The sequence below is a fragment of the Neolewinella litorea genome (genome assembly GCF_004803465.1).
GTDB lineage: Bacteria > Bacteroidota > Bacteroidia > Chitinophagales > Saprospiraceae > Neolewinella > Neolewinella litorea.
This window is the reverse complement of record NZ_SRSF01000004.1, coordinates 288,358-346,028: the sequence shown is the minus strand read 5'-3', so window position 1 is coordinate 346,028 and position 57,671 is coordinate 288,358. Positions and strand designations below refer to the sequence as shown.

Sequence of the window (57,671 nt, the reverse complement as noted above, 5' to 3'; positions counted from 1 at the left end):
TCCGCTACCGGATCCGAAACTTCCGCGGCAGGATGTAGCGTACCGCCAGGGCACCGGCACCAAGGCTGAAATTGTGGAAGTCGGTAGCTCGCTGGGTGCCGAGGTAGACGGTGGGGCGCCAGTCTGCGCTCACCGAAATCGGTGTATCGGGGAATACGTACTCCAGTCCGAGGTAGCCGGACAGGCTAACGGTAGCGGATCCGCGGTCGAATTCGTCGTAGTTCCAGAGCTGCAGTCCGGCTCCGGCTCCATAGTACCACTGGAGGTCGTCGATGGTACCCAGGTCCTGATGGATCTGGTAGGCCCCGTTGATGCTAAAGGCGCGGTAGCGGCGCCAGCTCCGCCAGCCGGCGTAGACCTCCACGGCGTCGCTGGCGTTCACGAAAGCCTTGTAGCTCACCGAGAGCGGATAGCCGAAGCGGACGCCGATGGCCTCGTCGTACGCCTGGGCCGCAGCCCGGGTGCTGAAGAGGATGAAGAAAAGGGCCAGCGCCAGGCATTTGCAAACGTTCATAGTAGTCCTTCAAGGTTGAACCGCAAAGACAGCAGAATCCCCACAATTATTGCAACCAGCAGGCCAATAATTGTCGTCGCCCGCTGTAGCCGGCGGCTCTCCCTTACCTCGTTCTGGTATTTCTCCCGCAACTTCGTGTCCACCGACGAGGTAATCGGGGGCCGGCGGCGGCGAACGGCCGACCGACGGGTACGGAGCGGCGTAGCGAACCTCCGGAAGTCGGAATGGGTAGCGGGAGTGGAATTTGCGGGTAACATGACTGATAACATTTGAATATGTAAGACAATCTATTCCCCGACGGCATACCCGTCCACTCCTTACGATACAGTCAAGGCCGGAATCGACGAATGCTTGTCGGCGGCGACGACCGGGGCCGGCAGTGAACATTTTTTTCCGGCTGTCTATGTAAAAGTATGTCCGCCACCTCCGCCACCAAGATCTTACGCGAACGCATCGTCCTCATCTTTGACTTCGACGATACGCTGGGGCCGAACACCACCCGGGCCTATCTGGAGCACCTGGGGTTGTCGTTTGACGACTTCAAGTCGCGGCTGCACGAGCGGAAGAAGAGAATGTGGCAGGCCCCGCTGGCCAAGGCCGATCTGTACCGGGAGTACAGTCACCGCAAAGGCAGCAAGTTGCGTCGGGAGACCATGCAGGCCTTCGGCAAAAAATTCCCCCTCTTTGCCGGGGCGGAGAACCTGGTGGACTGCCTGCGCGATTTCGTGCGGGAACTGGATGAGGACATCGAACTGGAGTTCGTGTTACTGACGGCCGGCTTCAAGACCATTCCGGAGCATTCGGTGATCGGTCAGCAGTTCGACCGCGTGTACGGCGGTGAGCTCCACTTCGACGATGAGGGGCGGATCCTGAGCGCACGGCGGGTCATCAGCCACGTCGACAAGGTGCACTACATCAAGCAACTGGTGCAGGGCCTCGACCTGGACCGCGCCAGCGAACTGGAGAATACCTACGTAGACCACGACGCCGAGCATTATTACGTACCCATGGCCCAGGTGATCTATGTGGGAGACGGCAACAGCGACATGTCGGCCTTTCAAATCGTGGAGCAGGGCGGCGGCGTGGCCGTGGCCATCGACAAGGATGGTGACGGGGAATGGGACAACTACGACGAGATGAGCCCGGGGCGCCGCGTCCACAACATCGCCCCGGCCGACTACCGGGAAGACAGTGAATTGATGAATACCCTCCGGCTGGCCCTGCGGATGATGGTCAACCGGATCAAGTTGTTGCGGCGCGGCCGGGACGAGTAGCGTCGGTGCTTTTGTATATTCGGTCGACCAAAGATCGATCGTGGCAAAATACCTATTCCTTTCCCTGCTGGCCCTGGTGCTGGCGGGTTGTTCCTCCGCCGACGAGGGGCTCCTGAAACTGCAGCCGGAGGACCGCATCGTCCTGATTGGCAATAACCTCTGCAGCCGGATGTCGGAGTTCGGTCACTTTGAGACCAGCCTCTACCAAATTTATCCCGAGGCCCGACTGACGGTACGCAACCTCTGCGACCCCGGTAACACGGCCGGCTTCCGGCCCCACGCCAGCCGCAATTCGCCCTGGGCCTTCCCCGGTGCCGAGGCCTTTAATCCGGACGTAAGCCGCGACAGCGGCAGTGAGGGTTTCTTCCCGACCGAAGACGAGTGGCTGGATTCCCTGAACGCCGACGTGATCATCGCCTTTTTCGGACTGAACGAGAGCTACGGCGGGCCTGCGGGCCTGACCAACTTTGCTTTGGAACTGGACAGCTTCCTGCGCTATTCGGCGCAGCAACGCTACAACGGGGAAAGCGCCCCACAGCTGGTGCTGGTCTCACCCCTCGCCTATGAGAACTCCAGCGAACTCGGCCTGCCCGATGGAGTCGCGGAAAATGAAAACCTGGCCCGCTATACCCGCGCCATGGCGGACATCGCTGCCGAGAACGGGGTGCCGTTCGTGGACCTGTTCTCCGTGTCGCAGGACTGGATGCAAGAAGGAACGCGGCTGACTACCGACGGCATCTCCCTCAACGATGCCGGCTACCGGCGCCTGGCCGATCACCTGGCCGAACGCCTGTTCGGCTCCTCGCCGCCGGCCGAGGATCCCGAACTGCTGGCCCGCGTCAAGGAAAAGAATCACTTTTGGCTGCTCGATTACAAGATGCCCAACGGCGTGCACGCCTACGGGCGGCGGTACAACCCTTACGGCCCCGACAACTACCCCTACGAAAAGGAAAAGGTGAAGCAGTTGACCGCGAACCGCGACGCGGCCATCCACGCCTACCTGCGGGGGGAGGACTACGACCTGGCACGAGCCGACGCCGAGACCCGTCCGTTGCCCCCCGTACAGACCAACTACGCGGTGGAGCCCGCCGACTCGGTGGAGTACCTCTATGGCGCCGACGCCCTGGCTACATTCACTACGGCGCCGGGCTTCCAAATCGAGCTGTTCGCCTCCGAGCGGGAATTCCCCGAACTGGCCAACCCCTGCCAGATGAACTGGGACGACCGCGGACGGCTCTGGGTTAGCCTGATGCCCAGCTATCCCCACTACAAGCCGGGCGACGACCTGCCCAATGACAAACTCGTCATCCTGGAAGACACCGACGCCGACGGCCGGGCGGATGAACTCAAGGTCTGGGCCGACAGCCTGCACCTGCCCGTAGGCTTTGAATTTGCCAATGGCGGCGTGTACGTGTCGCAGGGCACGGACCTCGTCTTTTTAAAGGATACCGACGGAGACGACCGGGCCGATTACCGCGAGACTATTATGAGCGGCTTCGACGACCACGACACCCACCACAACATCAGCGCCTACGAGGCCGACCCGGGGGGCGGCATTTACATGGGCGAAGGCGTTTTCCTACACACCAACGTAGAGACCCCCTACGGTCCGGTACGCGCCACCAACGGCGGTTTCTACCGCTTCAATCCCGCGCGGCGGCACCTGGAGCGCACAGCCCAAATTTCCATCCCCAACCCCTGGGGCATCATCTTCGACGCCTGGGGGCAGCCCATCTTCGCCCACACCAGTGGTCCGCGGGTGCAGTGGATGCTGCCTTCGACCATCAAGGACCTCTACGGGGTACAGAACCCCATGGCTCCCGACCTCATCGAGCCAGAGCACCGGGTGCGGCCTACCTCCGGCCTGGAAATCATTTCCAGCCGGCACTTTCCCGAGGAGATGCAGGGCGACCTCCTGATCAACAACACGATCGGATTCCTGGGTACCAAGCAGCACCGGGTCTTCGACCAGGGCGCGGGCTTCGATACCCGCTGGCGGCAGGATTTGCTCACGAGCACCGACCCCAATTTCCGTCCGGTAGACATGGAATTCGCCCCCGACGGCAGTCTCTATCTGGTAGACTGGCACAACGTGCTCGTGGGTCACATGCAACACAACGCGCGCGACCCCCTGCGAGACCACGTCCACGGGCGCATCTACCGCATCACCTACCCCGGCCGGCCGCTGGTACCGGAACCGAAAGTGGCCGAGGCTAGCATCCCCGAGCTGCTTGACAACCTGAAGGAACCCGAGTACCGGACACGCTACCGGAGCCGCCGCGTGTTGCGCGAGCGCGATCCGGCGAAGGTGATGACGGCCGTCGGGCAGTGGGCGAAGGCCCTGGACCGGCAGGACGAAAAGTACCCCGACTTCCTGCGCGAAGCCCTGTTCGTGACCTGGGGGGCGAACGCCATTGACCGGGAGATCTTGGACGCGGCCAGCCGGTCGGACGACTTCCGACTGCGGGCCGCCGCAGCCCGGGTGGTCCGCTACATGGGCCACCAACTGGAGGACGAGACCCGGCGCCTCGCCGCCTTTGCCGCCGACCCCCACCCCCGCGTGCGGATGGAGGCCATGACCGCCGCCAGCTGGCTGCCCAGGGAAGAAGGTGAAACGATCCTTGCCGAAGCCGAGCGGCAGGAACTGGACGAACTCGGTCGGGAGGTGCTACTCAATGCGCGCGCCCACCTGGCCAACAAGGCGTACATCGCCCCCGCCGCCAATATTGCCGAAGCGCCGGATAGTCCGATCGGGCGAGCCTATGCCCTCGGTGCCGAACTATTCGAGCAGGAGGGCTACTGCGGTACCTGTCACCAGCAAGACGGGCGGGGGCTGGCCGCGACGGGCTACCCGCCCCTGGCGGGATCCCCCTGGGTGACCGGCTCAAAGGAACGGCTGATCAAACTGGTCATGCACGGCCTCTACGGTCCCATGGAAGTGAACGGCAAGATGTACAACGGCCAGGTGCCCATGACCGCCTACGGCGGACTGATGAACGACGAGGAGATGGCAGCCGTGCTGACGTACGTACGCAACGCCTTCGGCAACGAGGCACCCATGATCAAGGCGGAAGACATCGCCGCCGTGCGCACCGCCACTGCGGGGCGTAAGGGCATGTACCGCGCCGCGGAACTGCTGGAGGAGCACCCCTTCCCCGAAGAAGTAAAGAAATAACGTGGAAATACCGATGATAAGAAACCTGCTGGCCCTGCTCCTGGCCACTTTCCTTTGCACCTGCGGACCCGCCCCCCAGGAAAACGGGACACCGGCCGCCGCCGCGGACACCGCCCCCCCGAAGATCGTCTTCCTCACCGGCGACGAAGAGTACCGCTCGGAGGAATCCATGCCCATGCTCGCCGACATCCTCGAGCGTGAGCTGGGGGCCGAAACGGTGGTGGGGTACTCCCTGGACAGCAACGGCGTGATCGACCCCAACAACCTCTACCACGTCAGCGCGCTCGACGAACTGGAGGACGCCGACCTCATGGTGGTTTTCCTGCGGTTCCGGCAGCTGCCCGCCGACATGGCCCGCAAGATCACCGACTACGCCGAAAGCGGCCGGCCCATCGTGGGATTCCGTACGGCCACCCACTCCTTCCGCTACACCGAGCCCCGCGACAGTGCCCTCATGGTGCTGAACGACGAGTGGCCCGCGCGGGTATTCGGCCAGCAGTGGATCACCCACCATGGCCACTTTGCCGACGGGCACGGGCGGCTCACCGAGGTGAGCCTGGTCGACGAACGCCGCGACAGCCCTATCCTGAACGGCGTGCAACCCTTCCAGGCCTATTCCTGGCTGTACCACGTCGACGGCGGCGAATGGAAACTGAGCGGAGACAGTGCGCCCCTGCTGATGGGCCATAGCCTGCGGTCGCAACACGAGGCGGACGGTAAACTGGACCAGTTCCCGCTGGACAATCCGGTAGCCTGGACAAAAACCTACACCGGCGAGAGTGGGAAGCCCGCCCGGGTCTTCTTCACTACCCTGGGTCACCCGTATGATTTCCGGGAGGAGTCGATGCGCAAGCTCGCGCTAAACGGCATCTATTGGGCGCTCGGGCGTGAGGCGGACATTCCGGCCGGTGGCGTGAACGCGGACTTCGCCGGGCCGTACGAGCCCAATAACTCCGGCTTTGGCAGCGAGTACAAGCCGGGCATGCGGCCGCGGACGCGGTGAGTTGGTCCGCAAACTTTTCCTGCATCCGCTTGCAAGGTTTCCAAGCTTATAATTACCTTTGCGACCGCCTTACCCGGGAACGCCCGGATTTACGGCAAATCGGTGCGGTAGCTCAGTTGGTAGAGCAATGGACTGAAAATCCATGTGTCGGCGGTTCGATTCCGCCCCACACCACATGATCCTTGGAGTTCACCATCATCATCTTTGTCTTCCTTGCCCGTCGGCGAGCGACCAGGTGGTGCGGTAAACTTTATACTCCCCAAACCTATTGCTCAGAGGTCCGCCGGAAAGTCCGGTGGGCCTCTTTGTATTTTACCCCGAATCGAAATGTCTACTCCCCCCCTCAGAATTGCCGTACAGAAATCCGGCCGCCTCCTTGATGAGTCCATCCAGCTCCTGAAGGAATGCGGCATCAAGATCGACAACGGCCGCGACCAGCTCAAGGCACCCGCCCGCAACTTCAACGCCGAGATCCTTTACCTACGCAACAGCGATATCCCGCAGTACATCCAGGACGGCGTAGCCGACATCGGCATCATCGGCGAGAATACCCTGATCGAAAAGCAGAAGGACGCCGAAGTGGTACAGAAACTGGGCTTCTCGAAGTGCCGACTCAGCCTGGCCACCCCCCGCGGCAGCCGCTACACCGGCCCCGAGAGCCTCAACGGCCGCCGCATCGCCACCAGCTACCCAAACAGCCTGCGGGCGTTTCTGAAAGACAAGGGGATCGAGGCCGAGATTCACGAGATCAGCGGCTCGGTGGAAATTGCGCCGAACATCGGACTGGCCGACGCCATCTGCGACCTCGTTTCGACGGGCAGTACCCTCTTCAAGAATGGCCTGGAGGAGCAGGACATCATCCTTCAATCCGAGGCCGTCATCGCGGCCAGTCCGCGCATCGACGCCGACCGTCGCGCCATTCTGGAGAAACTCGTCTTCCGCATCAAATCGGTACTCGCCGCACGCAACCAGAAGTACCTCCTCATGAACGTGCCCAACCGCAGCATCAAGGAAGTGATCAAGATGCTGCCCGGTATGCGCTCACCTACCGTCCTGCCCCTGGCCGAGGAAGGCTGGTCGAGCGTGCATACGGTGATCAGCGAAGACCGTTTCTGGGACATCATCGACCGCCTCCGCGACGCCGGGGCCGAGGGTATCCTGATCGTGCCCATCGCCAAAATGATCGTCTGATGAAGATCTACGAAGTGCCCAACCGCGGCGAGTGGGCCGCCCTCGTACAACGCCCCGCCAGCGACCTGGGCAAGCTTGAGGCTTCGGTCCGGGAGGTGATGGACCGGGTCAGGCGGGAAGGCGACGCCGCCCTGCGGGAATACACGGCGCGATTCGACGGCGTGGAGCTGGAGGATTTTGCCGTTTCCGCCGACACGGTGGCCGCCGCCGAAGCGGCCGTACCCCAAGACCTGAAGCGGGCCATCGGGGTGGCCTACCGCAACATTGAAAAATTCCACCGCAGCCAGCAAGCGGTGGTGGAGGAAGTCGAAACCATGCCGGGCGTGCGTTGCTGGCGGGAGAGCCGCGGCATCGACTCCGTGGGCCTGTACATTCCCGGCGGCACCGCCCCCTTGTTCAGTACGGTGCTCATGCTGGCCGTCCCGGCGCAACTGGCGGGTTGCCGCGAGATCGTGCTGTGCTCGCCCCCCGACCGGGAGGGCAACATACACCCCGCCATTCTTTACGCTGCCCGGTTGTGCGGGGTCACGAAGATCTTCCGCCTCGGAGGTTCCCAGGCCATCGCGGCCATGACGTACGGTACCGAGTCGGTGCCCCAGGTCTACAAACTTTTCGGTCCGGGCAACGCCTACGTCACCGTCGCCAAGCAATTGGCGCAGCTGCAGGGCCTGGCCATCGATATGCCGGCGGGGCCGAGTGAAGTTCTTGTTTGCGCGGACGCGGGTGCAAAGGATGCGCACGTAGCGGCCGACCTGCTCAGCCAGGCGGAGCACGGCCACGACAGCCAGGTCGTGCTCGTCACCGACAGCCGGGAAAAAGCCGGGCTGGTTTGGCAGGAAGTCGAGCGACAACTCGCCGAGCTGCCCCGACGCGCGCTGGCCGAGCAGAGCATCGCCAATAGTCTGGCGGTGGTTTTCCCCGATTGGTCGGACGCCGCGGAATACGTCAACCTCTACGCCCCCGAGCACCTGATCCTGAGTATGGCCGACGCCCGGGCATTCGCGGTCAAGATCCGCAACGCCGGTTCCATCTTCCTCGGGTACCACACCCCGGAGAGCGTCGGCGACTACGCCAGTGGCACCAACCACACCCTGCCCACTTACGGCTACGCGCGGCAATACAGCGGCGTGAGCCTCGACAGCTTCGTCAAAAAAATCACCTTTCAGGAGCTCACGGCCGACGGTCTGCGCAATATTGGCCCCGCCGTAGAGACCATGGCCGAGGCCGAACAGCTGCGGGCCCACCGAAATGCGGTAAGTTTGCGTCTGCGCGATCTCCCATCCGAATAGCCCCGCGCGTACCATGACGGAAGTTACCCTGCAAGACCTCGCTCCCATTCACCTGGTCGGCCTGTCCCAGCTCACCACCCTGGCCGCGCTGGATACCCCTACCCTGTGGCGGGCCTTCGCGCCGCGTATCGGGGAAGTGAATGCCCGGGCGGACGCCTACCGCTACGCGGTTCGGGAGTACCCCACCGCGGGTCAGCCGCTGCGCCTCGAGCCCGATACAGAGTACCGGGAATGGGCCGCCGTGGCCCTGACCAATGCCGACGACAGTTTGCCCGAGGGCCTGCAATTGCTCAAGATCCCCGGAGGGATCTACGCCCACTGTATTCACCGCGGGCTGGCGAGCGAGTTTGGCCGGACGCTGGACTACCTTTTCCGGACCTGGCTTCCCGCTTCGGGCTACTCCGTTGACAATAGCCGTCCGCACTTCGAGCGGATGGGCCCCAACTACCGGCTGGACGATCCGGAAGCCACCGAGGAAGTGTTTGTACCCGTGGTGCCGGCCGACTCACCCCTGCATACTGAAATTACCGTACCGCCCCAACCCTAACCTAACCGCCGTCGGGCGACCGCGTCCGGCCCTATACCAAGATCATGACCACCACCGAAAACGTTACCTGGACCGAAGCCAAGATCAAAGGGCTAGTACGCCCCAATATCCTAAATCTCACGCCCTACTCCAGCGCCCGCTCGGAGTTCAAGGGGCGCGCCGACGTTCTGCTGGACGCCAACGAGAGCCCCTTCGACACCGGAGTGAACCGCTACCCGGAGCCGCTGTCGACCGACATTCGCGAGGCCCTGGCCGGGATCAAAAACGTCCATCCGGACCGCATTTTCCTCGGCAACGGATCGGATGAGATTGTAGATCAGGTAACGCGGGTGTTCTGTATTCCCGGACGGGACGCGGTGGTGGCGCTGCCCCCGACCTTCGGCATGTACAAGGTGGCCGCCGGCATCAACGACGTGGAATTCCGGGCGGTGACCCTCAAGCCCGACTTCACCATTCCGGTCGACGAACTCAAGGCCAGCTGGGACGCCGCGGCCAAAATTCTCTGGCTTTGCAGTCCCAACAACCCCAGCGGCAACCTGATGGAAGCCGCCGTAGTGGAGGACCTGATTCGCAGTTTCCCCGGCATTGTGGTGCTGGATGAGGCGTACATCGACTTCATTCCGGAGGAAAGCTTCCTGCCGCGGTTGGACGAGTTCCCCAACCTGATAATCACCCAGACGCTATCCAAGGGCTGGGGCATGGCCGGGGTGCGGCTCGGAGCGGCCTACGCCAGCGAGTTCATCATCACGATGCTGCGCGCCATCAAGATGCCCTACAATATCAATGTCCTTACCAAGAATGCCGCCCTGGAGGCCCTGGCCCAACCCGAAGTGATGGAGGCGCGGGTCGACTTACTCAAGCGCGAGCGGCGGCGGCTGGAGCGGGAGCTCGGTCAGCTGTCCACGGTCGACTACATCTTTCCGTCGGTGACCAACTTCTTGCTGGTGCGCTTCACGGACTCCGATAAGGTTTACAACCACCTGCTTTCGGAGGGTATCGTGGTCCGCAACCAGAGCTACCAGCCGAACGCCAGCAACTGCCTGCGCATCACGGCCGGCACCCCTGAGGAGAACGACCAGCTTATCGCGGCGCTTCGCACCCTCGGTTAACCCTAATTTCCAAGAATCATCCTCCAGCGGCAACGCTTATGCCCCAGAAACTCCTCTTCCTTGACCGCGACGGCACCCTGATCCTCGAGCCCGACGACTACCAGGTCGACAGCGTGGACAAGGTCAACTTTTATCCCGGCATCTTCCGGTGGCTGGGCCGCATCGTGCGGGAACTGGACTACCGCCTCGTGATGATCACCAACCAGGACGGCCTCGGCACGGAGGCCTATCCCGAAACCACTTTCTGGCCCGCTCACAAACTTATGCGCCGGGCGTTGGCGGCCGAGGGCATTGAATTTATCGAGGAGCTGATCGACCGCACCTACGCCAGGGACAATGCTCCGACGCGCAAGCCGAATACCGGCCTGGTGGATAAGTACCTGCAGGACGACCGCTACGATATTGCCAACAGCTACGTCGTCGGGGACCGCCTCACCGACATGCAACTCGCCAAAAATATGGGGGCGCGCGGCTTCTGGCTGGCCAACGATCCGGAGCTCGGCAACGAAGAACTGAGCGACGATCCGCTGGCGGGCTTGCACGAAACCATCGCCCTGCGCACCACCGACTGGGAAGACATCTACCGCCACCTGCGACTGGAAAACCGTACGGCTTCCGTGCGTCGGACCACCAAGGAAACCGACATTCACATCACCCTCGACCTGGATGGCACCGGCAAGACGGAGATCGATACCGGACTCGGCTTTTTCGACCATATGCTCGACCAACTGGGCCGGCATTCCGGTTGCGACCTGACGATTCGCGTGAAGGGCGACCTCGACATCGACGAGCACCACACGATCGAGGATACCGCCATTGCGCTGGGGGAAGTGTTCGGCAAGGCCCTCGGCGATAAGCTCGGTATCGAACGCTACGGCTTCTACCTTCCGATGGACGACGCGCTGGCGCAGGTCGGGATCGATTTCGGAGGCCGGCCCTGGCTGGTCTGGGACTGCGAATACCGCCGCGAAAAGATCGGGGACATGCCTACTGAGATGTTTTTTCACTTCTTCAAATCCTTCACCGACGGTGCGCGCTGCAACCTCAACATCAAGGTGGAAGGGGACAACGAGCACCACAAGATCGAAGCCACCTTCAAAGCCTTCGCCAAAAGCATCAAGATGGCCAAGCGGCGGGACGTGGACAATATGCGGCTGCCGAGTACCAAGGGGGTGCTTTGAGTTCTAGTACGATAGTCGTACAGACCGGTAGTTCAATGGGCGGACTTTTGTTGAGGTGTCTAGCCCTGACACGTCCGACGTACTTTGGGTAGGTTGTAGGTGCACGTCCGACGTTTTTGTGGCGCTACACTCTTGAAACACCCCGTCATTCCCTTGTAAACCTTGCGTTTCGGCACCTAATACGTCCGACGTCCTTTGGCTGGGTTGCTAGTGGACGTCGGACGTCTTGCTGCACTGTTGAGAGGCCACGTCCGACGTCTTATAAGCAGGGCAGGCGACTAACTGGTGATTAACGCTACTTTCCGGACGGTAAAAGGGGCGAAATGCTATATCTATCTACGGTTTCAGCGCTGAGCACGTCCGACGTGTCAGAGTCTGGCGAGCCGGGCACGTCCGACGTCTGGGCCGGGGTAAGACTACAGGCCCGCGCCCCTGCGTTACCCACGAGTGATCCCAAAAGCATTGTGGCTGGTCCTCTGTTTACTGGGCGCCGGCGTGCTTGCGGCGCAGGAGGAGGGGTCGCTGTCCAACCTGCGGGAGAAAACGATCGCGGTCAATCCCGCCGGACAACTCGTGGATACCCTGACCATCGCGCCCGGGAGCCTGCAGGTCTTTGCCTTGGATGGGCGACGGATCTCCGAAGATCAATATATCCTCAGCGGACGATTCCTGCGCTGGACCAGCCTTACGCTTCCCGATTCCTTGCACCTGCGCTACCGCGCCCTACCCTTTGCGCTGGATGAGCGGGTAAGCCTGCTGGACTCGACACGGCTGCGGCAGGAGGAAGCCGGACTGGTGATCGGTGCCTACGACCCTTACGTGCGCGCCGGACTGCTCGACAACGACACCAAAGTGCAGACGCGGGGCAGCTTCAGTCGGGCCATCAGCTTCGGCAACCGGCAGGACCTGGTCCTGAACTCGGCCTTCAACCTGCAACTCAACGGCGAACTGGGCAACGGCATCGAGGTGGCCGCCGCCATCACCGACGAGAACCTGCCGGTGCAGCCGGAGGGGACCACCCAGCAACTGCGGGAATTCGACCGCATCTTCATCCAGTTGCGCAAGGACCGCAGCCAACTGACCGCCGGTGATTACGAACTGCGCAACCCGGACGGCTACTTCATGCGCTACTACAAGAAACTGGAAGGCGCCACTTTCACCACCGTGGCCGGCGACGGAGAGGAAGGAAGCGGGAGCTGGGAAAACAGCGCCAGCATCGCCGTGGCGCGCGGACAATTCATCCGCCAAAACATCACCCCCGGCGAGGGCAACCAGGGCCCCTACAAACTGACCGGAGACGGCGAGCAGCGATTCCTGATCGTGCTGGCGGGCACGGAACGGGTATACCTGGACGGCGAGTTGCTGGTCCGGGGGCTGGACGCCGACTACGTGATCGACTATAACCTGGCGGAACTGACCTTCACCACGCGGCGGCTCATTACCCGCGACGCCCGCATCACCGTCGAATACGAATACGCCGACCAGCGCTACCTGCGCACCCTGACGGCGGGGAGCAGTCATTACACCCGGGGGCGGATCTCGGGTTATGTAAACCTCTACTCCCAGCAGGACAGCAAAAATGCCACGGGCGACCTGCGGCTCACCGCCGCCCAGCGCGAAGCCCTCAGCCTGGCCGGGGACAATCCGAACGGCGTGGTAGTGCCCAGCATCGATACCCTGAGCGGGCGGGAAGAACTGCGCGCGACCTACGAACTGCTCGACACGGTCATCGACTGCGCCGTGACCCAGGCCTACCTCGTCAACAGCAATGATCCGGTGCGCGGACGCTACGTGGCCACTTTCACGGATCGCGGCCGCGGCGGCGGACCGTACAATCTCGACCCCGACCGGCCGGCCAACGAGCGGGTGTACGTATTCGTGGGGTACGACGAGGAGTGCCGGCCCCTGGGTCGTTTTGCCCCGGAGATTGACCTGGTAGCGCCGCGGCAGCAACAGCTTTTCAGTGCCGGGGGGGAATACCGCTTTGCGGGCGAAGGGTCCGTGCGTATGGAGGGCAGCCGGAGCAAATCCGACCTGAACCGGTTCAGCGACATCGACGACGGAGACGACGCCGGGCACGCCCTGCGGGTGGATGTGGACCGTACCCTCGCCCTGACCAGCGACAGCAGCGGGTGGGCCGTGGCCGGCCGCGGGCGCTACGAATGGGTGGAGGAGACCTTCACCTTCATCAATCCGTACCGCTCCCCGGAATTTTACCGCAACTGGAACCTGAGCAACCGCCTGAGTACCACCAGGCCGGAAGCGGCCACGGAGCAACTTGTCGGGGGTGGCGTAGGATTGTTGCGGGAGGGGGTGGGTCGACTCGACTACGATTTCGAGCAGTTCACCCGGGGGGAAGATTACCAGGGGCGGCGCCACGAGGGTCTGGTCCAGCTGCGCACGGCGGGTTGGGAGGCGGTCGGCAGCTACAGTCTGCTCAACAGCGAAGACCGGGAAAGCACCGGCACCTTCCGGCGTCCAAGCCTGCGCCTAAGCAAAAAATTCGCAAGCCTGGACGGCTGGGAACTGGCGGCGGCCTACGCCGGGGAAAAAAGCGTGCGCCGGCCGGGGGGCGGGGATACCCTTTCCGCGCTGTCGTTCCAGTACGACCGCTACACCCTTGGGCTGACCGCCCCGGCGAACGACCGCTACGGCTTCGCCCTGAGTGCCAGCCGGCGCGACGATCGCCTGCCCGACCTGACCGAACTGCGCGCGAGCACTTCGGCGCGGGAAGTAAGCGCGGAGGGCAAATACCAGGCCGCCCGCAACCTGCAGCTGGGGGGAAATTTCACCTACCGCGAACTGGATGTGCCCGGCCAGGACCTGGTGGAAGACAAACCCAGCAGCACCTTTTTGGGACGCCTTGATCTGCGGGCCGATGCGCTGAAACGGGCCTTTACCAGTCAGACCACCTACCAGGTAGGAAGCGGACAGGAGCCACGGGTGGACTTCCAGTACCTGTACGTTGGGCCCGGTTTGGGACAGTATATCTGGCAAGACAGTCTGTATAATAACGACGGCCGCATCCAGCCCAACGAGATTGAGTTGGCCCCCTTTGCCGATATCGCCGACTACATCCGGGTGAGCGTGTTCAACAACAACTTCATCCGCACCGACAACGTAAGCATCAACCAGCGCTTCAACTGGGATCCGGACCGTATCTGGCGCGGCGCGGACGGCATCCGGGATTTCCTTAGGCGCTTCGCCCTGAATACGGCCATCAATATCGACCGCAAAACCCAGGAGGCGGAGGACATCATGCCCTGGAATCCCTTCCAACTCGCCGTAGCCGACAGCAACCTCGTAGCCCTGAACGTGCGGCGGCGGCACGGAATCTTCTTCAACCGGGCCAGTCCGCGCTACGACATCCAGTTGTCCAACGACGAGCAGCGCAACCGAAGGGTGCTCACCACCGGCTACGAAAGCAGTCGGCGCGAAGACTGGGAACTGCGCTTCCGTTTTCGGCCGAACGACCAGCTTAGTCTGGAAGCTGCCGGCATCACCGGACGAAGGGAATCGGACTCCGAGCGGTTCAACGAGAAGGACTACAAGATTGTCTTCAACCGCCTGGAGCCGGGGATCAACTGGCAGCCGGGAGAATTCAGTTTCAATACCACGGTGGTAGCCGGGCGGGAGGAAAAAGTACTCCCGGCGGGCGACGGAGAATACACCCTGCGGCGGGAAGCCAAATTTGCCGGCAACTACCGCAACTGGATCAATGCCAGTTTCCAGTGGATACAGATCGAATTCGCGAACGGCCGTTCGGGCAGCCCCGTCGGTTTTGCTCTCCTGCAAGGCCTACAGCCCGGGCGCAACCTCCTGTGGAACCTGAGTCTCACCCAAAACCTCGGCGAATACCTCCAGCTCAACCTGCTGTATGATGGTCGGCAGACGGGAGAAGCGGCAGTGGTGCACGTGGGACGGGCGCAGGTTACTGCTCAGTTTTAGATGGCAAGGGGTGAAGGGGGTCAAAGGGTGAAGGTCTGAAGGGGTGAAGGACTGAAGGGGGTGTTGCACTCTTCCCTCACTGCGTTCGGGTAAGCGAGTCACTGAGCAAACGTTTTCAAGGCAGGCAGGGAGCGCGAAGGTAAGCGACACGGAGACGCCCCCGCCCGAGCCAGGTTACTGCTCAGTTTAGGGGGCAAGGGGTGAAGGACTGAAGGGGTGAAGGACTGAAGGGGGTGTTGCACTCTTCCCTCACTGCGTTCGGGTAGGTGAGTCACTGAGCAAACGTTTTCAAGGCAGGCAGGAAGCGCGCAGATAAGCGACACGGAGACGCCCCAGCCCGAGCCAGGTTACTGCTCAGTTTAGGGGGCAAGGGGTGAAGGACTGAAGGGGTGAAGGACTGAAGGGGGTGTTGCACTCTTCCCTCACTGCGTTCGGGTAAGCGAGTCACTGAGCAAACGTTTTCAAGGCAGGCAGGAAGCGCGCAGATAAGCGACACGGAGACGCCCCAGCCCGAGCGGAGCAAGGGACAATTGCCCGCCACCAATTCACTAATTCTGTAATTCACCAACTCATCACCCCACCGGCTTCATCCGCGTAAACGCGTCACTGAGCGAATGCTTTCAGGGCACGTAGCTAACGCACAGATATGCGACACGGAGACGCCCCGGCCCGAGCGGAGCGAGGGACAAATGGTCGCCACCAATTCACTAATTCTATAATTCACCACCTCACCACCTCACAGGCTTAATCCGCGTAAACGCCTCACTGAGCGAATGCTTTCAGGGCACGTAGCTAACGCACAGATATGCGACACGGAGACGCCCCGGCCCGAGCGGAGCGAGGGACGAATGCCCGCCACCAATTCACTAATTCACTGATTCACCAATTCATTCCCCAACAGGCATCCCCTTGCCGCCGATGATATTGCCTTCTCCGAAGCGGAAGCGGAGGTAGGTAATCGTCTTCCCGAGGTCCTTATGCATGCGCTCGTAGTAGGTTTCCGTGGCGAGCTCCGGAAGGGGGAGGGGTTTGCTGTAGATGTCGTGGTCGTGGTATTCTACCTGTACGGCGGGTTGTTGGGCGAGGGTTTCCAGGGACCAGTCGTAGAGTTCGCGGCTGTCGGTCTTCAGGTGGACCACGCCGTCGGGGCGGAGGATGCGGCGGTACTGCTTGAGGAACTGAGCGGCGGTGAGACGGCGGTTTTCCTTGCCTTTTTTGAGGAAGGGGTCGGGAAAGGTGATCCAGATCTCCTCCACTTCGTGCGGCGCGAAGAAGTGGCTGATCACCTCGATGCGGGTGCGCAGGAAGGCGGCATTATCGAGGTTTTCGGCGAGGGCGGTCTTGGCCCCTCTCCAGATGCGGGCTCCCTTGATGTCCACGCCAATGAAGTTGCGGTCGGGGTACTGCCGGGCCAGATCCAGGGTGTATTCGCCCCGGCCGCAGGCCAGTTCCAGGGTGATCGGGTTGTCGTTGCCGAAGTGCTGTGCCGCCCACTGGCCCCGCAGGTCGGTGATCGCACCGTTCTCCCCCGTCAGTACGGGTTTCGTGGGTTCGAAACTCTCGTAAACGTTGGGCATTTTGAGAACTTCGGCGAACTTTTGCAGCTTGTTGCGGCCGGGCATGCAAGGGAAAAATTGGTGGGCCGCGAAGATAAGCCCGTCCAACGGCTTACCCGCCGCATCCGGCTTATCCCTCCAGCTCCAATGAACAGCGCCCCCTGAACCTACCTTACTGTTCTGGATATTGTAACTTTTGACATTTTAAGTGAGTGGCTGGCCGGAACCAAAATATATTTGGCTTGACAATCCCAAATAAATACCTGAAATTTGTTATACTAGGTTTAACCGACATTTTTACACGCTTTCAGACTTTCACGCTTTGGACCCAGAAACAAACCTCCAGGACTTCCGTAAACGATTCATGCAGGAACACCACGCCTCTCGTGAGAATACCATGCTCTCCCCAGAATACCGGCGTAAGAAGTACGCGCTTTTCCTCCTACGCACTTTCTGTCTTGCCGCTCTCTACATCTTACTGTGGGACATCACCTGGGTGCGCTGGACCCTCCTGCTTACCCTTCCCGTTACCGGCCTATACTTCTTTTCCCTGGTCGGGTGGCGGTATTTCCTCGAACGCAAGATGCAGCGGTTGAAGGAGCAAAACTGATTTTCTCGCCCCGCCCGTCCGCCCGCACATGCTACAACTCCGGTTGTGGACACACTTGGGCGACTACTGACAATGACTGCCTAGTCATCAGCTAGCCCCTTGCCGTTTCCTGCGATTGCTACCTGACCTCCGGCCAGATCGAGGCCAGGGTATATCCCTGGCTATCGAGCAGCCGCACACCCTCCCCTTCGGCAAAAAGGCGCATGCGGTTAAAATCCGTGGATGGGAAGAAGATCTCGGTGACCACGGTAGCTCCCCCGTCGGCGAAAAGCTCTACGCTGGCCCGGTCAATCAACAAGTGCATGCTCAGTTCCCCACTATCGCTGATCCGGGGTGCCTGCTCGAAGGTGCCGGTAAAGGCATCGGAGAAGGAGTGGTCACCCGCCGCGCGGCGGTCGCTGAAGTAGTGGCCTTTGGCGGCATCGTACCCGATCCGGTACACCTCCCCATCCTCATTCAGGAGCTCCAGGCCGAAGCGCGCCTGGCTGCCGGGCTCAATTGAGTAGCGCAATTTCACTTCTGCGGAGGCCGGGGCGGGGAACGCGAGTGCCGCGGATTCATCGGTGGCAGGCTGGGCGGGTTGGTTCCCTTCCATTTCCGCTACGGCAAACTCCGACCCCCGTAAGGTCTCCAGTTCCGCAACGGGTTGGGAGAAAACGCGGTATCCGGCCGGCGTTTGGTGCAGGGTCAATACGCGGGGTACGGTCATGGCGCTTCGCCAGGTTTCGGTGGGGACTACATTCGCGTAATTCCAGTTGCTCATCCAGCCCAGGAACAGTCGCCGTCCATCCGATTCAGGAACGTCCGACCAGGTGACCCCGGCGTAGTTGTCGCGGCCGTAGTCAAGCCACACCCCCCGTTCATTCGTCACGTCGGAGGCGAAAGCGGGGTCCAGGGTAAAGGTGGTGCCGTCAAAATTGCCGACGAAGTACTGGGTGCCCGATCCACCATTGGGTGCGCCGGGATTGATGCTTACCAGCAGGACGTGCTTACTGTCGTCGCCATCCTTCACCGGCAGGCGGAACAGGTCGGGGCATTCCCATACGCCGCCGTGGCTGCCCAGGTCGCTTCCGAAATCGCTCAGGTGCTCCCAGTCGATGAGGTTGTCCGAACCGTAGAAGGAGATGTGGTCCTGCGCCGCGAGGGTCATTACCCACTGGTTGGCGGCTTCGCTCCAACTGACTTTGGGATCGCGGAAGTCGCGCAGACCCGTATTATTCGGCAGGACGGGGTTGCCGGCGTACTTCGTCCAGCTGCGGCCACGATCGTGGCTGTAGGCGATCGCCTGATATTGGTAATCGTCATGCCCCGCCCGCTCGCGTTCCGCGTTGTGGTAGGTGTAGATGGCCACCAGCGGGGCTTCGCCTTCCTTGCCGAGCCCGCTGGTGTTGCGGTGGTCCACTACGGCGCTGCCCGAGAAGATGTAGCCCAGGGAGTCGGGATAGAGGGCCACCGAAAGGTGTTCCCAATGCACGAGGTCGGTGCTTACGGCGTGGCCCCAGTGCATGGGTCCCCACACAGTGCTGTCTGGATAATACTGGTAAAACAGGTGGTACTCCCCCTCGTGATACACCATACCGTTGGGGTCGTTCATCCAATTGGCCGGCGGAGAAAAATGGAAGCGGGGGCGGTGGGGTTCACCGTAGTCGGTCTCGACGCTCGCGACGCCGGCAACCGCTTCGGGGGGCGTGGATCGTCCGCAGGCGAAGGTGCCAAGGAGGGCCAGCGTGAGGCAAAGCGGCAGGAGAAATTTGTCCATGAATGGGGGATCGTTTGATGATCGGCCTTTAAAATTTCAGCCGTCGCGCGAGGCACCCGGTGGGGCCCCAGGGCCTAACCATGGCCTTTCGATGCGCGGGCGGCTGGCCCCCAAAGTACGAAACCGGATCAGGTCCCCAATGGGCTAACGGCAATTGGGTAACGGTCACAGGATGCGTGAAGCCGTCAGCGCGATATCCGCCGTTGCCCAGGCTTTTTCCAACTGGTCTGCCGCGGCCCTGGCCTTACCGGCCTCGCCCATGCGCTCGTAGGCAGTCTGCAGGCCACGGAGCGCCCAGCCATTCCTGGGAAAGGTGAGGAGGTCCTCCTCGTACACCCGTGCCGCTTCGGCAAATTGACCGGCTTCCAGCAGCACCGCGCCAAGGTGGTGGCGGACCGAAAAGAACCAGTCGGGGGGTTCCATGTAGTGCAGCGCGTCTTCGACGGCGACGGCCTTCTCCAGCCATTCGATGCTGCTGTCGTAGTCCCCATCGCCGGCGGCCAGTTCTCCGGCCAGCACTCCTTCGGCAATGGAAGCTACCGCACGGGCCGTATTGACCCCGATGACCAAGGAATCAAGCGACGCATCGGCGGCCAGCCTGCGCAGGGCGGCCAGTTCCTCGCGGGCCGCGGCCGGGTCATCCTTGCCCAGGTAAGCCATACCGCGGGCGTAGTGGCGGATGATCTTGGGGTAGGTCAGATTGCGGCGTACGTCAATCGAGTTGAGGATCTCGTCCCAGAGGCCGAACTTGACCCGCACGTAATCCGGGATGGTGTAGTAGTGCTGGAGCATCCCCAGTTCCGGCACCGTCATCAGGTCGTTGTCGGCGTGGCGGGCGGTACGGAGCGCCGCGTCCATGGCCCAGTCGGGCTTGCCCTCCAGGGTGGCGGTAGCGGCCAGGAAGTGGTAGTTGTGGGGGTGATAGATGAGCGGATAGGCTCCCTGGGCCCGGCAGGCGGTGATGTAGCTGCTGTCGACCCGCACGGCCTCACGGTTGGCCACCGACCCGGCGTGGTAATCGCCCGTCCGGATATAAATGTGGGAGGGCATGTGCACCAGGTGCCCGGCCCCCGGCACCAGACCGGCGTCCAGGGCGCGGGCACTCGCCAGGCCCTTCTCTGGCGTCCGACTGGCCTCAATTGCGTGGATGTAAAAGTGATTGGCCCCGGGGTGGTCGGGGGCGATGGCCAGTACCTTGTCGAGGGTCTCAAGGATTTCCGGGGTCCAGGAATGGGGTTCGCCCTTCTTGTCCCAGAGGTCCCAGGGGTGCAGGTCCATGAGCGACTCCGCGAAGAGGACAAGGATATCGGCATCTTCCGGAAAGCGGGCGGCCACCTTGCGCATGGCCTCTGCGTAGGCCTGATCAAGTGCACTGCGGTCTTCGGGCGCGTCCCGGTGGTAGCGGGTGGCCAGGGCATCGATGAGGGCTTTCTCTTTTTCGGTGCCGCGCAGGCGGGCCAGGGCTTTGGCCCGTTGGACGGCCTCATAGGCGCGCGGGTAGTTGTCCGTTTCCATGCCGGCGTTGTAATTCGGCCCCAGCACGTAGGCGTAGCCCCAGTACGGCATCGGGCTATCGGGGTCCAGTCGGGTAGCGTGGTAGAAAGATCGGGCGGCTTCGGCGTGGTTGAAGCCGTAGGCCAGTACGAGGCCCTGGTCGAAGTAGCGCTGGACCAGCGTCCGCCGGGTCGTGATGGGAAAGTGATGCTCCCCCATACTGTCGAAGAGGGGTGCTTTCTGTTTGGTCTCGTACCAGGCGCGGTCGTTGGTGGCCGGCAGGCACGCGGCGGTTGCCGCTTGCGCCTCGGTATAGGCGGGAGGACTTTGCCGGCGGTCGCCGCAGGTGCAAAGACAGACCAACAGCAGGGCCAGGCAGGTGGGACGCAGGATGTGGGTAGCCATGACGAACGGATTGAAGGTGAAGGAGGGGAATGGGCACCGGGGCATGGGGGGGCGGGCTGAACCCGAGAGGCCGGTTCTTATCGGAAGCGTACGGCACCCGCGCGCCGCCGCCAGCTTACCGCCGACTGTGAGGGGAGGGCGGCGGGATTCGTACTAAATATTACGCCTTTCCGGCCACATTTTCAAGGGTTGCCCCGGAAGAAGTAACTGCTCGGCAGCCATTATCTTACGCTAGCTGAGGCGGAATGCCTTTTTTCCTAAACCCACTCAACTATGTCCACCCACGCCTACAAACAATACGTTTTTGACATCCTGGAAGACCTGCAGGGCTACCGACAACAGCAGGGCGACCGGTTCCGATATTCCGACATTTTCGACGGCGACGGGCACCAGTACGTCAACCTGGTGCAGGAGGGCGGGGGCGTGCTCGGTATTGCCCTGGTGGGCTTCACCTACGTGCTGGAGGAAATGGGGATACGCTTTCTGAGTCTTGGCGGCACCAGCGCCGGATCGATCAACACCCTGCTGATGGCCGACGCCGGCACGCCCGAGGAGAAAAAGAGCGTCAAGATCCTGGAGCGGATCGCGAGCAAGCGCTTTACCGACTTCGTGGACGGGGGCCAGGACGCCAAAAAGCTTACGCAGCTCATTCAGTCGGGGGTAAAGTTCAGCGAGGCCTTTAACGTCGTTCCTAAGCTGCCCGCCCTCCTGCAGGCGGCCGATAACCTTCCGGAGCTGTTCAGCGAATTTGGTATCAACCCGGGCGATCACTTTGAGGAATGGCTCTCCAAGCAACTTACCCACCAAAGCTGGCAGGAGCTGAACGAGAACCTGTGCAAATTGCCCGACAGCCTGGAACACGTGTCCGACTACGGCAACCGCCGCCGGCCCGTCGATGCCGAGGAACTGCAGCCCAAGATCGCCATCGTGGCCGCCGACATCACCACCCAGACCAAGGTGGAATTTCCACGTATGGCCGAACTCTACTACAAGCACCCCGAAGCCCAGAATCCGGCTTCCTTCGTGCGGGCCTCGATGGCCATCCCTTTCTTTTTTACCCCGAAGCGTGTTTCACTTGCCTGGACGCAGGGAAAGGAAGAGGAGGTGCGCCGCAATTGGCGCCGCCTGGCCGGCTATCCCGGAGAATTGCCCGGCGAGATCCTGTTTGTCGACGGCGGCGTGATGTCCAATTTCCCCATTGACCTCTTCCACAAGAGCGACCACATTCCCCAGCGCCCCACCATCGGCGTGAAACTGGGCGTCGACCGCCGCCACGCCACCGACATCAAGAATCTCGGCGGCTACCTGGGCAACATGCAGGAGGGCGTACGAAACCTGCGCGACCTGGAATTCATCCGCAACAACCCCGAATACAAGGCCCTGGTAGAATACATCGACGTGGAGGGCTTCAACTGGATCAATTTCAATATTTCCGAGGCGGACAAGCTGCGCCTGTTCCGCCGCGGGGCGGAGGCCGCCGGTCGCTTCCTGCGCCGCTTCAACTGGCCGGAGTACAAGTCGGACATCAAGACCAACCTGCTTCAGCGCATCAAGCCCGTCCTGTGGGAGCTCAGCAACGTGCGCGACCTCGACCGCACGCTGGAGGCCTTCGGCATCCGCGACAATCCGGAGATCAAGGAAAAGATTTCCTACCTGGCCCAGCGGGAGGAGAAGTACAAGATCCTGTGGGTCGACGACAGCCTCACCTATCCCCTGCCGATGGCCATTCTGGATCGCCTGCACACGTATTGCTACACGATGCGGACCAGCGACGAGGCTTACCAGCTGCTCGTGAACCGCAACAAGCAGGGTGACTACCCCGAGAACCGGATCGACCTCATCATCAGCGACGTGACGCGGGACGAAACCGGGGGCAACGAGAAAACGCGCGGCATCGACTTTGCGGCCATGCTCGCCTGCGATCCCGTCATCCGGCACGTGCCGGTGCTGTTCTACGCCCACCGCCGCGAGGAACTGGAAGAACGGTACGGCCGGGACCTTCCACCCAACGTAATCAATACGAAGGACCGCTACACCATCATGCACGGCGACTTCATCGCGGAGGTTGTCGACGCCCTTTACGCCCGGGCCAAATCCTTTGCCGAATAGTTACTGACGCATGATTCGCCGGTACACGGTGCCGTCGACCACCAGCAGGTACACGCCCGGGAGCAGGTCGTCGGTATCCAGGGTAGCCGCGCCCGTTGCCAGCGGCACCCACCGCCGAAGCAGACGGCGCCCGCTCAGATCGTAGAGGTCGAGGCTCATATCGCGGTTTCCGGGGGCGGACCAGCGCAGGTGCAGGGCACCCCGGGTCGGATTGGGGTATACAGCCAGGGATGCGTCCAGGGGCGCCGTTTCCCGGGTGGGGTTTACGGCGTCCTCGGTAAGCAGCAGGTCGTGGTAGGTGACCGGCAGGTAGCCGCCGCTCTCGGTGGTCACCACGAAGCCGAATTGGTCGGTGGCGAGGGAGCTGTCGCGATTTTCGTACACCAGCCGGCCGTCATTGATGTCGGCCTGGGTGAAGGTATCGCCCAGCCGGAGGACGGTGCCGCCGATTTCCAGATGTCCGCGCGCGGGCAGTCGGGTCAGCTGGTAAAGGGTGGCGGCGGGTGCGTCGGCGTCGGTGACGATTTCCAGTTCGGCGCGCAGGACGGCGTTGCGGCCCAGGGGCTGCACTTCGGTGGGGGTGTTGACGAGGGTTTCCGGCGTGGGGGCACTTACGTCCGCACAGAATTCTACGGACCAGGCGACGATCTGGCCGGCCGCGCCGTTGGTTTCGCTGACGGCCACGGAGAGCACCCAATCACCGAAGGTATCCTCCCCGGCGAAGGCGGCCAGGGCGTCCAGGGGCTGGAACACCCGCTTATCGTCGGGGGGGCAGGCCACGGCTTCCGGCGCGTCGTCGTCAAATCCCAGGTTGATGGAATTGGTACTGAAGCATTTCTCGGCGTAAAGCGTAACCGTGGTGCCGGCGGGGCTCGTCAGGCTCACGGTTACTTTGGAGGCGAACTGGTAATTGATGTGGACGTTGGGCAGGTTCAGGTCGTTGATGGTGCCGCGCCGGTCGACGAAGAGCTTTGACTCCCGGGTGAATGCCCCACCGGAACCGGGCAACGCCACGGGTGTATCGGTACCGGTGTAGGTATCGCACTGGCTGCTTACCGTGTGGAAGGAGGCCGTCTCCGTCCAGGGACCCGCACCGCAGCTATTCACGGGCCGCACGCGCCAAAAGTAAACCTGGTTGGGGGAGAAAAATTCTTCCGGGGTGAAGGTGGTGCGGGTAAGGTCTTGGGCCGAAGCAAAGAGGGTGCCCGCAGCGAAGGCCGGGGTAGGCGCGATTTGGATCTCGTAGGTTTCGGCGTTGGCCGCGGCGGTCCACTTGAAATCCGCCGTCAGCCCAATGCCCTCCGTACCCTCGGCGGGTTGGCCCAGCTGGAGGTCGCTGAAATCGTTGGCGACCACGTCGAGCACGATCTCGCGGCGACTGCTTTCGCGGCCGGGCGAGGTGACCGACACGGGTATCGTCAGCCGCCCGGTGGAGTTGAAGCCGGAAAGGTCGATGGTCAGCGTGGTAGACTGGCCGGGAATCAGTTGGGTTTCCGCGAAAGTGGCCACTACGCCTTCCGGCAGCGAGCCATCCGCCACTTCCAACAGCACGGGGCCGGTGAAGTCAAGCACACTGCCTACCGTGAAGGTGGAGGTGACCGTCTCGGGCAGACATACGTTGGCGTAGTGCAGGCTGTAGTCCAGGATATAGGTAGCCTCCTCGGCGGGGGCTATGCTGAAATCCTGGGCATTCATATTATAGAACACGTTGTCGGCCGCCGCCACGATCACCCGCATGGCCGTACCCAGGGTATCCGGAACGGTCACGAAGGCGCTGCCGGTATTGGCCACGTTGGCCACAAGTACCTGATCGAAGGTGAGTCCGCCGTCGCCGCTGAGCAGGATGTCGACGCTGCTGGCCTTGACGGGCGCGGCGTCGGTGCCCGCAACATTCCAGGTCACTTCCCGGTATTCACCAACCCGCCAAGCGCCATCGTCGGCCAGGTCGGGCTCGTTGACCGTGAAGGCCCCTACGTCGGCTACCTGAAAGCGGACCGTGGCCCAGTCGACGCCCCCGACGACGGGGTTGTTGTCGCGGGCGGTCAGGCGGAAGGTGAGCGGCCGTGCGTAATCGGGCAGTACCTCATCGCTGGCGCTGATCCCGTTGGCCACGCGGTCAACGCGGGGAAAGTAGCGGGTGAAGCCGTCGGCCGCGGGGGCCACGGAGCGGAACAGCGGGGCAGAGCCTTTGGGGTCGGTGATGTCGACCGCCGGACCCAGGTCGTACTCCTCCCAGTTGTAGGTGAGCTGTTCCTGGGGGTCGTTGGCATCGGTGGCCGTACCCGTGAGGCGGAAGGGCGTCCCCTTGGGAATGTAGAAGCCGTCCTCGTAGTCGAGGATCACTTCCGGGCTCACGTTGTCGGTCTCAATGACGGTGGCGCAGCCGGCGGCCCCGCCTTCACGGGTGTAGGTGATGAACTGTTCCAGGCTGGCCACGTGGTAGTAGGGATCGGGGGAACCGACGTTCTGGTCGCCGCAGGCGCCGGCGTACGACATAATCGTGGTACCCGAACCGGGCTCGAAGGCGGTGTTGCCCGCTCGCTGTGCCTGACTGGAGGGGCAGTTGTTCCAGCTGTGGCTAACGGTGAACTGGTGGGCGATCTCGTGGGCCATCACCCGTTCGGCGGTGCGGGCGATGTTCTTGCCCTGCAGACAGGTAACGCCGCGGGTCTTGCTGCCGCTGCAGGCGAGTCCGCTCACCACGCCGCCGACGTCCACGCAGCTGGAGGTAAAGATGTGGCCGAGGTCGTAGGCGGTAGCCGGGATGTTGTTGTCCTGAAAGGCATTGATCACCTGGTCGAGCAGTCCGGTGCCTTCGTCGGTATCGACGAAGGGGTCGGTGTCGGGGTTGAGGTAGATGAGTTGCTCCGACAGGGGCAGCAAATTCATGCGGACGCCCACCTCGCGTTCGAAGATGGCGTTGATCGTACTCACCGCGGTATTGAAGGCGGCCAGTACGTCTTCCTTCGTGCCGCCTACCTGCTGGGCGAATTCGCCGGTATTGGTGAGGGCCAGGTCGTACTGTCGGAGTTCCCGCGGCGCTCCGGCGCGTTTGCCGGAAAGTTTGGCGGAGGACCGTCCGGTCCCCGGTGCCGACAGGGGGTCGGCGGGGTCGTAGCCGCAGTTAAGGGGCAGGTTGAATTCCTCGCCGGCGTATTCCCGCGTGTAGAAGACCAGGTGCTTGTCGGCCGTTTCGCCGGGCTGGATGGCGTAGGTACCTTCCGGTCCGCGCAGCAGGGCGTCCACGCCCTTGTGGGAGATGGCGATCCGCCCCGCCCCCCACGGTCCATCTACCCGGTAGCTGCCGATCCGGGGGTAGCGGGCGGCCAGTTCGGGGGCGAAGACTGGGCTGTTCTCCACGGTGAACGTGCCAAAGGTGCCGTCCGGAAGCGGCAGCTCCAGCGTCTGCCGCTTGGCGGCTAGTTGCGTGCGGAACAGGGGCTGATCGAGGGAGAGCGCGGCGTAGGTGCCGACCACCTCGGTTGCGGCCTTGGGGTTGGCGGTGAAACGGAAGGCGGACTGGGCGGAGAGGCTCCCCACGAGGAGCGTAAAGAACAGAAGTAGACCTCGGGGCATGGCGGGGGTTTAGGCCGCTAAGATAACCCGGGGCGCGGGCGCTTATTGTCGCCTGGCTAATACCGGGCCGGTTTTTCGCCGGGCAGCGCGGCGCGGATGAAGGTGCGCAGGTCTTCGTTGGCGGCTTCCAGGTCGGGTCGGCGCAGGTACATCATGTGGCCGCTTTCGTAGCCTTTGAAGCTGAGCCGGTCGCGCATCCGCCCGCTGGGGTCGAGGTGCCACAGGGTGTATTTGGCGTCGTAGTAGTTGGTGGCGCCGTCGAAGTAGCCCGACTGGATCATGACGTTCAGGTAGGGGTTCATGGCCATGGCCTGCTGCAGGTTGTAGCCCGTGCGGTCGCCGGACCGGTCCCAGGGGTGTACGGGCCCAAACATGTTGTACTGCAGGTCGGTACGGAAGTTCAGTTCCTCGCGCAGGTAGTAGTTGATGGCGGGGGTGAAGGAGTGCAGCCAGCTGGTGATTTCGCTGTTGTAGTCCGGGCGCTCACCGGCGGCCATGGCGTCGATTCCGCGGTAGCGGCTGTCCAGGCGTCCTACGGTATAGTTGCCGGCCTCCTCGCCGCGCAGCAGGTTCTTCCAGAAGTAGGCGGCGGAGGGCATGAGGTTGTTGTCGAGCCATTCCTGGGCTTCCAGTCCGGAATAGCGGGCGGCGGTTTCCGCTACCTGTCGGCGGCGCTCGTCGCTCAGGTCCATGCCGCTGGCCAGGGCGGGCAGCAGTTCGTTGCGGGTGTAGGCCTCCACTTCGGCCAGCAGGGGCTCCAGCTCCATCGACTGCAGCTCGGCGGGCAGTTGCTGGTGGTACCAGGCGGCGGCGGCAAAGTAGGGCAGCTGGTTGGCGGCCTCGACGATGCCCGCCCGCTCGATGCCGATCTCGGTGGGCGATACCAGAATGACGCCGTTGAGGTACATCCAGCGGTTATCCTGCAGTTCGAGGGCCAGGCCCGATACCCGGGTGGTCCCGTAGCTTTCGCCGATGAGGAACTTGGGCGAGCGCCAGCGGTCGTGGCGACTCACCCAGTTGCTGAGCCAGTCGGCCAGGTATTCGATGTCCTGGTTCACGCCGAAGAATTGCTCGCGGTCGGCCCCCTCCACCATGCGGCTGAAGCCGGTATTGACGGGGTTCACGTACACAATGTCCGTCAGGTCGAGCACCGAGTAGGGGTTGTCGCTGATGCCGTAGGGCTGCACGGGGTAGCCTTCCTCGTCGATGTTAAGCACCTTGGGGCCGGTGTAGGCCAGGTGCATCCATACCGAAGCGGAGCCGGGGCCGCCGTTGAAACTGATGAGCAGGGGCCGGTTGGGGTCGTTCTGGTCCGTGCGGCGGTAATAAGTGTAGTGCAATCCGGCCGTAACCTTGCCGCTGTCGTTATAGACAGGCTGCACGCCGATCTCCACGCGGTAGGGAACGGCCTGACCCTTGATGCGGACGGTGTTTTCCGTCACGATTGCCGTGTCGAGGGGGAGGCGCCGTTTGTGTTCCTGCGAAAGCAGGGAAAGGGCGAGGAAAATATTGAACAAAAGCAATAGGGAACGTAACATATAGTAGTGGTTATAGCCGGGCGGCGTCGTATCGCCTAAAAGTATCAAAATTTGAAAGGGACCATCCGACAGTGGCGGGAATTCTTCTCCACCAACCCCTACGAGCAGCTGCTGCGCACCTCCTGGGCCTACGCCCGGGGCCTGCGGGGGCGCTACCTGCTCATCTATGTCATGTTCACCTTCGTGAACCTGCTCGCCTCGCTGCAGCCCATCATCTTCGGTTACTTCATCAACTACCTGCAGGAAGAGCGCGGCGACCTCATCACGGCGGCATGGATTTACGGGGGCGCTTACATGGCCCTCATCCTAGGCGGCTGGGCGTTTCAGTGGCCGGCCCGTTTAATGGAGCGGCGCATGGCTTACGAGATTAGCCGGCGCCTGCTTATGGAGACCTACGACCGGGTGGTGCGGCTGCCCCTCGACTGGCACCGGCGCCATCACAGCGGCGATACCATCAACCGTACGCGCAAGGCCTACGAGGCGCTCAAGAATTTTTTCGACAACGGCTTCGTCTACTTCCAGACGCTGGTGCGCATGCTCTTTTCGATCGTCGCCATCATCTGGTTCAGTGCCCTTTTTGGCGGGGTCGCGGGTGCCGTGGGCATACTGATCGTGCTGACCGTGCTGGCATTCGACCGCCCCATCATCGCCGTGACCCAGGAAACCAACGAACGGGAGAATGACCTGCTGGCTGGCCTCACCGACAACCTCGGCAACATCATCACCGTCACCACCCTGCGACTTGGCCGGCAGACTTCGAAGCAGATCGACCGCCGCATCAAGGCCGTCTGGCCCCCCTTCCTCCGCAACACCCAGCTCAACGAGCAGAAGTGGTTCGCCACCGGCGTCCTCATCGGACTGATGTACGTGATCATCGTGATCGGCTACGTGTACCAGAACTACGTGCCCGGAGAGGTCTTCCTGGTGGGTGGCCTGGTTACCCTCATCGGCTACGTCAATCAGTTCGCCAACATGTTCAACGCCCTTACCGGTCAGTACAACACCGTTATCCGGCTGCGGGCCGACCTGGCCGCGATCGACCCTATCACCTCCGCCTACGAACGGCGCGCGCGGCCGGCCCTGCGGCCCGGTACCCCCGTAAACCGCGACTGGCGGGAAATCCAGATCGACCACCTCAATTTTACCTACGCTACCGACACCGAGGAGGCCCGCGGCCTCAGCGACGTCAGCCTTCGCCTGGGCCGCGGTCAGCGCATCGCATTCATCGGGCCCAGCGGCAGCGGCAAGACCACCCTGCTCTACAACCTGCGCGGACTTTATCCGCCCGACTCCCTGCAAGTGACCTTCGACGGACACCCCGCCGGCTCACCCGCCCAGCTATATGAGCAGACTACCCTGATCCCCCAGAGCCCGGAAATTTTCGAGGAAACGATCCTGCAGAACCTCACCATGGGCATCCAGCGCAAGCCCGCCACCCTGGAGCAGGCCATTCATCTGGCCGCCCTGGAGGACGTGATCGCCACTGCCGACAACGGGCTCGACACCTGGCTATCGGAGGGCGGCACCAATTTAAGTGGCGGCCAGCGGCAGCGGCTGAGCATCGCCCGGGGTCTGCTGGCCGCCGAGAGCTCTACCCTGCTCCTGCTCGACGAGCCCACCAGCAGCCTGGATCCCGAGTCGGAAGTGCTCGTCTATCAGCGCATCTTCGCCGCTTATCCGGACCGAACCATCGTCTCCACGCTCCACCGCCTGCACCTGCTGCGGGAATTCGATTACATCTACTACCTCGAGGAGGGCCGCATCGTGAGTGAGGGCAGGCTCAACACCCTCCTGCGCGACAGTGAGGCCTTCAGGCGGCTTTGGCAGAATCAGGTACAGGTTTGATTTTGCGGCCATCCTGGCAGACGTCGGACGTGTGACAGAATGTCACACGTCCGACGTCTGCCACGGTGCTTTTCTGTGCCCCCTACACTATCTCGGCTAAGACGAAAATGTGGTCATGCCTGAGTTTGCTAGGTTTTTTACGACTGCCTTTTTGTCAGACGTCGGATGTCTAAGACATCCGACGTCTGACAAGGGACAATGCGTACATTGGGCCCAATGCGCCGCTGGTACTCGAACATCCCCCCACCCCTCATCATGTTGTTTGCCATCATCGTTGTCGTGACGGTGCTGACGTACGTGCTGCCAGCCGGCCTGTACGCCCGCACGGAGATCAACGGCAGTCTGCGGGTGGTGCCGGACAGCTACGCCGAGGTGCCCTCCACGCCGGTCGGCCCGTTTGCCATGTTCCGTGCCTTCCCAGAGGGCTACCGGCTGGCCACGCCCGTCATATTCATCTGCCTGGCCAGTGCCCTGATGTTCTCCGTACTGGAGCGCTCGCGTACCATCGAGAATGCCGTGGGCCGCCTGGTGTACCGCATGGGTCGGCAGCGCTCGGAACTCCTGCTGGTGCTGCTCACCTTCGTATACGGAATGCTCGGCGTGCTGGTCGGATACGAGAACAACATCGCAACCGTACCCATTGCCGTGGTGGTGGTGCTGGCCCTTGGCGGCGACCTTATCCTGGCGGCGGGCGTGAGCCTGGGAGGAATGACGGTAGCCTTCGGGCTCTCCCCCATCAACCCCTACACCGTGGGTATCGGCCACGAGATCGCCGGCCTGCCACTCTTCAGCGGTTGGTGGTTGCGCTCGATCCTGTGCTTTGGCGCCCTCGCCCTGACGGCCTTTTATAACGTACGCTATTACCGTCGCCTGCAGGCCAATCCGGAAAGCGGCATCGGCCGGGGCCTCGACACCACGGGGTTGGCACTTTCCCAGCCACTGGCTGATTACCGCATCAGCGGTCGCAACTGGTGGTTGTTGTCGGTCTTCCTGGCCGGACTGGGCGTCGTGCTTTTCGGGGTCTTTCAGTGGGGGTTCGGGATTAATGAGATCTCCGCCGTCTTCCTGATCGTCATGGTAGTGTGTGCCCTGACCAGCGGCCTGAGTGCCAAGGAACTGACCGATGCGGCCATGCGTGCCGTCGCGGAAATGGCACCCGCCACCTTCATCATAGGAATGGCGGCCACGGTCAAGGTGATCCTTGAACAGGGTCAGATCCAGGACACCATGAGTTACGGTCTGGCGCAGGCACTAGATGGACTGCCCACCTACGCCTCCGCCGTCGGGATGTCGATCGGCCAGAGTGGCATCAACCTGCTCATTCCCAGCGGTAGCGGGCAGGCCCTGGCCACCTTGCCGGTAATGATTCCGCTCGGGCGGGCGCTGGATCTGAGTCCGCAGATTTCCATCCTGGCTTTCCAGATTGGCGACGGGGTGACCAACCTGTTCAATCCCTCACTCGGCGGTCTGGTGGCCATGCTCGGCGTTTGTCGGGTGCCGTTCGACCGTTGGCTACGCTTTATCCTCCCACTCACGGGACTCATCCTGATTTGGGCGTGGGCCGGACTTTTGCTGGCCGTAGCGGTAGGTTACCAGTAGTTGGTACACGCTGACTGGCCCGTGTAACGGCAATGGCACAGTTTCGTCCATTAATCCACGTAAAAACCCTACTGGTCACCTGAGTAAACCGGTAGGTACTTTCCCACCCTTCGTCGCGGTGCCGTCACGCCACCTTTTCCGATTAAAACATCTATGGATTAATATTATATATTGAGGCACTTCCTGGCTACCTCAGTTTGCGTGGCTAGCCTGCCGGAGCATCTCGCGTATGCGAGATTACTGTTAATCCCAACAACTACCCCTTATGCGCTTTTCGTTTTTACCAGCCGCAGCCCTGCTGTCTGCTACCTTCTTTATGGTTTCCTGTGAGCAGGAACCAATAGTTGAGCAGGTTTAACTAACCACCCCCGCCCCCCTCTTCCTTGACTTACCCACGGGCAAAAGTGGTGCCGCCAACCTCGGCAAAAGTGCCGACGGCCATACCTACGCCGTAGCCATGGCCGAGTACATTACTTCCGGCGATTCCGACGAGATGGGGAATGTGATCTTCTTCAACAACCGCGGCAACAAACAACTGTCGTTCGACTTCGTACCCGGCTCCCTCCAACTGGATGGAACCGATGCCGTGACTTACTACGTTGACGAAACCCGCCCCTCCGGTAATGTCTCCGTGGAGGAGAGCACCAGCGCCATCGTAGCTTCAATGGACACCTGGGAAGCCGCGTCCTGCTCCGAACTGGGCATAACCCGCATCCCTTCGGACGGTCGCCCGACCGGATTCTACTCCGCGCTTCTCGGCTTTGGAGGCAGCTTCTCCTACGTGGCCGACGTCGTACACGGCGGCTGGTTACCAGGTATCTTTTTCGATCGTCTGCGGCCCAACGGAAGCCGGTCCATACTCGGCGTGACCTTCACCATCATTTACGTAGACGGAAATGGCAACCCCGTCGATACCAACAACGACAACAAGGGTGACGTCGCGTGGCGGGAAATCTACTACAACGACAACTTCACCTGGAGCGCCGGGGCCAGCCCCGGCTTTGACATCGAGACGGTCAGTCTGCACGAAGTAGGTCACGGCCTGAGCCAGGCCCATTTCGGCAAGGCTTTCCGCACCACGAGTAACGGCAAGCTTCACTTCTCCCCCCGGGCTGTCATGAACGCCACCTACTCGGGCGTCCAGACCACCGTGGACGGGACCGACAATGCCGGCCACTGCAGCATCTGGGGCAACTGGCCCAAAAACTAAAGCGTAGTAAAGGCTACCTGAGCGAAAGGCCTCATCCCTCCGGGGGTGAGGCCTTTCCTTGTCTTAGTTGTCCCGCTTGCCGGCATTAGGTGTGAGAGAGCCGAGGCGACCAGCCACCCCGCCACTGATTTAAAAATTTATCATCCTTCAAATAATCACTACCGGGAACCGTTTCCATCTGACAGCCCATTTGTTGCTCTTGCAATCAATGGACCTTTTCCGCCCCCGGTCATTGCCGGGCAGGGAAAATTCGCTGTCATTTTGCATTAACCCTTTTCCTACCGGTCGACTTATTGGGTGCTTGTGCGCCCGATAGAACAGGCCGCTCTCTAATCTCTCTTCATTTATTCACCTAACTCATGACTAATTTTTTCATCCGTACCGGAAGCCTGCTATCGCTGGCTTTCCTTACCCTAGCCTGTGAGCAGGAGCCCATCGTGGATACCATCGCAATGGCCACCCCCGAGGCGATTTATGCCGACCTCCCTACCCCCGGAGGCAAACTGGGCAAAAGCGCAGATGGCATCCGCTACGAAGTGGTTAAGGCAGAGTACATCACGGCGGGCGATTCCGACGAGATGGGCAACACCGTTTTCTTCAACAACCGCGGCAACAAGCAACTGGATTACGACTTCGCTCCCGGACTTTCGGGCGACGGCACCGATGCCATTTCCTACTACATCGACGAAGCCCGTCCGAGCCAGGACGTTCCCTCCGAACTGAGCAGCGCCGCCATCGGTCGTGCCATGGATACCTGGGACGAAGCTACCTGCAGCGACCTGGGCATGTTCCGGATCGCATCCGACGGGCGCCCCACCGGGTTCGTATCCAACCTGCTGGGCTACGGCGGAAGCTACGAATACGTAGCTGACGTAGTACACAACGGCTGGATGCCCGCTTCCTTCTTCCAGCAGCTGTTCGGCAATTCCGGCCGCTCGGTACTGGGTGTGACTTTCACCCTCGTGGCGGTGGATGCCCAGGGCGACCTCGTCGACATCAATAACGACCGGAAGCCCGACGTAGCCTGGCGCGAGATCTACTACAACGACCGCTTCAACTGGGCCACCAGCATCGACATCGAAACCGTTGCCCTGCACGAGGCGGGTCACGGACTCAGCCAGGGGCACTTCGGCAAGGCCTTCCGCAAGGAAAGCACCGGCAAGGTGCAGTTCAGCCCCCGGGCGATAATGAACGCTGCGTACTCCGGTCTGCAAACCGAAGTAGACGGCACCGACAACGCCGGCCACTGCAGCATCTGGGGCAACTGGCCCAACAAATAGTCTACACATTCACTCATTAGGTAGTAAAGCCCTGGCCGTATCCGCGGCCGGGGCTTTCTGCTTGGAGGCCAGCACCCCCTCGCTAACCGCCGTTGCCTACCGACCATTCTCCCTCTGATGGACGCCGGTGGGGAGGATCGTCGTGTGAATAAAGCGTTCTTTCCACAACTTCCCCTGCACTGACCGGTTGCCCCTACTGGGACACGACCAAACGCTCCCGCTACCCACGAATTAGCAGCGGAGTGATTTTGGCGTATCCTGACTGGACTAGTGATACGCGCATCCATTGTTATTCCTTTTAGTACCCCGGCGTTGCGTTTCCCCCCCTAAAGAAGTCTATGGCAGATACTTTCAACAAAAAACAGCGAGAGAAAAAGAAACAGAAAAAGAAGCGTGAGAAAAGTGAAAAGCGGGAGCAAAAGAAACTGAGCGCACGCAAGCCACCCGAATTCATGTACGTTGGCGTGGATGGCAACCTGACCCCACACGCTCCCGATCCGAGCCTGCGCAAACAGGTGAGCCTTGAAGAAATAGAAGTCAGCGTCCCCCCGTCCGAAAAATCAGCTGAATCCAGTTTTGAAAAGGCTGGATTCGTTAAATTCCTGAATCACGAAAAGGGGTACGGCTTCATCATCGGCGACGAGGGCGACGAGAGCTATTTCGTGCACGTGGATAATCTCCAGGGCCCGATCCGCGACGGCGACCAAGTCGTTTTTGAAGCCGGCCGCGGCCCCAAAGGCCCCGTTGCCGAGAAGGTAAAATTGCGGGCCTAGTGGGCTGGTGACCAAGGGCTTAGTAACCAACATCGTCTTGGCTACTCAAACAATAAGCCCCCGGCCCCCCCTTAGACATAAAAAGGCCCTTCATCACTTTGGTGAAGGGCCTTTTCCATGGGGGGGGTACTGCTAAGCACAAACATAACCGAAGCAAGCGGCCCGGGCACCGCGGTGACGTTCTGGTATACACTCCGTTCACACTCAATTGTGGGCGTTAAGAAATTGCTAGATCATGGGCAGTGCCACCTCCGGACGCTCCCCGCTGGTGCTGTGCCCGGTATCCGGGATAGTGCGCTGGCACATGATGTCTCCGTGCCGCTTGCCCCGGTTATCGTAGATCACTGCAGAATAAGCAGGACGGGATGCAGGCGGCTTACCGGCGATCCAGGATATTCAAATTGTTGTAGGCGGGATGGCTACGGCAAGCCTCGTGGACGGTTCCCGCCTTTCCGGACTTTTCCCAGGTTTCCGCCACCCTCGCTGGAGGAAATCAGCTGGTTTACCGGGCAGGCGTCCACCGCAAGACTTCCTTACCTTCGCCCCATGCCCAATCCCGACACCGACAAGCGCCTCTTTTTGCTCGACGGACACGCCCTCGTATACCGCGCGCATTTCGCCTTCATCAACCGCCCGCTCATCAACTCCAAGGGGGTAAACACCTCGGCCATGCACGGCTTTACGCGGACGCTGTGGGATCTGATGAAGAACCAGCAGCCCACTCACCTGGCCGTCGTATTCGACCCCGAGGGCCCGACCTTCCGCAATGAACTGGCGGCCGACTATAAGGCCAACCGCGAGGAGCAACCCGAGGACATCGGAATCGCCTTCCCCTATATCCATCAGATCCTGCAGGCCTTCAAGATCCCGATCATCATCGTGCCGAATTATGAGGCCGACGACGTCATCGGCACCCTGTCCAAGCAGGCCGCCCGCGCGGGCTACACGGTGTACATGGTTACCCCCGACAAGGACTACGGCCAGCTCGTGGAGGAGAAGATCCTGATGTACAAACCCAGCCGTATGGGCAACGGCGTCGAAATCCTGGGCGTCGACGAGATCAAGGAAAAGTGGGATATCGACAATCCCGATCAGGTGATCGATATGCTGGGATTGATGGGCGACTCGGTGGACAACATCCCCGGCGTGCCCGGCATCGGCCCGAAGACGGCAGCGAAATTCATCAAGCAGTTCGGCACCATGGAAGCCCTGCTGGATCAAACCGACAAGGTGCGCGGCAAGAACCAGGAACGCCTGCGCGAATACCGTGACCAGGCACTGCTGAGCAAGAAACTGGCGACGATCATCCAGGACGTCCCCATCACCTTCGACCCGGAAGCCTACCTCATTGAACCCTTCGACCGCGACTACCTCACCGACGTGTTCCGGGAACTGGAATTCCGCTCGATCGCCAACGAGATCCTGGGCGAAGAGGAAGCACCCAAACCGGCCTCCGCCCAGGGTGACCTGTTCGCTCCCGCTTCCACGGATACGGCACCCGCGTCCGCGCCCACCAATGGAAGCTCGCGCTTCCGGCAACCCCCGGCCCACGCCGTGGCCGACGAGCACCTGGGCAACACCGAGCAGGCCTACCACAAGGCGGAAACGCCCGAGGAACGCGCCGCTCTGATTGACCAGCTGAGCCAGCAGAAACTGTTCTCCTTCGATACGGAAACGACGAGTATCGACCCCACGACCGCCGAGCTGGTGGGACTGTCCTTCGCCTGGCAGAGCGGAGAAGCCTACTACGTGCCCGTACCCGCCGACCGCGCAGCAGCGGAAGCTATCGCAGCCGAATTCGCCCCGCTGCTGGCCGACGCCACCATCGACAAGGTGGGCCAGAACCTGAAGTACGACATGATCGTGCTCGAACGCTACGGGGCCCCGGTCAAGGGCAAGCTGCTCGATACCATGGTGATCCACTACCTGCTGCACCCCGACAAGCGGCACAAAATGGACATCCTGAGTGAGGAATACCTCAATTATAAGCCCGTGCCCATCGAGGCCCTCATCGGCAAGGGTAAGAAGCAGCTGACCATGCGCGACGTACCCGTGGAAAAGGTCGTGGAATACGCCTGCGAGGACGCCGACATCACCCTGCGGCTCTACCACGCCCTGTGGCCTGAACTTGAGGAGGAAGGGCTGATGGAACTTTACGAAACCGTGGAAGCGCCGCTGATCCCCGTGCTGCGCGACATTGAACTCGAAGGCATCAACGTCGACGGAGAATTCCTGCGCAACTACAGCAAGGTGCTCACCGAGGAACTGCAGTCGATCGAGCGGGAGGTGTACCAGATGGCCGGCTCGGAGTTCAATATCGGTTCGCCTAAGCAGATCGGCGAGATCCTCTTCGGCCGCATGGGCGTCCCCTACAAGGGCAGCAAGACCAAAACCGGGCAGTACAAAACGGACGAAGCCACCCTGGCGGAAGTGAGTGCCGACTTCCCCATCGTCAAGCAGATCCTGCGCCACCGCAGCCTGAGCAAACTGCTGGGCACCTACGTGGATGCCCTGCCCCTGCTGATGAATGAGGACGGGCGGATCCACTCCAGCTTCAACCAGACCATCGCCGCCACGGGACGCCTGAGCAGTAACAACCCGAACCTGCAGAACATCCCGGTGCGTACGCCGGAGGGAGCCGAGATACGCAAGGCCTTCATCCCGCGTGACAAGGACCACATCCTGCTGGCCTCCGATTACTCCCAGATCGAACTGCGACTGGTGGCCGCGCTGAGCCAGGACGAGGGGATGCTCGATGCCTTCCGCACCGGGAAGGACATCCATACGGCTACTGCCGCACTGATCTTCGACGTACCCTACGAGGAGGTGAGCCGCGTGCAGCGATACCAGGCCAAGACGATCAACTTCGCCATCCTCTACGGGGCGGGTGCCCAGCGCCTTACGCAGGAACTGGAGATCAGCCGGGCCGAAGCCAGTCAGCTCATTGCCAACTACTACGAGCGGTTCACCGGTTTGAAAAAATTCATGAGCGGCACCGTGGAGCAGGCCCGCGAGGAGGGTTACGTCACCACCCTGCTGGGCCGCAAGCGGAGCCTGCGCGATATTAACAGCCGCAGCGGCGTGGCGCGGTCGCTGGCCGAGCGCATGGCCATGAATACCCCGATCCAGGGTACGGCTGCCGACATGATCAAGCTGGCCATGATCCGCATCCATAAGATGCTGCGTGAAAAGGGCTTCCGCACCCGCATGGTGCTGCAGGTACACGACGAACTAGTGTTCGACGCGCCCCGGGATGAGGTGGAGAAGGTGACGCCGCTGATCGAGGAACTGATGCGCGAGGCCATTCCCCACTTGGACGTACCCATCGTGGTGGAAACCGGAATGGGGGAAAACTGGTTAGAAGCGCATTAAGCAGCGGGGCAGCCGCCCCACCGGCCAGTGCCAAGAAAAGGAAAGAACTATACCGACCGGTTACGGGGCCCCGTCGGGGAGTGCGAACTCTGCGCGCGGGTACAGCCCCTAACGGAACACCACCTCATCCCGCGTGCGGTGCATCGGAAGAGCTATTTCCAGAAGCGCTTCAGCAAGGAGGAAATGACCCTGAACCGCATCCTGATCTGCCGCGCATGCCACAAGGGCATTCACCGCCTGATCCCCGACGAAAAGGAGCTGGCGCGCGACTTCCACACCAAGGAACTGCTGCTGGCCGACGAGCGCATCCGGCGGCACGTGGAATGGGTGGCGAAGCAGCGGTAGGCTAAGTTGTCAGCGGGGGGTTAAGCACAAAAAAGGCAAGTCGGAGGATCCGACTTGCCCGAACATTAACCAAAAACCCAGCAAAAGACATGACCTTAGAAGTTGCGATTGACTCCACAACGCGTTGTGAGCTTCGCGATAATATTGGTCAGCCTGCACGGGAAATCGTGGCGTTGCTGAACACGACCCGTGGCGGGATGGCACGTTCAGCGGCGCCGGTAAAATCAGTCCCGGCCGGGGTGCATTTTGGTCAACGGTACACATGTGTACTGTCTGTTACATAATCTGAGCAACCACGGAGATGTTCACCCCCCACCCCAATTTCAGCCAAACATGCCAGGGCCTTAGCCGTTGCAGTAGCCAAATCATCAACCATGCAACTTACCAAAGAGCAGGCCGCCGAGAAGCAGGCCGTAGCCGCCCAACTGCTGACCATCAAGGAAAATTCCTACCAGAATATGCTGGCCATGCAGAACGCCGACCTGGCCGAGGCGGAAGAAACGAACGAGGAAACCGAGAACCTCTTTGAGGACGGCAAGGTCGACCAGTCGATCAACCGCGTGGAAGCACGCTCCTCCGTCGTGGAAGCCCTGCAACACGAGATCCGGATGCTGGCCAACATCGACAGTATCGAACCGACCGAGGAAATCCAGTTGGGCGATATCGTCGAGACCGACCGGGGGCTCTTCTTCGTCGGCGCCGCCAGCGACGAGTTTGAGGTCAACGGCAAAAAGTACCGCGGCATCTCCACCGAAAGCCCCCTCTACAAGGCCATGCGCGGCAAGCACAACGGCGACACCGTAGAAGTGAACGGCACGAAGTTCCGCATCATCAACTCTTACTGATCCGCCCGGCGGATACCGCTTAACCCAGGCACCGGAAACCAATTTCGGTGCCTTTTTTCCGCGCTGCCATGACCCTAAAGGAGGCCCAGAACGTTGTTGACCAATGGATCACCACGGTAGGCGTGCGCTACTACGGTGAGCTTACCAACACCGCTATCCTCATGGAGGAGACCGGGGAGGTGGCCCGCCTGATGGCCCGCCTCTACGGGGAGCAGTCGTTCAAGAACCCGCAGGACGCCGCCGAAGCTCCTGCGCAGCTGGCCGATGAACTTGCCGACGTGTTGTTCGTCCTGATCTGCCTGGCCAACCAGACCGGCACCGACCTTACGGAGGCCCTCGAGCGCAACCTGGCCAAGAAGACGCGGCGCGACGGCGACCGTCACCGCGACAATCCGAAGCTACATTAGGGCGCGGCCGCAGGTGCCATATTTTCAAACAATTTCTGTACGCAAAGTAGTTACAAAAATCAATTTATCGCTAAAAAGCGAATTATTATTCGACAAATATTGCTGATTTCCTTGCGGGCCGCCCACAGTATGTTTATATTTGTAGCGTCGCAAAACAAAAGCAGTTTCAAACAAACAGGATAATGGCAGATAACAACAAAGACACCGCCGCCAAGCTGAAGGCGCTCCAGATGACGATCGACCGCCTGGACAAGGCCTACGGCAAGGGCACCATCATGCGCCTCGGCGAGAGTCAGGCCGCCAACGTGGAGGCCATCCCGACGGGATCCCTGGGCCTTGACGTCGCCCTCGGCATCGGTGGGCTTCCCAAGGGCCGCATCATCGAGATCTACGGTCCCGAATCCTCGGGTAAGACGACCCTGGCCATCCACGCCATCGCCGAATGCCAGAAGCGCGGCGGTATTGCCGCCATCGTGGACGCCGAGCACGCTTTCGATCGCTTCTACGCCCAGAGCCTGGGGGTAGACACCGACAACCTGCTGATCTCCCAGCCCGACAACGGCGAACAGGCCCTGGAGATCGCCGAAAACCTCATTCGCTCCGGAGCCGTCGACATCCTCGTGGTCGACTCCGTGGCCGCCCTTGTCCCCCGCGCGGAGATCGAAGGAGAAATGGGCGACAGCAAGATGGGCCTGCAGGCCCGCCTGATGTCGCAGGCCATGCGGAAGCTTACTGGCACGATCGGCAAGACCGGCTGCTGCTGCATCTTCATCAACCAGCTGCGCGAAAAGATCGGCGTGATGTTCGGCAACCCCGAAACCACCACCGGCGGTAACGCCCTGAAGTTCTATGCCTCCATGCGCCTCGATATCCGCCGCACCGGTGCCGCTATCAAGGACAAGGAAGGTAACGTAGTCGGCAACCACGTCAAGGTGAAGGTGGCCAAGAACAAACTGGCCCCGCCCTTCCGGGTAGCGGAGTTCGACATTATGTACGGCGAGGGCATCTCCAAGTCGGGTGAAATCGTCGACCTCGGTGTCGATCAGGACATCATCCAGAAGTCCGGCGCCTGGTACGCCTACGACGACGCCAAGATTGCCCAGGGCCGGGAAGCCGCCAAGCAGTTCATGCTCGACAACCCCGAAGTGGCCGACGAGATCGAAATCAAGATCAAGACCAAACTCATGGGCCTGGAAGAGGAAGCCCGCGCCAACCGCAACGGCCGCGGCAAGACCGCCGACGCCACCGCGGCGGAGGCTTAACTCTCCCTCCCTAACTAGGTAACAGGCGCCCGCCTCCGACAATGTCGGGGCGGGCGTTTGTCTTTTCATTTCCAAGCAATTAACCCCGCCGCCCGACCGGGAAATACCGCGACTTGCGGTAACTTTGCCCCTTCAATTCCTCCCCCATGAACCGCGACACCGCCGTATTCGACCTTATCGACCAGGAACTCGAACGCCAGCGCCACGGCATTGAGCTCATCGCTTCCGAAAATTTCACCAGCGCCGCCGTGATGGAGGCCATGGGCAGTTGCCTGACGAACAAGTACGCCGAAGGTTACCCCGGCAAGCGGTACTACGGCGGCTGCGAGATCGTGGATCAGGTGGAGCAGCTGGCCATCGACCGGCTCTGCGAACTCTTCGGGGCCGAGTACGCCAACGTACAGCCCCACTCCGGGGCCCAAGCCAACGCGGCCGTGTTTCTGGCGTGCCTGAAGCCGGGTGACAAGACGTTGGGCTTCAGCCTGGCCCACGGCGGTCACCTCAGCCACGGCCACCCGGCCAACTTCAGCGGCAAGAACTACCAGGCCAACTTCTACGGCGTGGAGGAGGAGACCGGCCGCATCGATATGGACAAGGTGGCGGAAAAGGCCCGGGAGGTACAACCCAAACTGATCATCTGCGGTGCTTCCGCCTATAGCCGCGACTGGGATTACGCCCGCTTCCGCGCCATTGCCGACGAGGTAGGCGCGCTGTTGCTGGCCGACATTGCCCACCCCGCCGGACTCATCGCCGCCGGCCTGCTCAACGATCCGATGCCGCATTGCCACATCGTCACCAGCACCACCCACAAGACGCTGCGCGGACCCCGTGGCGGCATCATCATGATGGGCAAGGACTTCGACAACCCCTGGGGTCGCAAGACCAAGAAGGGTAACGCCATCAAAATGAGCAGCATCCTGAACAGCGCCGTATTCCCCGGCATGCAGGGTGGCCCCCTGGAGCACGTCATCGCCGGCAAGGCCGTGGCCTTCGGCGAATGCCTCTCGGAAGGCTGGAAGGCTTATGGTAAACAGGTGATCGCCAACGCCCGCGCAATGGCCGACGCCCTGATCGAACGCGGCTACCACATCATCAGCGGCGGTACCGACAATCACAGCATGCTGATCGACCTGAGCAACAAGGACATCACCGGCCGCGACGCCGAGGTAGCCCTCGGCAAGGCCGACATCACCCTCAACAAGAATATGGTGCCCTTCGACAAGAAGTCGGCCGTGGTCACCAGCGGCATCCGCATCGGCACGGCGGCCATCACCACCCGGGGCTTCAACGAGGACGATTGCCGGCAGACCGTAGCCTGGATCGATGAAGTGATTCGCCACTCCAACGACGAGGCGGTGCTGGCCAGAATCCGCGGCGAGGTACACGAATTCATGGAGCGGTTCCCCCTTTACTCCAATGAGTTGGTGGGTCGCTAACCCGGGAAACCGCCTGCGGGAAGAACAGATTTACGTTATTTTAAGAATTACGGAATATTTAAGCGCCGGACCGCACCTCAAGCGTATATTAATGGCGTTAGTACCTTACGGGCTTTGCCCGACGTTTTCAGCGCTATTTATCCCAGCTTACTATTCCCCGGTCCATGAAGCTTACGTTCCCTCTTATTGTTTTTCTTCTCCTGACGCTTTCTTTTCCACTCATCGGTCAACAGGTTTACCGGCCAGACCTCTCCCAACTTACCGCCCCGGAAAAACGGTGGGTTGATTCGGTTTACCAATCGATGTCGGAAGACCAGCGGTTGGGTCAGCTATTTATGATCCGTGCCCACAGCGACCTCGGCCCCGACCACGTGGCCAGCGTGGAACGGCAGATCCGCGACTACCACGTTGGCGGATTGTGCTTCTTCCAGGGTACCCCCGAAAAGCAACTCGAACTCACCAACCGCTACCAGGCCCTCAGCGGCCTGCCCCTGATGGTGAGCATGGACGCGGAGTGGGGACTGGGCATGCGCCTGCCCGACCACACCATCTCCTACCCCAAGCAGCTGGCCCTCGGTGCCATCCGCAACAACCAGCTCATCTACGATATGGGGGCCGAGATCGCCCGGCAGATGCACCGCATCGGGGTGAACGTGGCCTTCAGTCCGGTACTCGACGTCAACAACAATCCGGATAACCCCGTCATTGCCACCCGCTCCTTCGGCGAAGACCGCTACAATGTGACCGCCAAGGGGTATATGTACATGAAGGGCCTGCAGGACAACGGCATCCTGGCCAGCGCCAAGCACTTTCCGGGCCACGGCGATACCGACGTCGACAGCCACCTCGACCTGCCGGTTATTAACCACAGCCGGGCCCGTCTCGACTCCATCGAGCTATATCCCTTCCGCGCCCTGATCCGCTACGGCATCGGCAGTATGATGGCGGCCCACCTGCAGATTCCGGCCCTCGACCCTCGCCCCAACCGCCCCTCCTCGCTGAGTAAGCCGATCGTGACCGACCTGCTGCGCAATGAACTGGGCTTTACCGGACTGATTTTCACGGACGGTCTGGAAATGAAGGGCGTCACCAAGCACTACGGCGATGGAGAAGTGGAAGCCGAAGCCATTGCTGCCGGCTCCGACGTGCTCCTGCTCCCCGAAGACATCGGCGCGTCCTTCTCCGCCATCAAACGCTACCTCGCCGAGGGCAAGATCAAACCCGTCGACATCGAAACCAAGGTGCGCCGCGTGCTGCTTTCGAAGTACCGCCTCGGGCTGACCCGCCCCACCTTCCCCGCAGCCGCTAACCTGCGCGCCGACCTGAACTCACCCGCCGCCAAGGCCCTGAAGCAGGAATTGTACGAAGCCTCCATGACGCTGGTCCGCGATGCGGAAAACCTCGTGCCGATCGAGACGCCGGTTACCGGAAAGATCGTCTCGTTGCGCATCGGGGCTTCCCAGCCCACCACCTTCACCAACCGGCTCGACGACTACGGTCAGATCACGCACCTCACCACGGCCGCGAGTCCGACCGACACGGAAAAGAAACAAATCCTCAACCGCGTCGGCGCCGGAGACGTGGTCGTAACCAGCCTCTACAGCGATGGCAGCCGCTTTATCGAGAAAGTGACCATCACGCCGCAGCTGCTGAGTCTGCTGCGGGCCATTGACGAGCGCGCCAAACTGGTGGTGACCGTCTTCGGCAACCCCTACAGCCTGAAGGCCCTGGACGGCTTCGGCACCCTGCTGGAGGCCTATACCCGCGATGAAGTAGCTCAGGATGCGGCGGCCCAGGCCCTTTTCGGCGCCAATCGCCTCACCGGTCGCCTGCCCATCACCGCCAGCCCCAACGCCCCCTACAATGCCGGCCTGGAAACGACCGCCAATTTCCGGATGGGCTACGCTCCTCCGGAAAGCGTCGGCATTGACGGAGAACGCCTCGCCAGTCGGGTCGACCGCCTGGCGAAGGAAGCCATCAATAGTCGTGCCGCCCCGGGCATGGTGGTGCTCGTGGCCCGGCACGGAAAGGTAGTCTTTGAGAAGGCCTACGGACATCACACCTACGCCAACGACCAGCCGGTAACCACCAACACGGTATATGACCTGGCCTCCATCACGAAGGTTGCCGCGACTACCCTCAGCGTCATGAAGCTGGTCGACGAAGGCAAGATTGACCTCGACAAGTCGCTCGGATACTACCTCCCCGAACTAAAAGGCACCAACAAGGCCCCCTTGAAGATACGCGCCGTGTTGGCGCACCGGGCCGGCCTGCACAGCTGGATCCCTTTTTATCGCTACACGCTTACTCCGGGCCGCCACCCCAAACCGAGTTCACAGTATTACCGAACTACCCAGACCGGCGACTTCGTAGTGCCGGTGACGGACAAGCTTTACATGAGCAAGGTGGGGATCGACAGCGTATGGCAACGCATTTACGACAGCCCCTTGCCGAACGTCGGACGTTACCGGTACAGCGATCTCGGTTTCTACCTTATGGCCAAGCTGGTCGATCGGGTTAGCGGACTGACGGTCGCGGAATACGCCGCCCGGCACTTTTACCGCCCCATGGGTCTGGAATCACTCACGTTTAACCCCCTGCGGTCCATTTCCCGCGACCGCATTCCGCCCACCGAGAACGACAACTACTTCCGCATGTGTACCGTGCAGGGCTTCGTCCACGACATGGGGGCCGGCATGATGGGTGGTGTAAGCGGACACGCCGGGCTCTTCGGCTCCGCGCACGACCTGGCCGCACTCTTTCAGATGCTGCTGCAGGAAGGTTCCTACGGCGGGCGCCGGTACCTGAGCGAAGAGGTCATCCAGGAGTTTACCTCCCGCTATCCCGGCGAAACGCGGCGTGGCCTAGGTTTCGACATGAAGCAGCTCAATGAGAACCGCCACCTCAATATGTCAGATGAGGCTTCCTCCCGGGCCTTTGGGCACCTGGGCTTTACCGGCACGGCCGTATGGGCCGATCCCAAAGAGGACCTGGTGTATGTGTTCCTCTCCAACCGGACCTTTCCGAATGCGGAGAACAACAAATTGCTGAAACTGAATACCCGTACCAAGGTACAGGATGCGGCCTACGAATCGATGGAGCCCCTCTCGGTATTCAACCGCCGCAACGATGCGACCACGGCTGCCCGGCTGGGTCAGCGCCCCTAACGGGTGCCCCCGCTCATGGCCTTGTAAAGGTAACCGGCCGGCAACTGGTCGTTCAACTCCATACCGTTCAGGACGGCAAATTCTTCGAGCCGGTCTTGCGGGATGCCCGCATCCAAAAGGGCCTGCTGCAGGGTCTTGGCGCGATTCGTGGTCATGATCTTGATCCGCTCGGGTTTCCGGTTCAACTTGCTCTGGTCGCGCAGCTCCGCGAAGCTCCGGATGCTCGACTCCATTTCGCCGGCGTATCGGCGGAAGTCGGAAGCCATCGAAAGGCCCGCCAACATGTAGATATTACCGCCGTAGCTGATGAAGCTGGCGATGGTTCCAAGCGAAGAGCGCTGCCCCTGCTGGTTTTGCTGGTTGATTTGTCCTACTATGGTGGTGGCCGGCAGTCCGTTGATCGACTGGTCGCTGGTCTGGCTGACCTGCACCTTGTTCTGCTGGATGAATTCCTGGGCCGCGGCGCGGAGATCGCTGCCGGGGGCGAGGCGCATCTGCATGATGGCTTTCTCATCGGGAGCGACCATCTGCACCATGGTCGGGGAGTTGATCAGTTTCCAGTTCCGCGGGATGGTAAAGTAGAAGCGGAGGTCGGGGTGGTAGAAGCCCCCCTTTTCGACGTAGCCGTTCTTGGGATCTTCTCCGTACAGGATGCCGTCGATGCGGCGGAGGTAGCCTTCGCGGTCCACCTCATAGCTGCCTCGGTTGTCGGCGGCCTGGAATTGCTGGGCGAGTTCCGCTACCCGCACCTCCCGGTTCAGGGGGTCGGGGTGGGTGCTCAGGAAGGTAGGCGCACGGTTCTCTGAGCCGCCGCTCAGGCGGTCGAGGGTACTGAAGAAGCCGGCCATTTCCTGGGCGTCGTAGCCGATGGCGGTAGAATACTTGACGCCGAGTTCGTCCGATTGGCTTTCCGCGTCGCGTCCGAATTTCAAAAAGAGGAGTTGCATCCCCTGCATGAGGGATTGTCCCTGACTGGCCAGCTCAGGAGAGAGGATCATTCCGCCGATCAAGCCGATCTGGGCAAGCTGCTGCTTGCTCTGTTGGGCCACGGTATGGCGTGCGGTCACGTGCCCGATCTCGTGGCCGAGGACGCCCGCGAATTGGGCTTCATTGTTGAAGTGGGCCATAATGCCCCGGGTGAAGTAAACGAAGCCCCCAGGTACGGCGAAGGCGTTGACTACTTCGGAATCCACCAGCCGGAAGGTCCAGGGAAGGTTGGGCCGTTCGGAAATGGCGGCCATGGCGTTGCCTTTCTCGGTGAGGAAGCTCTGGAGCTGTGGGTCTTCGTAGATTCCGAACTCGGCCACGACCTGCGGGTCGTACTCCTGTCCCATCTGAATCTCGCTTTCCTCCGATATGAAGGCGATCTGTTTCTTGCCGGTGACCGGGTTGGTGGCGCAGCCCGGGAGGAGGATGGAAAGGTTGAGTAGAAGTAAGGCGGCGCACAAGCGCGAGAAGGTGACGTACATGTCTTGTTGGCTGATGGTTTACCCTGCTAGAAGTCCGACCAAGCGGTATAAGTTTGGTGCAAAAAGTTAAGCGTTGATGCTTCGCTTCAGTAGTGCCCCGGTGCCGGGCCGGTCGGGGTAGATCGCCAACCCCGTCCGCGGATCAAACTTCACCCCGGAGGCGGGGTCGTCGGCGAGCAGCATGGCGCCGTCCAGGTCCGCATAATCCAGTTCCGGCAACAACTGGGCGATGCCGCTGATGCCTACACTGCTCTCCGTCATGCAGCCGGCCATTACTCTCAGTCCCAGCTGGCGGGCGCGAGCGATCATACGGCGCGCGGGCAGAAGACCGCCGCACTTGACCACCTTGATGTTGATGCCGGAGAACAGTTTGGCGCAGCGGTCCACGTCGTCCTCCGTCTGGCAACTCTCGTCGGCCAGTACGGGCAGGGCACTGTGACGGTGCACTTCCGCCTGTCCCGCGGTGTCTTCGGGCTTGAGCGGCTGCTCGATAAATTTCACGCCGAGTTCCTTGAGCGGGCCGGAGTAATCAATGGCCTGCCGGGCCGTCCACCCGGTATTCGCATCAACGTAGAAGGGGGCCGCGGTGTGTTCCCGCAGGGCGCGAATGATGGCCACGTCGTCGTCGCCGCCACCCAGTTTGATCTTGTAGACCGGCCAGGGGAAAGTCCGAAGCTTGCGCACCATCTCCTCCACGGGAGCCAGTCCGATGGTATAGCAGGTGGGGATCTGCCGGGTGCGGTCCTGCTTCCACAGCCGCCCCACGCGTTGCCCCTTCACCTTGCCCCACAGGTCATGCAGGGCCACGTCGAGGGCGCAGCGCAGGAAGGGATTGAAATTCTGGGGAACGGTCAGGTCGAGCACCGCGGCTACGCCAACTTCGTCCAGCTCCCGGGCGGTCCAGGGCGCGAACGCGGGTGCCAGGGTCTTCAGTTCCGCCGCGCAACGCTGGCTATCGAGTCCGTAATAGCGGGTCATCGCCGTCTCCCCCAGGCCGCGGTATTCCCCGGCAATCAGCTCCACGATTAGGGTCGGCTGCTCGGTACGGCTCTCGTGCGCGATGCGGAAGGGGTCGCGTAGGGGTAGGGAGAGTTGGTGGACTTTTAGCTTCAAGGGGTGAAGGAGTGAGTTAGTGAATTGGTGAATTAGGATGCATTTGTCCCTCGCTTCGCTCGGGCCGGGGCGTTGTCAGGGTACGGGAGTAATAGACTGAAGAACCAACAGCCTAAAGAACTAGCACCCAGGAGATCAAGAATTACGCCAGCGCTCTCTTCGCTTATGCCAGGGCAATATCAGGGCACGAAACTAAATGCCTAAAGAACTAAGAGCCTAAAGAACTAGGACCCAGGAGATCAAGAATTGCGCTAGCGTTCTCTCCGCTTATGACGGGGCAATATCAGGGCACGAGACTAAACGCCTAAAGAACTAGCACCCGGGAGATCAAGAATTACGCCAGCGCTCTCTCCGCTTATGCCGGGGCAATATCAGGGCACGAAACTAAACGCCTAAAGAACTAACAGCCTAAAGAACTAGCACTCAGGAGATCAAGAATTACGCCAGCGCTCTCTTGGCTTATGCCGGGGCAATATCAGGGCACGAAACTAAAAGCCTAAAGAACTAACAACCTAAAGAACTAGGACCCAGGAAATCAAGGATTTCACCATCGCTCCCTACTTCTGCCGGAAGAAGATGGTGATGGGTACGCCGGTGAAGTCGAAATTTTCCCGGAGCTGATTTTCCAGGTAGTTTTTGTAGCTCTCTTTTACGTGCTGGGGGTGGTTGCAGAAGAAGGCGAAGGCCGGGTAGGCCAGGGGCAGCTGGGAAACGAACTTGATGGAGATGACGCGCCCGCGGGAGGCCGGGGGGCCGTAGCGCTCGATGGCGGGGAGCATGACGTCGTTGAGCTTGGAGGTGGGGATGCGGCGGGTGCGGTTGGCGTATACCTGTTCGGCGGCCTCGATGGTCTTCATGATGCGCTGCTTCTCGGTGACGCTCATGAAAATGACGGGGACGTCGCTGAAGGGGGCGAAGCGGCGGCGCACCTCGGCCTCGTAGTCGCGGGCGGTGTTGGTTTCCTTGTCCTTGACGAGGTCCCACTTGTTGATGGCGATGACGATGCCCTTGTTGTTGCGTTGGGCGAGTCGGAAGATGGCCAGGTCCTGGCTCTCCACGTGGTCGGTGGCGTCGATCATGAGCACGCATACGTCGGCCTTCTCGATGGCGCGGATGGCGCGCATGACGGAGTAGTACTCGAGGTTCTCGTGCACCTTGGCCTTCTTGCGGATGCCGGCCGTGTCGATGAGGATGAACTCCTTGCCAAACTTGTTGTAGTGGCTGTTTATCGAGTCGCGGGTGGTGCCGGCGATGTCGGTGACGATGTTGCGCTCCTCGCCGAGCAGGGAGTTGATAAAGCTGGACTTGCCGGCGTTGGGCTGCCCCACGATGGCGAGTTGCATCAGCTCATTGGGCTCTTCCTCGTGATTGGTGATGTACTCTACGGCCGCGTCGAGCAGGTCGCCCGTACCGCTGCCGGTAACGGAGGAGAGAAAGAAGGTCTGCTCGAAGCCCAGCGACCAGAATTCGTTGGCCTCCAGTTGCCGCTGGTTGTTGTCGACCTTGTTGACGGCCAGCAGGACGGGCTTGTCGGCGCGCCGCAGCATCTGGGCCACCTCCTCGTCGAGGTCGGTAATGCCCGTGGTGACGTCGACCATGAACAGGATGACGGTAGCCTCCTCGATGGCGATCTCCACCTGGTCGCGGATGGCGGCTTCGAAAACATCGTCGCTGTTGCGCACGAATCCCCCGGTGTCGACCACCGCGAATTCCTTGCCGTTCCAGTGGCTCCGGCCGTACTGCCGGTCGCGGGTCACGCCGCTCTGGTTGTCGACGATGCTCTGCCGTTCCCCGATGAGGCGGTTGAAGAGGGTGGATTTCCCGACGTTCGGGCGTCCTACGATGGCAACGATATCCATAAATTGGGGGGTCTGATTCGGTAGTCTTACTGTTACCGTAGTACAATAGTACCGCCTTTTCGTTCGCCGCCCGCGGGCTGCGGTGCGGCTTACTGGAAGAGTCGGTATTGCTTCCCCCCCGGCAGGAGGGTAAAGCTACGGCGGTGATGTACGGTCGCCCCGTGTTGCTCGATGGCGGCACGGTGGGCTTTCGTGGGGTACCCCCGGTTGGTATTCCAGCCGAACTGGGGGTATTTTTGGTGGAGGTCCAGCAGGTAGGCGTCGCGGTGTGTCTTGGCCAGGATACCGGCCGCGGCGATGCTTTGATACTTGCCGTCCCCCTTGATCACGCAAAGGTGGTCAATTCCGGCGTAGGGAACGAAGAACTTGCCGTCGATGAGGAGGAAATCGGGGCGCACGGCCAGGGCATCGATCGCGCGGTGCATCGCGCGGTAGCTCGACTGGAAGATGTTGTAGCGGTCGATCTCCTCCACGCTGCAGCGGGCCACGCGCCAGGCCAGGGCGTCGGCCTCGATCTCCCGGCGCAGGGCATCGCGGGCGGATTCGTCAAGCTTCTTGCTGTCGTTCAGCCGGGGGTTGTCGTAGTCCGGGGGCAGGATCACCGCGGCGGCGAAGACGGGTCCGGCCAGGCAGCCGCGGCCGGCCTCGTCGCAGCCGGCCTCCAGGCGGCCCTTGGTGTGGTAGGGTTGTAACACGGGGGGAAATTACAATATCCGCCCCACCCTGCATCATACGACCGGGCTTGCTACATTCGGGAATGCTTCCTCTACTTTTGCGCACTACCCTCGCTTTGCTCGTATTGTCCACCGGCGCGCTTTCCGCGCAGGCCACCATCTGGCAGCTCGGCGAACCCGACGGCAGCGCGGGGGAGTTTGCCCTGGCCCCGGCCGGCTACGAAAGCTTCCTGGCCAACGACTTCGGCTGGGAAGACCGTTACTTCGCCCTCGGGCAAGACACCCTGGAACGGGGTTTCCCCTACGTGCTGCCCGGCACCGTCGACTACTGGGGCGGCACCTCACGGCTCTCAGGCATCCGCCCCCACGAACTGAACCTGTTGTTCAATCTGGCGGGGACGCGGGATGCCGTGCCGTACCAACTCGTAGTGGGCGTACTGGATTGCAGTCCGGATGACCCACCCCTGGTGCGCGTCACCGTCAATGGAAAGGTGCAAAAATTCCAGCTCGACCCCGGAGAAAGCGAGGACGCCCTGACCGGTGCCGGCAACCGCTCCCGCCCGCAGAAGCTGGTGATGACCCTCGACGCGGCGGACCTGCGGGAAGGCGGCAACGTCGTCGAAATTACCAGCCTGACCGGCAGCTGGTTGGTGTTTGATTACCTGAGCTTGCAGGGACCGGGGCAGACCAGGCTCATACCTCCCGGCGGACTGTTCCTGCACGGTGTAGCGGCCGCCGACTATGAGATCGAGGCCGGGGACGGGCGCGTGCAGCCCTTGCTCGTCGACGTGCAGCACCTGGAGGGGGCACCGGTCCTTTCCGTACTGCTGGACGGGCGGGAGGTTTTTCAGGAGCGGGTGGTCCACGGGCGACACGCCTTCGAGGTTCCCCTCCCGGCGGTGGACGCCCCCCGTGAGGGCACATACGAAGTCAGGGCGGATGGGGAATTACTGTCCTCCGGGCAAATCGAACGGGCACCCCAAAGGGTCAACCGCCCCGCGGATTACGTGGACACGCGGATCGGTACCGGCCATTCCCGCTGGATGATTGCCCCCGGCCCCTGGATGCCCTTCGGAATGGTGAAGATCAGTCCGGACAACCAGAACGCCGGCTGGCAGGCCGGCTACCAGCCTACCTTCGAGAACGTCGGCACCTTCAGCCACGTCCACGAGTGGACTATGGCCGGACTCGGGACTTTCCCCACCAACGGCCCCTTGCAGACCACGATGGGCGACCCGACGGACCCCGACAGCGGCTACCGGTCGCGCATCGACAAGGCCACCGAGGAGGCCCCGCTGGGCTACTACTCCGTCCAGCTTACCGACTACGACATCCGCGCCGAACTTACGGCTACGACCCGCGCCAGCTTTCAGCGCTACACCTATCCGGCGGGGGATGCCCGGTCGCGCATCCTGGTCGACCTGAAGATTCCCGCGGAATACGACTACCGAATCGAGGAAGCCTTCCTGGCACAGGACGGCCCTAACCGGATCGTGGGTTACAGCCGGCAGGTGACGCCCGGCGTGTGGGGCGAGCGGTATTACCGCAAGCAGATGATCGAAAACGGCGACGCGGAGCGGGCCTGGGACGACATTGAGCAGGAATACATCCTCCACTTCGTCCTCGAGTTCGACCAACCGATCAAGCGGTTCCGGGTATGGTACGACGGCCCTGAGCCGGGGGCCGGGGATACCCTGCTGGTGGACGACCGGGATTCGCTGGTCCTGGAACGGCCCGAAGACGTGGTGGCGATCCTGGAGTTCAACACCGGCGAAGAGCCGATGGTGCAGACGCGCACCGGCCTTTCCTACGTAAGTATCGAAAACGCGCAAGAGAACCTGGCGGCGGAGATCAGTGAACCCTACGGCTGGGACTTCGACGCGGTCCGCGAGCAGCAGGTAACCGCCTGGAATGACCTGTTGGGGCGGGTCGCCATCTCCACCCCCGACCGCCAGGAGAAGGTGCGTTTCTACTCCAACATGTACCGCGCCATCGTGAGCCGGAACATCTTCAGCGATGTCGACGGGAGCTGGGTGGACGCGACGGAGACCGTCCGCAAGCTGCATGATCCGGGCGCTGTCGCCCTGGGCTGCGATGCCTTCTGGAATACCTTCTGGAACCTGAACCAGTTCTGGAACCTTGTCGTCCCCGAGTGGTCCTCCAAATGGGTCAATTCCCAGCTCGCCATGTACGACGCCAACGGTTGGCTGGCCAAGGGGCCGGCCGGCATGGAGTACATCCCGGTAATGGTCGCCGAGCACGAAATCCCGCTGATCGTGGGGGCCTACCAAATGGGCATCCGCGACTTCGACGCCGAAAAAGCCTTCACTGCCGTGCACAAGATGCAGACTACCCCGGGTGATACCGTGGGACACGGTTTCGCCGGCAACCGCGATCTGGAGACTTACCTAGAGCACCACTACGTGCCCTATAACCGGGGGCGCTTCTCCAATTCCCTGGAATACGCCTTCGACGACTATGCTGTGGCCCAGTTTGCCGGTGCGCTCGGGAAGGACAACCTGTACCGGGAATTCATGGACCGCGCCTACTGGTGGGAGAACGCCATCGATACGACGGTGGGCTTTGCCCGGCTCCGTCATTCCAGCGGCGAGTGGTACGCCGACTTTGACCCCCTGAAGACCGGCGGGAACCACCAGTACGTGGAAGGCAACGCCTGGCAACTTACCTTCTTCGTTCCCCAGGACGTACCCGCCCTGATCGACAAGATCGGCGTCGACCGCTTCGTCCGGCGCCTCGACGACGGGTTCCGGGTGAGCAGCCCCTGGCGCTACAACGCCCCGAATGAGTTGTACTGGGACTTTCCCGTCATCCAGGGTAACCAGCAGTCCATGCACTTCAGCTTCCTGTTCAACTGGGCCGGCCGGCCCTGGCTCACCCAAAAGTGGAACCGCGATATCCTGGACCGCTACTACGGCTCCGGCGTCTCCAATGCTTACCTCGGCGACGAAGACCAGGGACAGATGAGCGCCTGGTTCGTGATGTCGGCCCTGGGCCTCTTCCAGACCGACGGCGGCACGGCCATGGAACCCATTTACGAGATCGGCAGTCCGCTCTATGAACGGGTAGAGATTAACCTGGGCGAGCGGTACGGCCGGGGCAAGACCTTCACGATCGTGGCGGAGAACGCTTCGTTCGAGAATAAGTACGTGCAGTCGGCCACCTTGAACGGGAAGCCGCTTGCTACCTTTTGGTTCCCGGCGCGGGAATTACTGGGTGGGGGAGAGCTGCGGCTGGTGATGGGGGCTGAGGCTAATCCCCGGTGGGGAGTGGGTGGATTGCCGGTTAAGGTTGGACGGTAGACGTTCTGGGTTGGAATTCAGGCTCGGCTGGGCAGCGTATTCTGCCCGGTTGGACACCGTGTTGTTTGGCGCTGCCTGAGGCCGCTTTGTACTGCCGCGGCTTGAGGCCGCATCGTACTAGCGGGTGCGGAGCCTTACTACCGGGCAGACGATCTCCTCCAGGCTGATGCCGCCGTGCTGGAAGGTGTCGCGGTAGTAGTTGTTGTAGTAGTTGTAGTTGTTGGGGTAGAGGAAAAACTTGTCTTCCTTGGCGAAAATGTAGCTGCTGCTCAGGTTGGGGCGGGGCAGCTTGGCCTCCTTGGGTTCGCGGACTTCCAGTACGTCCTTTTCCTCGTACTGGAGGTTGCGGCCGAGCTTGTAGCGCAGGTTGGTGCTGGTGTCGCGGTCGCCGACAACCCGGCTGGGGGTGTTCACGCGGATGGTACCGTGGTCGGTGGTGATGATCAGGTTGATGTCGCGCTCGGCCAGGCGGCGCAGTGTGGCCCAGAGGGGGCTGTTCTCGAACCAGCTGCGGGTGAGGCTGCGGTATGCCTTTTCGTCGCCGGCCAGTTCCTTGAGGACTTCCATCTCCGTGCGGGCGTGGCTGAGCATGTCGATGAAGTTGTAGACGATGACGGTCAGGTCGTTGTTCAGAAAGTCCAGGGCGCGGTCCTGCATCTGCCGGGCGAAGTTGGTGCGGGTCACCTTGGTGTAGTCCCACTTGAAATCGTTGCGGCGGATGAGGCGCTCGAACTGTTTTCCGAGCAGGTCGGCCTCGTGGTTGTTCTTGCCGCCCTCCTCGCTGTCGTTGAACCACCACTGCTTGTAGTGCTTCTCGATCTCGGCGGGCCACATGCCGGCAAAGATCGCGTTGCGGCTGTACTGGGTGGCGGTGGGCAGGATGCTGTAGAAGTAGTCCTCCTCCTCGATGCGGTACAGCTCGGTGATGTAGGGCTCGATGACCTTCCACTGGTCGTAGCGCATATTGTCGAGCAGCACCATGACCGTGGGACGATCCTTGGAAAGGTGCGGGAATACCTTTTCGCGCATCAGGTTGTGCGACATGATGGGCGCGTCCTTTTCCTGCACCCAGTCCATATAGTTGCGCTCCACGAATTTGGAGAACTCGGCGTTGGCCTCCCGTTTCTGCACGGCGAGGATCTCGCCCATCTGGTCGCTGTTGCTGTCGTCGAGTTTGAGCTCCCAGTTGATGATCTTTTTGTACATGTCCACCCATTCCGCCTTGTCCAGGCCGGAGTTGATCTGCATAAGCAGTTGCCGGAAGTCCTGCTGGTAGTCGCTGGTTGTCTTTTCGCGCACCAGGCGCTTCTCGTCCACGATCTTCTTGAGGGTGAGGAGGATCTGGGAGGGGTTGACGGGCTTGATCAGGTAGTCGGCGATCTGGCTGCCGATGGCCTGCTCCATCACGTCTTCCGCTTCGTTCTTGGTGATCATGACCACGGGGATCGAGGGCTGCATATCCTTGATGCGCGCCAGGGTATCCAGGCCGGTAAGTCCCGGCATGCTCTCGTCCAGAAAGATAATGTCGATGGTCTTGTCGTTCTCCACCTCCTCCAGTGCATCGTGCCCGTTGGTGACGGTGACCACTTCATAGCCTTTTTTGCGCAGAAACAGCATTTGCGGCTTGAACAGGTCGATTTCGTCGTCGGCCCAAAGGATCTTGATGCTGTCCATATAGAAGAGATTTTACGGTAAGTAAAGCACTGAGGTAACTGTACGCTTAACGGTCCACGGGGGTTTATAGTGCGGCTGCCCATCCCCGCAAGGAGCGGCATCCCGGCAATCGGGTTGGTCACGGCTTGTCGACGGTCACCTATCAATGTACCAACAATAGACTATTTTTGCGGCCCCAACCCCAGTGAATCATGAAAAACCTCGACCTTCTCAAACGAATCTGTGAAACCCCGGGCGTCTCCGGCTTCGAGCGCCGGATCAGAAACCTGATTCTGCAGGAGGTACGCGGACTGGCCGATTCGGTCAGCGTCGACAACATGGGTAACGTCATCGCCGTCCGCAAGGGGCGCGAGCCCAAGCGCGTGATGGTCGCGGCCCACATGGACGAAATTGGCTTCATCGTCAACCACGTGGACGAGAACGGCTTCATCCGCTTCCTCCCCCTGGGCGGTTTCGACCCCAAGACCCTGACGGCCCAGCGGGTGGTCGTCCACGGCCGCCGCGACGTCGTCGGCGTCATGGGCAGCAAGCCGATCCACATCATGAAGACGGAAGAGCGCAACAAGGTGGTGCCCGTCAACGACTACTTCATCGACCTGGGCCTGCCCAAGGAGGAGATAGACCAACTGGTCGGCATCGGCGACCCCATCACGCGCGAGCGCGACCTGATCGAAATGGGCGACTGCGTGACGGGCAAGTCGCTCGATAACCGCGTGTCGGTGTTCATCCTCCTCGAAACCCTGCGCCGCCTGCAGGGCCAGGAGCTGCCCTACGACCTCTACGCCACCTTCACCGTCCAGGAAGAGGTAGGCCTGCGCGGCGCCATGGGCAGCGTGGGGCACATCGACCCCGACTTCGGCTTCGGGCTCGACGTTACAATCGCCTACGACGTACCCGGCAGCTCCAGCCGCGAGAACGTCACCTGCCTCGGTAAGGGAGCAGCCATCAAGATCCTCGACGGGTCGGTGATCTCGGACTTCCGCATGGTCAACTACCTCAAGGAGGTGGCCCAGCGCCGGGAAATCCCCACCCAGCTCGAACTGCTGCCCGCCGGCGGCACGGACACCGCCGCCCTGCAACGCTACGGCACCAAGGGTTGCATCGCCGGTGCCATCTCCATCCCCCTGCGCAATATGCACCAGGTGATCGAGATGGCCAGCCGCCAAGACATCGAGCACTGCACCGCCCTGCTCACGGCCAGTCTGCTGGAGCTGGACACCTACGACTGGGACTTCACCGCCGCCCACGGCGACGGCGAGCACCCCGACCGCGATCGCCGCGGCGACTTCGACTGGCTGTAGGCTACCCCGCCCCAGGTCGGTCGAGCGACGGGCCCTTACTGCGCCTTAATAATTCTTAGCTTTGCGGCGTTTCGACTTTCCAAGCTTTGCGTTATGGGTAAACTTCACCGCCTCCACCAGCTGACCGGCTGGATCGTTTTCATCATTACGGCGACCGTCCTGCTGCTCAGCGTAGAGCGTACGGGCAGTCTTTGGGACGTGGGGGAGTTCATTCTTGGTGCCTACAAGCTGGAGGTGGTCCACCCCCCCGGAGCGCCCCTCTTTCTGCTCATCGGCCGCCTGTTCGCCAGCCTGGGCAGCATCCTTTCCGACGATCCCTCCCTCATCGCCGCCTTCGTGAACGGCATGTCGGCCATCTGTACGGCCTTCGGGGCAACCTTCGTAGCCTGGTCGACGATGCGCCTGAGCCTGTTGTCGCTCACCGGTCGCGACGAACGCGCGG

37 protein-coding genes and 1 tRNA gene (1 of these 38 running past the window's edge) are annotated in these 57,671 nt (G+C 61.5%); 27 read left to right on the top strand and 11 right to left on the bottom strand.

Features of this window, described 5'->3' with window-relative positions:
• Window positions 1-4: 4 nt before the first annotated feature.
• Complete coding sequence (locus tag E4021_RS12075; protein WP_136459613.1) at window positions 5-514, bottom strand: hypothetical protein; 510 nt, start codon at window positions 512-514, stop codon at window positions 5-7.
• 413 nt (window positions 515-927) lie between these two features.
• On the opposite strand from E4021_RS12075, the gene E4021_RS12070 reads away from it, so the two are divergent.
• The 10 genes from E4021_RS12070 to E4021_RS12025 all read left to right on the top strand — a co-directional run bounded on the left by E4021_RS12070 (window position 928) and on the right by E4021_RS12025 (window position 15,231).
• Window positions 928-1,788 (top strand): HAD family hydrolase, encoded by an 861-nt coding sequence (locus E4021_RS12070; RefSeq protein WP_136459612.1) that lies wholly within the window; start codon window positions 928-930, stop codon window positions 1,786-1,788.
• A gap of 40 nt (window positions 1,789-1,828) precedes the next feature.
• Window positions 1,829-4,963: a PVC-type heme-binding CxxCH protein gene (locus E4021_RS12065; protein ID WP_211097010.1), complete on the top strand. Its 3,135-nt coding sequence runs from the start codon at window positions 1,829-1,831 to the stop codon at window positions 4,961-4,963.
• Window positions 4,964-4,976: 13 nt separating this feature from the next.
• Entirely contained in the window at window positions 4,977-5,966 is a 990-nt protein-coding gene (locus tag E4021_RS12060) for a ThuA domain-containing protein (protein ID WP_136459610.1), read from the top strand.
• A gap of 101 nt (window positions 5,967-6,067) precedes the next feature.
• Window positions 6,068-6,140 (top strand) — tRNA-Phe (locus E4021_RS12055).
• Between the two features lie 153 nt (window positions 6,141-6,293).
• Window positions 6,294-7,157, top strand: coding sequence for an ATP phosphoribosyltransferase (gene hisG, locus E4021_RS12050; RefSeq protein ID WP_136459609.1), 864 nt, complete (start codon window positions 6,294-6,296; stop codon window positions 7,155-7,157).
• Window positions 7,157-8,446 (top strand): histidinol dehydrogenase, encoded by a 1,290-nt coding sequence (gene hisD, locus E4021_RS12045; RefSeq protein WP_136459608.1) that lies wholly within the window; start codon window positions 7,157-7,159, stop codon window positions 8,444-8,446. Before hisG ends, hisD begins: the two co-directional genes overlap by 1 nt.
• Window positions 8,447-8,459: 13 nt before the next feature.
• The gene (locus tag E4021_RS12040; protein ID WP_136459607.1) at window positions 8,460-8,993 is read left to right on the top strand and encodes a GyrI-like domain-containing protein; all 534 of its coding nucleotides are present in this window, start codon (window positions 8,460-8,462) and stop codon (window positions 8,991-8,993) included.
• A gap of 44 nt (window positions 8,994-9,037) precedes the next feature.
• Window positions 9,038-10,102, top strand: a complete 1,065-nt coding sequence (gene hisC, locus E4021_RS12035; RefSeq protein WP_136459606.1) for a histidinol-phosphate transaminase — start codon at window positions 9,038-9,040, stop codon at window positions 10,100-10,102.
• Window positions 10,103-10,140: 38 nt separating this feature from the next.
• Entirely contained in the window at window positions 10,141-11,283 is a 1,143-nt protein-coding gene (gene hisB, locus E4021_RS12030) for a bifunctional histidinol-phosphatase/imidazoleglycerol-phosphate dehydratase HisB (protein ID WP_136459605.1), read from the top strand.
• A gap of 447 nt (window positions 11,284-11,730) precedes the next feature.
• Entirely contained in the window at window positions 11,731-15,231 is a 3,501-nt protein-coding gene (locus E4021_RS12025; RefSeq protein ID WP_136459604.1) for a hypothetical protein, read from the top strand.
• Window positions 15,232-16,118: 887 nt separating this feature from the next.
• Here E4021_RS12025 and trmB read toward each other — a convergent pair.
• Window positions 16,119-16,853, bottom strand: coding sequence for a tRNA (guanosine(46)-N7)-methyltransferase TrmB (trmB, locus tag E4021_RS12020; RefSeq protein ID WP_136459603.1), 735 nt, complete (start codon window positions 16,851-16,853; stop codon window positions 16,119-16,121).
• 256 nt (window positions 16,854-17,109) lie between these two features.
• Here trmB and E4021_RS12015 point away from each other — a divergent pair, with 256 nt between their 5' ends.
• A complete protein-coding gene (locus tag E4021_RS12015; protein WP_136459602.1) occupies window positions 17,110-17,397 on the top strand; it encodes a hypothetical protein in 288 nt (95 codons plus the stop codon).
• 118 nt (window positions 17,398-17,515) lie between these two features.
• Here the strand turns inward: E4021_RS12015 and E4021_RS12010 are convergent, their stop codons facing one another.
• Together E4021_RS12010 and E4021_RS12005 are read right to left on the bottom strand one after the other, a co-directional pair.
• On the bottom strand, window positions 17,516-19,156 hold the full coding sequence (locus tag E4021_RS12010) for a glycoside hydrolase family 32 protein (protein WP_136459601.1): 1,641 nt from the start codon (window positions 19,154-19,156) through the stop codon (window positions 17,516-17,518).
• A 165-nt stretch (window positions 19,157-19,321) separates the two neighbouring features.
• On the bottom strand, window positions 19,322-21,055 hold the full coding sequence (locus tag E4021_RS12005) for a tetratricopeptide repeat protein (protein WP_211097009.1): 1,734 nt from the start codon (window positions 21,053-21,055) through the stop codon (window positions 19,322-19,324).
• Between the two features lie 273 nt (window positions 21,056-21,328).
• Here E4021_RS12005 and E4021_RS12000 point away from each other — a divergent pair, with 273 nt between their 5' ends.
• Entirely contained in the window at window positions 21,329-23,164 is a 1,836-nt protein-coding gene (locus E4021_RS12000) for a patatin-like phospholipase family protein (RefSeq protein WP_136459600.1), read from the top strand.
• Here E4021_RS12000 and E4021_RS11995 read toward each other — a convergent pair whose 3' ends face one another.
• Together E4021_RS11995 and E4021_RS11990 are read right to left on the bottom strand one after the other, a co-directional pair.
• The gene (locus tag E4021_RS11995) at window positions 23,165-26,740 is read right to left on the bottom strand and encodes a reprolysin-like metallopeptidase (protein ID WP_136459599.1); all 3,576 of its coding nucleotides are present in this window, start codon (window positions 26,738-26,740) and stop codon (window positions 23,165-23,167) included.
• Between the two features lie 56 nt (window positions 26,741-26,796).
• Window positions 26,797-28,278 (bottom strand): S10 family peptidase, encoded by a 1,482-nt coding sequence (locus E4021_RS11990; protein ID WP_136459598.1) that lies wholly within the window; start codon window positions 28,276-28,278, stop codon window positions 26,797-26,799.
• A gap of 51 nt (window positions 28,279-28,329) precedes the next feature.
• Between E4021_RS11990 and E4021_RS11985 the strand changes: the two genes are divergently transcribed.
• The 12 genes from E4021_RS11985 (at window position 28,330) to E4021_RS11930 (ending at window position 45,819) form a co-directional block, all read left to right on the top strand.
• Complete coding sequence (locus E4021_RS11985; protein ID WP_136459597.1) at window positions 28,330-30,123, top strand: ABC transporter ATP-binding protein; 1,794 nt, start codon at window positions 28,330-28,332, stop codon at window positions 30,121-30,123.
• A gap of 216 nt (window positions 30,124-30,339) precedes the next feature.
• Complete coding sequence (locus tag E4021_RS11980; RefSeq protein ID WP_136459596.1) at window positions 30,340-31,722, top strand: YfcC family protein; 1,383 nt, start codon at window positions 30,340-30,342, stop codon at window positions 31,720-31,722.
• A gap of 457 nt (window positions 31,723-32,179) precedes the next feature.
• On the top strand, window positions 32,180-32,932 hold the full coding sequence (locus E4021_RS11975) for a M10 family metallopeptidase domain-containing protein (protein ID WP_136459595.1): 753 nt from the start codon (window positions 32,180-32,182) through the stop codon (window positions 32,930-32,932).
• Window positions 32,933-33,291: 359 nt separating this feature from the next.
• Complete coding sequence (locus E4021_RS11970; RefSeq protein WP_136459594.1) at window positions 33,292-34,212, top strand: hypothetical protein; 921 nt, start codon at window positions 33,292-33,294, stop codon at window positions 34,210-34,212.
• A gap of 338 nt (window positions 34,213-34,550) precedes the next feature.
• Entirely contained in the window at window positions 34,551-34,985 is a 435-nt protein-coding gene (locus tag E4021_RS11965) for a cold-shock protein (RefSeq protein WP_136459593.1), read from the top strand.
• Window positions 34,986-35,531: 546 nt separating this feature from the next.
• On the top strand, window positions 35,532-38,357 hold the full coding sequence (gene polA, locus E4021_RS11960) for a DNA polymerase I (protein ID WP_136459592.1): 2,826 nt from the start codon (window positions 35,532-35,534) through the stop codon (window positions 38,355-38,357).
• Between the two features lie 27 nt (window positions 38,358-38,384).
• Window positions 38,385-38,702 (top strand): hypothetical protein, encoded by a 318-nt coding sequence (locus E4021_RS11955; protein WP_136459591.1) that lies wholly within the window; start codon window positions 38,385-38,387, stop codon window positions 38,700-38,702.
• A gap of 374 nt (window positions 38,703-39,076) precedes the next feature.
• Window positions 39,077-39,547, top strand: coding sequence for a hypothetical protein (locus tag E4021_RS11950; RefSeq protein WP_136459590.1), 471 nt, complete (start codon window positions 39,077-39,079; stop codon window positions 39,545-39,547).
• A 68-nt stretch (window positions 39,548-39,615) separates the two neighbouring features.
• Window positions 39,616-39,954 (top strand): nucleotide pyrophosphohydrolase, encoded by a 339-nt coding sequence (locus tag E4021_RS11945; RefSeq protein WP_136459589.1) that lies wholly within the window; start codon window positions 39,616-39,618, stop codon window positions 39,952-39,954.
• A gap of 182 nt (window positions 39,955-40,136) precedes the next feature.
• Complete coding sequence (gene recA / locus E4021_RS11940) at window positions 40,137-41,216, top strand: recombinase RecA (RefSeq protein WP_136459588.1); 1,080 nt, start codon at window positions 40,137-40,139, stop codon at window positions 41,214-41,216.
• 146 nt (window positions 41,217-41,362) lie between these two features.
• Complete coding sequence (gene glyA, locus E4021_RS11935; RefSeq protein ID WP_136459587.1) at window positions 41,363-42,652, top strand: serine hydroxymethyltransferase; 1,290 nt, start codon at window positions 41,363-41,365, stop codon at window positions 42,650-42,652.
• A gap of 164 nt (window positions 42,653-42,816) precedes the next feature.
• Window positions 42,817-45,819, top strand: coding sequence for a glycoside hydrolase family 3 N-terminal domain-containing protein (locus E4021_RS11930; protein WP_136459586.1), 3,003 nt, complete (start codon window positions 42,817-42,819; stop codon window positions 45,817-45,819).
• Here the strand turns inward: E4021_RS11930 and E4021_RS11925 are convergent.
• The 4 genes from E4021_RS11925 to E4021_RS11910 form a co-directional block, all read right to left on the bottom strand.
• Entirely contained in the window at window positions 45,816-47,288 is a 1,473-nt protein-coding gene (locus E4021_RS11925; protein ID WP_168797584.1) for a M48 family metalloprotease, read from the bottom strand. The genes E4021_RS11930 and E4021_RS11925 overlap by 4 nt on opposite strands.
• Before the next feature lie 66 nt (window positions 47,289-47,354).
• Complete coding sequence (locus tag E4021_RS11920; RefSeq protein WP_136459585.1) at window positions 47,355-48,401, bottom strand: dipeptide epimerase; 1,047 nt, start codon at window positions 48,399-48,401, stop codon at window positions 47,355-47,357.
• Window positions 48,402-48,958: 557 nt separating this feature from the next.
• Entirely contained in the window at window positions 48,959-50,260 is a 1,302-nt protein-coding gene (gene der, locus E4021_RS11915; RefSeq protein ID WP_136459584.1) for a ribosome biogenesis GTPase Der, read from the bottom strand.
• A gap of 89 nt (window positions 50,261-50,349) precedes the next feature.
• Complete coding sequence (locus E4021_RS11910) at window positions 50,350-50,955, bottom strand: ribonuclease HII (RefSeq protein WP_136459583.1); 606 nt, start codon at window positions 50,953-50,955, stop codon at window positions 50,350-50,352.
• A gap of 62 nt (window positions 50,956-51,017) precedes the next feature.
• Between E4021_RS11910 and E4021_RS11905 the strand changes: the two genes are divergently transcribed.
• Complete coding sequence (locus E4021_RS11905; protein WP_136459582.1) at window positions 51,018-54,254, top strand: GH92 family glycosyl hydrolase; 3,237 nt, start codon at window positions 51,018-51,020, stop codon at window positions 54,252-54,254.
• Between the two features lie 117 nt (window positions 54,255-54,371).
• On the opposite strand, the gene porX is transcribed toward E4021_RS11905, so the two are convergent.
• Window positions 54,372-55,928: a T9SS response regulator signal transducer PorX gene (gene porX / locus E4021_RS11900; protein WP_136459581.1), complete on the bottom strand. Its 1,557-nt coding sequence runs from the start codon at window positions 55,926-55,928 to the stop codon at window positions 54,372-54,374.
• 191 nt (window positions 55,929-56,119) lie between these two features.
• On the opposite strand from porX, the gene E4021_RS11895 reads away from it, so the two are divergent.
• Both E4021_RS11895 and E4021_RS18410 read left to right on the top strand, forming a co-directional pair.
• Complete coding sequence (locus E4021_RS11895) at window positions 56,120-57,229, top strand: M42 family metallopeptidase (protein ID WP_136459580.1); 1,110 nt, start codon at window positions 56,120-56,122, stop codon at window positions 57,227-57,229.
• A gap of 93 nt (window positions 57,230-57,322) precedes the next feature.
• On the top strand, window positions 57,323-57,671 hold the start of the coding sequence (locus E4021_RS18410) for a glycosyltransferase family 117 protein (RefSeq protein ID WP_246050285.1). Its footprint extends 2,897 nt past the window's final position; the window shows 349 of its 3,246 coding nt (coding positions 1-349); the start codon lies at window positions 57,323-57,325; the stop codon falls past the right edge of the window.

Excerpts from the sequence above, each read along its gene's own strand:
- der (WP_136459584.1), bottom strand. The coding sequence starts at position 50,260 with ATGGATATCGTTGCCATCGTAGGACGCCCGAACGTCGGGAAATCCACC.
- E4021_RS12040 (WP_136459607.1), top strand. The coding sequence starts at position 8,460 with ATGACGGAAGTTACCCTGCAAGACCTCGCTCCCATTCACCTGGTCGGC.
- E4021_RS11995 (WP_136459599.1), bottom strand. The coding sequence starts at position 26,740 with ATGCCCCGAGGTCTACTTCTGTTCTTTACGCTCCTCGTGGGGAGCCTC.
- E4021_RS12060 (WP_136459610.1), top strand. The coding sequence starts at position 4,977 with ATGATAAGAAACCTGCTGGCCCTGCTCCTGGCCACTTTCCTTTGCACC.
- hisD (WP_136459608.1), top strand. The coding sequence starts at position 7,157 with ATGAAGATCTACGAAGTGCCCAACCGCGGCGAGTGGGCCGCCCTCGTA.
- E4021_RS11990 (WP_136459598.1), bottom strand. The coding sequence starts at position 28,278 with ATGTTACGTTCCCTATTGCTTTTGTTCAATATTTTCCTCGCCCTTTCC.
- E4021_RS12000 (WP_136459600.1), top strand. The coding sequence starts at position 21,329 with ATGTCCACCCACGCCTACAAACAATACGTTTTTGACATCCTGGAAGAC.
- E4021_RS12010 (WP_136459601.1), bottom strand. The coding sequence starts at position 19,156 with ATGGACAAATTTCTCCTGCCGCTTTGCCTCACGCTGGCCCTCCTTGGC.
- E4021_RS11965 (WP_136459593.1), top strand. The coding sequence starts at position 34,551 with ATGGCAGATACTTTCAACAAAAAACAGCGAGAGAAAAAGAAACAGAAA.
- hisC (WP_136459606.1), top strand. The coding sequence starts at position 9,038 with ATGACCACCACCGAAAACGTTACCTGGACCGAAGCCAAGATCAAAGGG.
- E4021_RS12075 (WP_136459613.1), bottom strand. The coding sequence starts at position 514 with ATGAACGTTTGCAAATGCCTGGCGCTGGCCCTTTTCTTCATCCTCTTC.
- trmB (WP_136459603.1), bottom strand. The coding sequence starts at position 16,853 with ATGCCCGGCCGCAACAAGCTGCAAAAGTTCGCCGAAGTTCTCAAAATG.
- hisG (WP_136459609.1), top strand. The coding sequence starts at position 6,294 with ATGTCTACTCCCCCCCTCAGAATTGCCGTACAGAAATCCGGCCGCCTC.
- recA (WP_136459588.1), top strand. The coding sequence starts at position 40,137 with ATGGCAGATAACAACAAAGACACCGCCGCCAAGCTGAAGGCGCTCCAG.
- E4021_RS11945 (WP_136459589.1), top strand. The coding sequence starts at position 39,616 with ATGACCCTAAAGGAGGCCCAGAACGTTGTTGACCAATGGATCACCACG.
- E4021_RS11925 (WP_168797584.1), bottom strand. The coding sequence starts at position 47,288 with ATGTACGTCACCTTCTCGCGCTTGTGCGCCGCCTTACTTCTACTCAAC.
- E4021_RS11905 (WP_136459582.1), top strand. The coding sequence starts at position 51,018 with ATGCTTCCTCTACTTTTGCGCACTACCCTCGCTTTGCTCGTATTGTCC.
- E4021_RS11950 (WP_136459590.1), top strand. The coding sequence starts at position 39,077 with ATGCAACTTACCAAAGAGCAGGCCGCCGAGAAGCAGGCCGTAGCCGCC.
- porX (WP_136459581.1), bottom strand. The coding sequence starts at position 55,928 with ATGGACAGCATCAAGATCCTTTGGGCCGACGACGAAATCGACCTGTTC.
- E4021_RS11930 (WP_136459586.1), top strand. The coding sequence starts at position 42,817 with ATGAAGCTTACGTTCCCTCTTATTGTTTTTCTTCTCCTGACGCTTTCT.
- E4021_RS11970 (WP_136459594.1), top strand. The coding sequence starts at position 33,292 with ATGACTAATTTTTTCATCCGTACCGGAAGCCTGCTATCGCTGGCTTTC.
- polA (WP_136459592.1), top strand. The coding sequence starts at position 35,532 with ATGCCCAATCCCGACACCGACAAGCGCCTCTTTTTGCTCGACGGACAC.
- hisB (WP_136459605.1), top strand. The coding sequence starts at position 10,141 with ATGCCCCAGAAACTCCTCTTCCTTGACCGCGACGGCACCCTGATCCTC.
- E4021_RS12005 (WP_211097009.1), bottom strand. The coding sequence starts at position 21,055 with ATGGCTACCCACATCCTGCGTCCCACCTGCCTGGCCCTGCTGTTGGTC.
- E4021_RS11895 (WP_136459580.1), top strand. The coding sequence starts at position 56,120 with ATGAAAAACCTCGACCTTCTCAAACGAATCTGTGAAACCCCGGGCGTC.
- glyA (WP_136459587.1), top strand. The coding sequence starts at position 41,363 with ATGAACCGCGACACCGCCGTATTCGACCTTATCGACCAGGAACTCGAA.
- E4021_RS11975 (WP_136459595.1), top strand. The coding sequence starts at position 32,180 with ATGGCCGAGTACATTACTTCCGGCGATTCCGACGAGATGGGGAATGTG.
- E4021_RS11980 (WP_136459596.1), top strand. The coding sequence starts at position 30,340 with ATGCGCCGCTGGTACTCGAACATCCCCCCACCCCTCATCATGTTGTTT.
- E4021_RS12070 (WP_136459612.1), top strand. The coding sequence starts at position 928 with ATGTCCGCCACCTCCGCCACCAAGATCTTACGCGAACGCATCGTCCTC.